The following is a 55,536-nucleotide window of genomic DNA, read 5'->3' as shown; positions in this document are numbered from 1 at the left end:
CTCGCTCCCGGTGGTCTCCTCGTTCGCGGTCAGGCAGGCGTCCCAGCCCCAGAACATGAAGATCGACAGGGACAGGCCGGCCGTGAAGGCGGCGAAGGACTGGACGGCGAACGGATTGAGCCAGGACCACGAGAAGTCCACCGACGACGCGGCGAAGTCCCCGCTGCCCGCCTTCTGCAGGGCCATCGCCACGAACACGGCCAGGACCACGAGTTGCAGCCCCACCAGGGCGTACTGGACGCCCTTCGTAGCGGTCATCCCCCGGTAGCTGATCGCCGTCGCGGCCGCGATGAGGACGAGGCAGGTGAGGATGTGAACCGGCTTGCTGTCGTCCAGGGCGGCGATCGAATCGCTGCCCGTGATCTCGCCGGCCAACAGCCAGAAGTACGACGTGGCGACGCCCGCCAGATTCGACAGAACGATGATCGTCGCGATGACCAGGCCCCAGCCGCACATCCAGCCGAGGCGCGGACCGAAGGCCTTCACGGTCCAGGTGAAGGAGGTTCCGCAGTCCGGCATGACCTTGTTGAGCTCGCGATACGCGAAGGCGACCAGCAGCATCGGAAGGAACCCGGCCAGGAAGACGGCCGGCATCTGTACACCGACCTCACCGGCGGTGGAGCCGAGGGTGGAGGTCAGGCAGTACACCGGGGCGACGGTGGAGATGCCGATGACGGCGCTGCCCATCAGGCCGACGGAGTTCCCGCCCAGGCCCTTCTCGCGTACGCCCCCGTCGGCCGGGCCGCTTCTCCGTACCGCGTCTCCGGCCTGCGGCCGCGCGTCCAGCTGAGTCATGAGGAGGACGCTATGCGCTGCGATATCCACATCCGGAGGATGAGACTCCCATGTCTCACCCTTGACTTCGCGGCCAATCTCTCTGCTTTTACGCATGAATTCAAGGCTTCCGAGAGCTGGAGCCTTCCATTGAATGGCCCCAGAGTGGTCGTGGCAGCGTACGAGAACCGCACTCCCGCCCGATTTGCCCCGATTCAAAAATTCCCGCGGCCCGCCGAGCGTCTGCCCCGGGCGGGCCCCGCGGCGTTGCGCGGGGCCCGCAGGACGCTCAGCAGTCCGGGATCACCGCGCCGTTGTTGTCGCGGGCCTCGTCGTTGCCCCAGCGGGAGAGGTAGTACGCGGACACGTACGCCCCCCGCCCGTTCTTGCCGGCGTAGACGCAATGCGTATCGAGCGCATTCTTCCTCCGAGTCGGGCCCCGGGTCCCGGGAGGTACGGGGTGCGGGCATCAATCCAAGAGGGGCGGTTCCAACTGAGTCCGCCCCTCCGCGCGTTGACCGACACCTACCTGCGGTACAGGTCCTCGATCTCCGCGTCGAAGTCGCGTGTGATCGCGTCCCGCTTCAGCTTCAGGGACGGGGTGAGGTGGCCGCTCTGCTCGGTGAAGTCCTGCGGCAGGACCGTGAACTTGCGGATGGACTCGGCACGCGAGACCAGCCGGTTGGCCTCGTCGACCGCGCGCTGCAGAGCCGCGCGCAGCTCCTCGTCCTGGACGAGTTCGCGCATCGGCACGTCCACCTTCTTGCGCATCCGGCGCCAGTGCGCGAGCCCGTCCGGCTCCAGGGTGATCAGAGCGGTGACGAACGGACGGTTGTCACCGACCACCAGACACTGGCCGACCAGCGGATGGGCGCGCAGCCAGTCCTCCAGCGGAGCCGGGATGACGTTCTTGCCGCCGGACGTGATGATGATGTCCTTCTTGCGGCCGGTGATCGTGAGGTAGCCGTCCTCGTCCAGCGCACCGAGGTCGCCGGTCGGGAACCAGGTGTCGTCCTCCAGATACGGGACCGCCTCGCTGCGCTCGGTGTCCCAGTAGCCCTGGAAGACCTGGCCGCCGCTGAGCAGGACCTCGCCGTCGTCCGCGATCCGTACGGCGGTGCCGGGCAGCGGCCAGCCCACCGTGCCCAGGCGGGGCTTGAGGGGCGGGGTGACGGTGGCGGCCGCGGTGGTCTCGGTGAGGCCGTAGCCCTCGAAGATCTCGATGCCGGCGCCCGCGTAGAACGCGGCGAGCCGGTGCCCCAGCGGGGAGCCGCCGCAGATCGCGTACCGGACGTGGCCGCCGAGCGCGGCCCGGATGCGGCGGTAGACCAGCGGGTCGTACAGGGCCCGGGCGACGCGCAGGCCGGGTCCCGGGCCGGGTCCCGTGCCGTGTTCGGCGGCCTCGACCGCCTCGCCGTAGCGCTGGGCGATACGTGCCGCACGGTCGAAGGACGAGGCACGGCCCATCTTCTCGGCGGTGGCCCGGCCGGTGTTGAAGACCTTCTCCAGGACGTACGGGATCGCCAGCAGGAACGAGGGCTTGAAGCCCGCCAGGTCCGCCAGCAGGTCCTCGGTCTGGATGGAGGGCGCATGGCCGAGCCGGACCCGGGCGCGCAGGCAGCCGACCGCGACCATCCGGCCGAAGACATGGGACAGGGGCAGGAAGAGGAGGGTGGAGGCGGGGTACTTGGAGACGGACTTGAAGACCGGGTGCAGCAGCTCGATCGCGTTGTCGACCTCGGCGAAGAAGTTGCCGTGGGTCAGGACGCAGCCCTTGGGTCGGCCCGTGGTGCCCGAGGTGTAGATGAGGGTGGCGGGGCTGTCGGGCCGCAGAGCCGAACGCCGCGCGGCGACCTCCGCGTCGGGGATCTGCTTGCCCAGCGACTTCAGGCGGCCGATGGCACCGGTGTCGAACTGCCAGAGGTGGGCGAGATCGCCGAGCTGCTGCCGCTCCTGGCTGACCAGCCTGCCCTGCTCCTTGGTCTCCACGGCGCAGGCCACGGCGCCGGAGTCCTGGAGTATCCAGCGGGTCTGGAAGGCGGACGAGGTGGGGTAGACGGGCACCGTGACCAGCCCGGCCGCCCAGGCCGCGAAGTCGAGCAGCGTCCATTCGTAGGTCGTACGGGCCATGATCGCGACCCGGTCACCCGTCTGGAGGCCCTCGGCGATGAGGCCCTTGGCCACCGCCCGCACCTCCTCCGCGAACTCCGCGGCTGTCACGTCCCGCCAGGTGCTGTCGGACTGCCTGCGGCTGAGGACGGCCTCGGAAGGGGCCTCGCGGGCGTTGTCGAAGGGGATGTCCGCGAGCGATCCGGCCTGAACGGTCGGCGCGAACAGGGGTACGGAGACCTCCCGTACCGTGCCGTCGGCGGCTCTGACCTTGGTGGGCTCGACCAGAACGGGCACGGTGGGGGCCGCGGAAGCGGCGGCAGCGGCTGACGTGGACACGAGCGGCTCCTCGGCATGGGGGTCGGCACCGGGCTCGTCCGTGGGTCCGGTACCGGTGCGGGCTGTGGGGTGCGCGGGGTCGTGCGGGGGCGCGGCGGGCGAGCCGGCGCCCGGTTCCGTCCGGCGGGGTCAGGGGCGTTCCAGGACGGCGGTGACTCCCTGGCCGCCCGCGGCGCAGACGGAGATCAGGCCCCGGCCCGGAACGTCCCGTTCCGCGAGGAGCCCGGCCAGGGTCGCGACGATCCTCGCACCGGTCGCGGCGAACGGATGCCCCGTGGCCAGGGACGATCCCGCCACGTTGAGCTTGTCGCGGTCGATCGCCGCCAGCCCCTGCTTCTCCCAGGAGGCCAGCGTGGCAAGCACCTGGGAGGCGAAGGCCTCGTGGATCTCGAAGAGGTCGAAGTCGTCGAAGGTGAGCCCGGCGCGCTCCAGCATGCGCGGTACGGCGTACGCGGGCGCCATCAGCAGTCCGTCCTCGCCGCTGACGTGGTCGACGGCCGCCGTCTCGTACAGCGACAGGTATGCGAGCGGCTCCAGGCCGTGCGCCTGCGCCCACTCCTCGCTCGCCAGCAGCACGGTGGCCGCGCCGTCGGTGAGCGGGGTCGAATTGCCCGCCGTCATCGTCGCGTCGGGGTGGCCTGCTCCGAACACCGGTTTCAGCGTGGCGAGTTTCTCGACGGTGGAGCCGGGCCGCAGGTTCTGGTCACGGTCCAGACCGCGGTACGGGACGACGAGGTCGTCCAGGAAGCCCCGCTCGTACGCGGCGGCGAGCCGCTGGTGGCTGGTGGCCGCCAGCAGGTCCTGGTCGGCGCGGGTGATGCCCCACTTCCGCGCGGTGACCGCGGCGTGCTCACCCATCGAGAGACCGGTGCGGGGTTCCTCGTTGCGCGGGATGTCCGGGACGAGGTGCCGGGGGCGTACGCCCGACAGGGCCTTGATCCGGGCGCCCGTCGACTTGGCGCGGCGGGCCTCGAGGAGCAGCCTGCGCAGCTGGTCGTTGACGCCGAGGGGCGCATCGCTCGTGGTGTCGGCGCCGCCCGCGATCGCCGAGTCGACGACCCCGAGCGTGATCTTGTTGGCGGCGGCGATGACGGCCTGCAGGCCCGTGCCGCAGGCCTGTTGGATGTCGTACGCGGGGGTGCGCGGGTCGAGGGCGGAACCCAGGACGGTCTCGCGTGCCAGGTTGAAGTCGCGGCTGTGCTTGAGGACCGCGCCCGCGACGAACTCGCCGACCCGCTGCCCCCGCAGACCGAACCGCTCGACCAGTCCGTCCAGTGCGGCGGTGAGCATCTCCTGGTTGGAGGCCTGCGCGTACGGGCCGTCGGAGCGGGCGAACGGGATGCGACTGCCGCCGATGACCGCGACCCTGCGCGGCTGCGGAAGTGCGAGGGGGATCAACTCGACCAACTCATCTCGACCAACTCCTGACTCCAGAGTAACCTTACTCCGGAGTAAATCTACGACCGAGCAGGAGTCTGGACAATGGCCGACCGCTATCTGCACCTCACCGGCACAGCACCCGGCCGCTTCCTGACCCGCAGGCTCGGCCTGCCCCAGCCCCGGCAGCTGCGGCGCTGGACGCTGGAGAATCCCACACTCGACGGGCCGTTGCTGCACCTCACAGCGGGTGAATCGGCGATCTCGGACATGCTGCGCGCGATTCTCGCGAAGATCGGCCCGGAGGCCACCGAGCAGACCGGCAACCCGGCGGGCATCGTCCTGGACGCGACCGGAATCACCACGGCCGCCGGACTCGGGAAGGTGCACGCCGCGCTCCATCCCGTCGTGCGCTCGCTGGCCGCGGGAGGCCGCGTCGTCGTCATCGGCGCCCCGCCGTCCCCCGACGACCACCACCAGGCGGCGGCACAGCAGGCACTCGAAGGGTTCGTGCGCTCGCTCGGCAAGGAGATCGGCAAGGGTGCCACCGCGCAGCTGCTTCGGATCCCGTCGGGCGCCGCCGCATCGGCGGAATCCACGCTCCGCTTCCTGCTCTCCCCCCGCTCCGCCTACATCAGCGGCCAGGTCATCGAACTCACCGACGCCACCCCGGACCCGGTCGCCGACTGGGCGGCGCCGCTGTCCGGGCGCACCGCGCTGGTCACCGGCGCGGCCCGCGGCATCGGAGCGTCGGTCGCCTCCGTCCTGGCCCGGGACGGCGCCACGGTGATCTGCCTGGACATCCCGCAGGCCGAGGAGGAACTGACCCGTACCGCCGCCCGGCTCGGCGCCACCGCCCTGCCGCTGGACATCACCGCACCCGACGCCGCCGACCTGATCGCCGGGGCCGCACCCGAGGGCCTCGACATCCTCGTCCACAACGCGGGCATCACCCGGGACCGCAGGCTCGCGAACATGCCGGCCGAACGCTGGGCCTCGGTGATCGAAGTCAACCTGGACAGCGTCCTGCGCACCACCGACGCCCTCCTCAAGGCGGGCGCCGTGAACCGCGGCGGCAGGATCGTCGCCACCGCATCCATCGCGGGGATCGCCGGGAACAACGGCCAGACCAACTACGCGGCCAGCAAGGCGGGCATCATCGGCCTCGTCCGCTCCCTGGCCCCGCACGCCGCCGCCGACCACGGCGTCACCGTCAACGCGGTCGCCCCCGGCTTCATCGAGACGAAGATGACCGCCGCCGTGCCGCTCTTCATCCGTGAGGCCGGCCGCCGGATGAACTCCCTTTCCCAGGGCGGACTTCCGGTCGATGTCGCCGAGACCACCGCCTGGTTCGCCCAGCCCGCGTCGAGCGCCGTCAACGGCCAGATCGTGCGGGTCTGCGGCCAGAGCCTGCTGGGGGCCTGAGCCGATGTCGAGCCTGAGCGTGTCCCTCCTGCGCGGAGCCGTCACCTCGCCGTTCAAGCGGGCGGGACGGCCCGGCGCCGAGCTCCCAGCCGGCAGGGCGTCGCTTCCCCCGGCCCGCAGCGCACCCGGGCCCCTCGCCTCGTACAGCAGGGTCTGCGGGTTCACCGGGCCCGGAGTGCTGCCGCTCACCTACCCGCACGTCCTGGGCTTCCCCCTGGCCATGCGCGTCATGACCGGCCGGGCCTTCCCCCTGCCGGTCCTGGGGCTCGTCCACACCTGGATCGACATCACCCGGCACCGGGCCCTGCACCCGGAGGACCGGCTCGAACTCACCGCGTACGCAGCCTGCCTGACTCCCCATCGCCGCGGCACCGAGGTCACGATGGTGACGGAGGCGCGGCTCGCGGGCGAGCTGGTGTGGGAGTCGCGCAGCGGATACCTGTCCCGGCACGCCACCGGCACCACCACCGCACCGGCCGCCGGGGCGGCGGTCCCCGAGGACCTTCCCGCCGTGGCCGAGTGGCAGCTGCCCGGCGACCTCGGCCGCCGGTACGGTGCCGCGTCCGGCGACCGGAACCCCATTCACCTGTACCCGCTGACGGCACGGCTGTTCGGCTTCCCCCGGCATATCGCGCACGGCATGTGGACCGTCGCCCGCTGCCTCTCCGAGGCCGAAGCCGGCATCGGAGCCGGCGAACCGGGCCGAATCCGTTCCGTACGGGCCGACTTCAGGGCCCCCCTCCCGCTGCCGGCCACCGTGACGTACGCGGCTGCGGGCTCCGCCTTCGAGGTGCGCGGCGGGGGCCGCGTCCACCTCACCGGCAGTGTGACCCTGGACGGCAGCTAGCGGGACTGCCACCCACGGCCGTGCATGAGGTTCTCCAAGCCGGCCCAGGAGAAGTTCATCAGGGTGCCCGCCGCTTCCTTGGCCGAGACGCCCGGAGTCTCGTTCGCCCACCCCGCGAGCGCCTCCGCAGCCCCCACGAGCGCCTGCGCAAGCCCGGCCACATCCCGGTCGGGCAGCGCCGGATCATGGTGCGCCTCGCGTGCCGCCGCCCCGATCAGACCCGTCACGAACGCAACGATCTCCTCCCGCAGCACCCCGACCTCGCTGACGAACGGCTCCCCCTGCGACCGCGCCTGCTGGTGCAGGACCGCCCAGCCGTCCGGGTTGTCCGCGGTGTGCGTGAAGAACGCCCGCAGCCCCGCCCACAACTGGCGATCCGCCGGCAGCCCCGGCTCCACCGCCGCCTGCACCGCTTCCACCAGCGCCTTTGCCTCGCGGCGGATACACGCGGTGAAGAGTTCTTCCTTGGAATTCAGATACAGATAGACCAACGGCTTGGACACACCGGCCAGCTCCGCGATCTCGTCCATCGAAGCTGCCCGGTACCCGCGCTGCCCGAAGGTCTGCACCGCGGCATCCATCATCTGCTTCTCACGGACCGCGCGCGGCATCCGTTTGCTCTTCACTGCACTCACGTCAGACTTCCCTCCCGCCCCCACTGCCCTACTCCTCGGTAAGAGTACGGCGCGGGTCCCGCCCCCGTCGTACGGAAGAGGCGGGGCCCGGCCACGATGACCGGTAGTCGCCCCTCACCCCCGCCGGGCGCGTACGCCTCCGGTCCCCCACGGGATCACACCTGGGTCCGATGCTGTCGCCCGCTCCCGCCGCCTAGTGTCCGTGACATGACGCTCAGACTCCCTGGAAGAACGACCGTCGCCGCCCTCACGGCCCTTGTCCTGTCGGCCGCGCCCGCCGTCACCGCGCACGCCTTATCCGGCCCCGCGACCACCCCTGCCGCATCCACCGCCACGCTCGAACTGCCCCGCCCGACCGGCCCGTACGCCGTCGGCGCCGACGTTCTCCACCTCACCGACCACGACCGCACCGACCCCTGGGTGCCCGACGCCGGGAACCGCGAACTCATGGTGTCGGTCCACTACCCCGCCCGGCCCGGCGGCGGAAGCGGCACCGCCCCCTACATGAGCACCGAAGAGGCCCGGCTGTTCCTGGCGCAGCGAGAACTGGACGGCATCGTGCCGCCCACAGTCGTCAGCTCCACCTCCACCCATGGCCGTACCGACGCCCGGGCCGCCCGGGGCCGGTTCCCGCTGGTGCTGCTCTCCCCCGGCTTCGGTACCCCCCGCGCCACACTCACCTCCCTCGCGGAGGACCTCGCGAGCCGCGGCTATGTCGTGGCCAGTGTCGATCACGCCTACGAGTCCACCGGGACGGCCTTCCCCGGCGGGCGGATGCTCACGTGCGCGGCCTGTGACGCGGTCGAGGCGGCGCCGGACGAGGCGGCCGAGCGGGACGTGCTGAAGACCGTCTCCACCGGACGGGCCGACGACCTCACCTTCGTACTCGACCGGCTGACCGGCCCCCGCCCGGCCTGGGACAGGTCCCGGATGATCGACCGGCGCAGGGTCGCCGCCGCGGGGCACTCCATCGGCGGCAGCGCCGCGGCCTCCACGATGCTCGGCGACTCCCGCGTCGACGCGGGGATCAACATGGACGGCACCTTCTTCGAGCCCGTTCCCCGCTCGGGCATCGGCGACCGCCCGTTCCTGATGCTCGGCACCGACGCGGGCCACCGTCCCGGAGGTGCGGACGGCTCCTGGGACGAGGGCTGGCGGCACCTGGACGGCTGGAAGCGGTGGCTGACCGTCAAGGGCTCCGGCCACTTCACCTTCACGGACGTCCCGGAACTCGGCGAACAGCTCGGCCTGCCGGTCGACCCCGAGGCCGCACTCTCCGGCGACCGCTCGACACGGATCACCCGGGCCTACGTGGCCGCCTTCCTCGACCTGCACCTCCGGGGCCGGGAACAGCCGCTCCTCGACGGCCCGTCGCCGGACAACCCCGAAGTCGTCCTCCAGCACCCCTGACCGCCCGGGGACGACGTCACGGAGGACGGGAGTGCGGGCGGTGTGGGCGACGGGTGGCTCACAGCGCCCGCGCACGGGGGTCAAGGCGCGTTCGGCCTGAAGCGCAGCCCCGAGATGGTGGCGCTGTTCGTGATGGCGCACGGGGCGTCCGCGGCGCCCGTCCCCTCCGACGGAACGTGCCCTGCACCCCGGTCGGGGTGCAGGGCACGTTTCCTACGGGCCTGGTGGCGTCACGCGGGGACGGGTACCGCCGACGGCTTCGCGGTCTCGGCCTCGACCTCGACCTCGACCTCGTCGACCGGGGAGGCCGACGCCGAGTTGTACTTGTCGTGGTCGAGGATGTTCTCGCGGGCCGAGACGATCACCGGGACCAGCGCCTGTCCGGCCACGTTCGTGGCGGTGCGCATCATGTCCAGGATCGGGTCGATGGCGAGCAGCAGGCCCACGCCCTCCAGCGGCAGGCCCAGCGTCGACAGGGTCAGCGTCAGCATGACCGTGGCGCCGGTGAGACCGGCGGTGGCGGCCGAGCCGATCACCGAGACGAACGCGATCAGGATGTAGTCACCGATGCCCAGCTGGACGTCGAAGATCTGCGCGATGAAGATCGCCGCCAGCGCCGGGTAGATCGCGGCGCAGCCGTCCATCTTCGTCGTGGCGCCGAACGGGACGGCGAAGCTGGCGTACTCCTTCGGGACACCGAGACGCTCGGTGACCTTCTGGGTGACCGGCATCGTGCCGACGGAGGAGCGGGAGACGAAGGCCAGCTGGATCGCGGGCCAGGCGCCCTTGAAGAACTGCAGCGGGCTGACCTTGGCGACCGTGGCGAGGAGCAGCGGGTAGACGCCGAACATCACCAGGGCGCAGCCGATGTAGACGTCGGCGGTGAACGTGGCGTACTTGCCGATCAGGTCCCAGCCGTAGTCGGCGATCGCGTAGCCGATGAGGCCGACGGTGCCGATCGGGGCGAGGCGGATGACCCACCACAGGGCCTTCTGGAGGAGCTCCAGGATCGACTCGCTGAGGGAGAGGATGGGCTTGGCCTTGTCGCCGAGCTGGAGCGCGGCGATACCGGCGACGGCAGCCATGAAGACGATCTGCAGCACGTTCAGCTCGGTGAACGGCGTGATGACGTCCGTCGGGATGATGCCGGTCAGGAAGTCGATCCAGGAGCCGGCGTGCTCGGGCTTGGCGCCGTCCTTCGGGGTGAGGCCGGTACCGGAGCCCGGGTTGGTGACCAGCCCGATCGCGAGGCCGATGGCGACCGCGATGAGCGAGGTGATCATGAACCAGAGCAGCGTGCGGGTCGCCAGCCTCGCGGCGTTGTTGACCTTGCGCAGGTTGGTGATCGACACCAGGATCGCGAAGAAGACGAGGGGCGCGACGGCCAGCTTCAGCAGCTGGACGAAGATGCTGCCGACCTGGTCGAGCGTGGTGTAGAGCCAGCTGATGTCCTGGCTGCGGGCGAGCCAGCCGAGCAGGACACCCAGGACCAGACCGGCGACGATCTGGACCCAGAACGGGACCTTGGGTATGCGGAAACCGGAGCCGGTGGACTTACCGGCATCGGTCGCGGGGGACGCGGAATTCGCGGACACGGACACACTCCAGATGTGCGCATCGGGACGTACGGGGACGGACGTACCTACGTGCGGTCGAACGGGGACGGGGGTGCGGCGCCCGCGTCAGGGGCGGCGCCGCTGCATGATGCCGGTTCAGACGTTGCGGCAACAGACCGCGGACATACAGCGGCAGAGATCGACATGCAGGCGCGCCACGAGCGGGGGGCTCATGGTGTGAAAGGGGCGCACTGCTGCGTTCATGTCGAACACGTTAACACTTGTACTTTGAGAACCTCAAAGGTCTGCTTTGACGAAGGGATGCGCCACGACCGCCTCCCGCGCTCGCCGGGCGGGCCCGGAAGCGGCGCGCACGGCCCGGAAACGCCGAAACCCCGGCACTGGAGCGAGTGCTCCGGTCCGGGGGCTTCGTGCGTACGGGGCCGCGTGGTGTGAGGAACCTTACGCGGCGCTTACTGGGTGACGCTGTCCTCGCGCGTGCGGTTCGCCTCGAGCTTGGCCTTGGTCCGGTCGACCGTGGAGATGAGCTGGGCGGACATCTCGTCGCGCTGCTTGCGCAGGAGGACGAAGCTGAGGGGCGCGGAGAGGAGCAGGCCGAGCAGGATGACCCAGACGAGGTTGGATCCACCGAGCCCCGCGGGCAGCACACCGAAGTGGACGGCCACACCGGAGACGAAGAAGCAGCCCACGAAAATCAGCAGGCGCATCGCGGTGTAGCGGATCGTTGCGCTCGGCTTGGCAGCGGACACGGCTGGCCTTCTCTCTACGTCCGACGTTCCTGCGGTCGCGCGGTCTGCGGTTCCACGATTCTGCCCGACCAGTGAAGCATGCCCCGAATTCGATCAGTTCGCAGGGCTCCCCGTTTCCACGAGCCGGCCCGCGGAGGGGCTGTCCTGCCGGAGGAGCGGGAGCAGCATGATGATGTCGTCGCGGTAGTCGTCCTCGGACACCCTGATCGCGTTCGGGACCCGCCCCACCTCCTGGTATCCGCAGGAGGAGTAGAAGCGGTCGGCCCCGGTGCCGCCGCGGCAGGTGAGCCGGATGGCGTCGATGCCCTCGATGGCGCGGGCGGCGTCGGCCGAGGCGGCCATCAGTTCGCGCCCGAAGCCCCTGCCCTGGTGGCGGGGGTGGACCATCACCGTGTAGAGCCCGATCCAGTGCCGCATCAGCCGGTGGGAGTTGTGCGTGAGGAAGGCGGTGGCGGCCACAGCGCCGCCCTCGTCCCGTCCGACGACCAGGCGGGTGCGGCCCTCGGCCATCCCGGCCAGGTGCCTGACCAGCTCCGGCCGGACCTCCTCGGCGGTGACGGGTGGCACGAAGCCGACGGCTCCGCCCGCGTTGGTGACGTCGACCCAGAGCGCGGTGATGCTGTCCCGCAGCGCCCGGTCGAACGGGGGATCCACCTCAAATGTAAGTGCCATAGCAGCAGATTAACTATTACCCCTCTGCCTCTCAACCGGTGTCCACCACGCGAGAAGGCCACGCGGCAGCCCATGCGAAAGCCCCGGCCGGGGACGGCTGGCCGGGGCTTTCACGAAACGGGAACGGAACCGGGAACCGGAACTCCCTCAGACGCGCATCGGCTGCGGCGACTCGCGCCGGTCGGCGTCCGGACCCGGGTACTCGCGCAGGATCTCGTACCGGGTGTTGCGCTCCACCGGCCGGAAGCCCGCGTCCCGGATCAGGTCCAGGAGGTCCTCACGGCCGAGCTTGCTCGGCGTGCCGTAGTCGTCCGCGTCGTGCGTGATCTTGTACTCGACGACCGAGCCGTCCATGTCGTCCGCGCCGTGCTGGAGCGCGAGCTGCGCGGTCTGCACCCCGTGCATCACCCAGAACACCTTGACGTGGGGAACGTTGTCGAAGAGCAGCCGCGAGACCGCGAAGGTCTTCAGCGCCTCCGCGCCGGTCGCCATCGACGTCCGCGCCTGGAGCGTGTTGCGGACCTTGCCGTCCTTCATGTCCACGAAGTCGTGCTGGTAGCGCAGCGGGATGAAGACCTGGAAGCCGCCGGTCTCGTCCTGCATCTCCCGCAGCCGCAGCACGTGGTCGACGCGGTGACGGGGCTCCTCGATGTGCCCGTACAGCATCGTCGCCGGGGTCTTGAGCCCCTTCTCGTGCGCGAGACGGTGGATGCGCGACCAGTCCTCCCAGTGGGTGTTGTGGTCGACGATGTGCTGGCGGACCTCCCAGTCGAAGATCTCCGCGCCACCGCCGGTCAGCGACTCCAGACCGGCCTCGATCAGCTCGTCGAGGATCTCGGACGCCGAGAGCCCCGAAATCGTCTCGAAGTGGTGGATCTCCGTCGCCGTGAACGCCTTGAGCCCCACGTTCGGCAGGGCTTCCTTGAGCGCGCTGAGCGAACGGGGGTAGTAGCGCCACGGCAGGGTGGGGTGCAGCCCGTTGACGATGTGCAGCTCGGTGAGGTTCTCGTTCTCCATCGCCTTGGCGAGGCGGACGGCCTCCTCGATGCGCATCGTGTACGCGTCCTTCTCGCCCGGCTTCCGCTGGAACGAGCAGTACGCGCAGGACGCGGTGCACACGTTGGTCATGTTGAGGTGGCGGTTGACGTTGAAGTGGACGACGTCGCCGTTCTTCCTCGTACGCACCTCGTGGGCCAGCCCGCCGAGCCAGGCCAGGTCGTCGGACTCGTAGAGCGCGATCCCGTCCTCGCGGGTCAGCCGCTCGCCGGCCCGGACCTTCTCCTCCAGCTCGCGCTTGAGTCCCGCGTCCACCAGTGCCCCTCCCATATCTCTACGTAACAGACTCCGGCAACCAACCGTACGCCTATGCCTCGTCGGGCAGTTCCCCGACCCGGTTCTCCCACTTGGTGGAGAGCACGATCGTCGTACGGGTCCGGGAGACCCCCTTCGTACCACTGAGCCGGCGGATCGTCTTCTCGAGGCCGTCCACGTCACCGACCCGCACCTTGAGCATGTACGAGTCGTCGCCCGCGATGAACCAGCAGTCCTCGATCTCGGCGAGGTCCTTCAGCCGGTGCGCGACGTCCTCGTGGTCGGCGGCGTCGGAGAGCGAGATGCCGATCAGCGCGGTGACCCCGAGTCCCAGCGACGCGGAGGCGACCGTCGCGCGGTAGCCGGTGATGACACCGGCGGTTTCCAGCCGGTTGATCCGGTCGGTGACGCTGGGCCCGGAGAGCCCCACGAGCCGTCCCAGCTCGGCATACGAGGCCCTGCCGTTCTCTCTGAGGGCCTGGATGAGCTGCCTGTCCACCGCGTCCATATGACTGAAACCTTCCATTGTTCAGCAGTACCGCGAGTTTAAGTGTAGAATCTAAGGCATGCAGGGCCCAGACCCTGCAAATCTTTCAGAACATCCAAGAAATGCTTTCGAATCTTCAGGAGTGAACTTCACCGTGTACACGATCGAGATGGCCTACGCCCGGATGCGCGAGCTGCAGGACCTGGCCAACCGCTCGCGTGCCCACCAGCCCGCCGCCGCGCACCGCGTCGACAAGACCCGCGCCCCGCGCACGCCCAAGAAGCGCTGACCGGCTAGGACCTTTCACGGGAGCCCCCACCGAGCTCTCCTTCCCACCGGCGGTACAGCTGGTGCGGCACCCCTGCCGCGTCCAGCACCCGCCCCGCGACGAAGTCCACCAGATCCTGGATGTGCGTCGCACCCGCGTAGAACGCCGGAGAGGCGGGCAGCACCACTGCGCCCGCCTCGTCGAGCGCGACCATCTGCTTCAGCGTCTGCCCGCTCAGCGGGGTCTCGCGGACCGCGACGACCAGCCTCCGCCGCTCCTTGAGCGTGACGCTCGCGGCACGCTGCAGCAGATCCTTGGACAGCCCGAGTGCCACCCCGGCCACACAGGCCGTCGACGCCGGCACGATGAGCATCCCCTTCGCCGGGTAGGACCCCGATGACGGCCCGGCCGCCAGATCGCCGGCCGCCCAGTGGCGTACGCGACCGAGATCCGTCCCGCTCACCCCGAAGGTGTGCGGCTTCCCGTCGGCCCCCCGCGCCAGCCAGTCGCCCAGGTCCTCCCGCCAGTGCGCGTCGCGGAAGGCGATCCCCGTCTCGTCCAGAAGGGTGAGGCGCGAGGCACGGCTCACCACCAGGTCGACACTCTCCCCCGCGGCCAGCAGCCCCCGCAGGACCGAGGCGGCGAACGGCGTCCCCGATGCGCCGGACACCCCGACAATCCAAGGCCTGCGCTGCTGCTGACTCACTGAAGTCCCGGAATCCACACCACCGAGCCTATCCGGCACCCCCGGTCAGGAACCGAGCCAGGTACTCCGTACGTTCCGTCAGGTGAAGGGACAGCCATGGACCAGGGGGTGACCATGACCGGTACGCGCGCAGGCGCCACCGCACGGGCCGTCACGGCGGGCGCCGTGATGCTGGGCTGGATCGCGCTGCTGTGGGTGCTGGAAGGCATCGACACGGCGACCGGCCACTCCCTCGACACGTACGGCATCAGCCCGCGTGAGCCCGCGGAGCTCGTCGACATCGTGCCGTCCGCGTTCCTGCACAGCGGCTGGGAGCATGTGGCCTCCAACAGCGTCCCGCTGCTGGTGCTCGGCTTCATCGCGGCGCTCGCGGGGATACGCAGGTTCGCCGCCGTGGTCCTGGTGGTGATCGTGACGGGCGGCCTCGGCGTCTGGCTCACCGCGCCCCCGAACACGGTCACGCTCGGCGCGTCCGGTGTCGTCTTCGGCCTCTTCGGCTATCTACTGGTCCGCGGCTTCGTGGACCGCCGACCCCTCGACATCGTGGTCGGCCTGGTCATCGCCGCGGTCTACGGCTCACTGCTCTGGGGCGTGCTGCCGACCGACTCCGGCATCAGCTGGCAGGGCCACCTCTTCGGCCTCGTGGGCGGGGTGGCGGCGGCCTTCGCCTTCCGCCGCCCCCGCCGTACGGCCGGTGCCGTCACGGTGTGAGACCGCGCACCAGCAGGTCGAGCAGCGCACAGGCGAACAGCGCGATCCCGATGAACCCGTTGACCGAGAAGAACGCCCGGTTCAGCCGGGACAGATCGTGCGGCCGCACCACCCGGTGCTCGTACACGAAGGCCGCCGCGACGATCGCCATGCCGATCCAGTAGAAGACCTGCGCGTCCGTCGCCAGGCCGAACCAGACCAGCAGCCCGGTCGTCACGACGTGGCAGACCCGCGCGCCCCACAGGGCCGCCGGGATTCCGAAGCGCGCCGGGAAGGAGAGCACCCCGTGGGCCCGGTCGGCCTGCACGTCCTGGCAGGCGAAGATCAGGTCGAAACCGCCGATCCAGATCCCGACGGCCAGGCCGAGGATCACCGCGTCCCACGACCAGCTGCCGGTCACCGCGAGCCAGGCGCCGATCGGCCCGATGGCCTGGGCGATGCCGAGGATCGCGTGCGGGAAGTTCGTGAACCGCTTGCCGTACGGGTAGACGACCATCGGCACGACGGCGACAGGTGCCAGCGCCAGACAGAGCGGATTCAGCAGGGCGGCCGCGCCGAGGAAGACGACGACGGCGACGATCGCACCGGTCCACGCCGACTTCACCGAGACCGCACCGGTGACCAGTTCACGGCCCGCGGTGCGGGGGTTACGGGCGTCGATCTCCCGGTCGATGATCCGGTTGGCAGCCATGGCGAACGTCCGCAGCCCGACCATGGCGACGGTCACGAGCAGCAGGGTGCCCCAGTGGATGTCCTTGTCCAGCTGGAACATCGCGGTCAGCGCGGCGATGTACGCGAACGGCAGGGCGAACACCGAGTGCTCGATCATCACCAGCCGCAGGAACGCACGGGGCGTGCTGCGGGGCTGCGGCATCGCAGCGGCGGAGGCGCTCACAGGCCGTACTCCTTCCAGCGGCGGTCGACCTTCGCCGCCGTGTCGGGGTCGGACTCGACCATCTCCGGCCAGCCCCCGTCCCGCGTGTAGCCCTCCTCGGGCAGCTTCCGGGTCGCGTCGATGCCCGCCTTGCCACCCCAGAACTGCTGGTAGGAGGCATGGTCGAGATGGTCGACCGGCCCTTCGGTGAGGAGCAGGTCGCGGGCGTAGTCGGTGTTGCCGAGCGCCCGCCAGGCGACCTCGTGCAGATCGTGGACGTCGCAGTCGGCGTCCACGACCACGATGAGCTTGGTCAGCGACATCATGTGCGCGCCCCAGACGGCACTCATCACCTTCTGGGCGTGCTTCGGGTACTTCTTGTCGATCGAGATGATCGCGCAGTTGTGGAAGCCGCCCGCCTCGGGCAGGTGGTAGTCCACGATGTCCGGGATGATGATCTTGAGCAGCGGGAGGAAGAACCTCTCGGTGGCCCGCCCCAGCGGCCCGTCCTCCGTCGGCGGCCGGCCCACCACGATCGACTGCAGCAGCGGACGCTTCCGCATCGTCACGCAGTCGATCGTCAGCGCGGGGAAGGGCTCCTGCGGTGTGTAGAAGCCGGTGTGGTCGCCGAAGGGCCCCTCGGGGAGCATCTCGCCCGGCTCCAGCCACCCCTCGATGACGACCTCGGCCTGCGCCGGGACCTGGAGCGGGACGGTCTTGCAGTCGACCATCTCGATCCGCTTGCCCTGGACGAAGCCGGCGAAGAGGTACTCGTCGATGTCCCCCGGCAGCGGCGCCGTGGAGGCGTACGTCACCGCGGGCGGCGCCCCGAACGCGATGGCGACGGGCAGCCGTTCACCGCGCTTGGCGGCGACCTGGTAGTGGTTGCGGCTGTCCTTGTGGATCTGCCAGTGCATGCCGATGGTGCGCTTGTCGTGACGCTGCAGCCGGTAGAGCCCGAGGTTGCGGATGCCGGTCTCGGGGTGCTTGGTGTGGGTGAGGCCCAGGTTGAAGAACGAGCCGCCGTCCTCGGGCCAGGTGAAGAGCGCCGGCAGCTGTTCCAGGTCCACGTCGTCGCCGGTCAGGACGACCTCCTGGACCGGTGCGCTCCCGGACTTCACCTTCTTCGGCGGCACATGGACCATCGAGCCGAGCTTCCCGAACGCCTCGCGGACCCCGACGAAGCCGTTCGGCAGCTCCGGCTTGAGCAGGCCGCCGATCTTGTCGCTGATGTCGGAGTAGGACTTCAGCCCGAGCGCCTTGAGCAGCCGCCGGTCGGTCCCGAAGACATTCATGGCCAGGGGCATGGACGCCCCCTTGACGTTCTCGAAGAGCAGCGCGGGCCCGCCCGCCTTGTTCACCCGGTCGACGATCTCGCCGACCTCCAGATACGGGTCGACCTCGGCCTTGATGCGCTTGAGATCGCCCTCGCGCTCCAGAGCCCGGAGCAGGGAGCGAAGATCGTCGTAAGCCATGCGGACAAGTATCGGCCACCCGCTACCCTGGGCCCGTCACCGGGGCGGGACAGTGCGCCCCTCACCTTTTCTCGGGGGACCCTTCCACGATGCTCAGGGCCTTGATCTATCTTCTGCCGCTCGCACTCACGATCTACGCGTTCATAGACTGCCTGAACACGCCGGAGGACGAGGCCAAGCACCTGCCGAAGCTGGCCTGGGTCTTCATCATCCTGCTGTTCTGGATCGTGGGCCCGATCGTCTGGTTCGCGGCCGGCAAGCTGCGGGTGCCGCCCACCGGAGGCCGTACGCCCTCCGAGTGGCACCGCAACCACCGCACCACATGGGTGGCGCCGGACGACAACCCGGACTTCCTGAAGTCGATCAAGGACGAGAACGCCCGGGACGAGTCGCTCCTGAAGGACTGGGAAGCGGATCTGCGCCGCCGCGAGGACGAGATGAAGCGCCGCGAGGACGGGGCAGGGTCCGGCGACGCCTCCTCATGAGGACAGCAGCTGCCCCAGCCGGTTGAGGAGGGGCAGCAGCGCCGTGCGCTCCTGAGGGGTGAGCGCCTCCAGGGCGCCACGCACGACGCGCATCTCGGCGCGGATGCGGTGGGCCAGCTCGGTGCCGTCCGGTGTGCGGGCGGCGACCTTGGAGCGGCGGTCGTCGGGGGCCGGGGTGCGGGTGACGAGGCCGCGGGTCTCCATACGGCCGATCAGGCCGGTGGCGTTGGACGCGTCGCAGACCAGGTGATGGGCCAGGGCACTCATCGGCATGGGTTCGTTCAGGGCGATCAGCGCACGCGCCTGCGAGGTGCTGAGGCCGTGGCGGGCGGCGACGGCGGTGAGGTCGTCGTGGTGACCGCGGACGACGACCGCGAGGGGTTCCAGCAGTTCGTCCGGAGTAGGGACGGCGCGGGGTGCCGGTTCCGTCGTCATGGTCGGTCATCCTTCGATCTGTACGCGTGGCCCCGAGGCCCGGAACCGTGCCCGCCACGCGACGCATTCATTTGACATGCTCAACTTTTGGCAGTTACATGAACTGTATTGCTTGAGCATATCAAGCTTTGCTCGTGTCTTGCGTCTCGCGTCTCGTAGGGAGCACCCCCCATGCCCTCCGTTCTGTTCGTCCTCACCGGTGCAGACCACTGGACCCTCAACGACGGCACCACCCATCCCACCGGCTTCTGGGCCGAGGAGCTCGCCGCCCCGCACCGCGTCTTCACCCAGGCCGGATTCGACATCACCATCGCCACCCCGGGCGGCGTCGCCCCCACCGTGGACACGGCCAGCCTGGCCGCCGAGGCCAACGGGGGCCAGGAGCAGGCCGATGCCGTCGCCTCGTACCTCGCGGCGATCGACGAGACGCTCCGCATCCCCGCCCGCCTCGAGGACGTCGTGCCCACCTCGTACGACGTGGTCTTCTACCCCGGCGGCCACGGCCCCATGGAGGACCTGGCCGTCAGCGAGGTGTCCGGCCGCCTCCTCACCGCCGCCCTGGACTCCGGCACGCACCTGGGCATCCTGTGCCACGCCCCCGCCGCCCTGCTGCCCGCCCGCCGCGAGGACGGCAGCTGGCCCTTCGCCGGCTACCGCCTGACCGGATTCAGCAACACGGAGGAGACCCAGGCCGGCCTGGCCACGAAGGCCCCCTGGCTGCTGGAGAACCGGCTCGTGGAACTCGGCGCGGACTACTCCGCCGGGGACCCCTGGGGGCCCCACACCGTGCACGACCGCAATCTGCACACCGGACAGAACCCGGCCTCCTCGGAACAGCTGGCCCGCGAGATCATGGCGGCCCTGTGAGCGGCGCCGAGACGCCGGCCGAGGTCGTCGCCCGCCTCCGCGGCACCTTCCGTACCGGACGCACCAAGGGCCTCGACTGGCGCACCTCCCAGCTGACGCGGCTGCGCGCCCTGCTCACCGAGTCGGGTGACGAGCTGGCCGAGGCGCTCCGCGCCGACCTCGGCAAGAGCCGCAAGGAGGCCTACCGGACCGAGATCGACTTCACGGTCCGCGAGATCGACCACACCCTGGAGCGGCTGGAGGGCTGGCTGCGGCCCGAGCCCGCCCCCGTACCCGCGGCACTCGCCGGAGCCACCGCCCACACGGTGCAGGACCCGCTGGGCGTGGTCCTCGTCATAGCGCCGTGGAACTACCCGGTGCAGCTGCTGCTCGCTCCACTGGCCGGTGCGCTGGCCGCGGGCAACGCCGTCGTCGCCAAGCCCAGCGAGCTGGCGCCCGCGACCTCCGCCGCCGTGGCCCGGCTGCTGCCGCGGTATCTGGACGCCGACGCGGTCGCCGTGGTCGAGGGTGCCGTCCCGGAGACCACCGCGCTGCTGGCCGAGCGCTTCGACCACATCTTCTACACCGGCAACGGCACGGTCGGCCGGATCGTCATGACCGCCGCCGCCCGCCACCTCACCCCGGTCACCCTCGAACTGGGCGGCAAGTCGCCCGTCTTCGTCGACCGGGACACGGATCTGGCGACGGTGGCCGCACGGCTGGCCGCGGGCAAGTTCCTCAACGCCGGCCAGACCTGCGTCGCCCCCGACTACGTCCTGACCGACCCGGAGACCGCGCCCGCCCTGGCGGACGCGCTCGCGGCGGCGGTCGAGGGGCTGTACGGACAGGAAGCCTCGGCCCACCCCGAGTACGGGCGGATCGTCAACGAGCGCCACTTCGACCGGCTGGTGGGGCTGCTGGACTCCGGCCGTACGGTCACGGGCGGCACCCACGACCGTGCCGACAAGTACATCGCGCCGACCGTGCTGGCCGATGTGGCGCCGGACGCCCCCGTCATGGGCGAGGAGATCTTCGGCCCCGTACTGCCGATCGTGACGGTCGACGGGCTCGACGAGGCCATCGGCTTCATCAACGACCGGGACAAGCCGCTGGCGCTGTACGCCTTCACGCACTCCCCCGCCGTCCGGGAGCGGCTGCTGGCCGAGACCTCCTCGGGGGGCGTGGGCCTGGGCCTGCCGCTGGCCCATCTGACCGTGTCCGACCTGCCGTTCGGCGGGGTCGGAGAGAGCGGCATGGGCAACTACCACGGCCGGTACTCCCTGGAGACGTTCAGCCACCGCAAGGCCGTCCTCGACACCCCGCTGGCCCGGTGAGCCCTCCGTACGCCGACTGGCTGGCGGTCGCACTCGCCGAGGCCCGGGAGGGCCTCGCGGAGGGCGGCGTCCCGGTGGGCGCCGCTCTGTACGGGGCGGACGGCACCCTGCTCGGCCGGGGCCGCAACCGCCGTGTCCAGGACGGCGATCCGTCCCTGCACGCGGAGACGGCGGCGTTCCGGGCGGCCGGCCGACAGCGCTCGTACCGGGGCACGACGATGGTGACCACGCTCTCGCCGTGCTGGTACTGCAGCGGTCTGGTCCGGCAGTTCGGGATCTCCCGGGTGGTGATCGGCGAGGCCGAGACCTTCCACGGCGGCCACGACTGGCTGGCCGGGCACGGGGTGGAGATCGTGCTGCTCGACGACCCGGAGTGCGTCGCGCTGATGCGTGCGTTCGTCCGGGACCGTCCGGAGCTGTGGCACGAGGACATCGGCGAGGAATGAGGAACGACGAAGGGCGCGGTCCGCACCTGCGGACCGCGCCCTTCGTGCTGTGCTCAGACTCCGGCGTAGGAGTGCTTGCCGGTGACGAAGATGTTGACGCCGTAGTAGTTGAAGAGCCAGCAGCCGAAGGCGATCAGCGCCAGGTAGGCGGCCTTGCGGCCCTTCCAGCCGGCCGTCGCGCGGGCGTGCAGGTAGCAGGCGTACGCGACCCAGGTGATGAAGGACCAGACCTCCTTGGGGTCCCAGCCCCAGTAGCGGCCCCAGGCGTCGCCCGCCCAGATCGCGCCCGCGATGATCGTGAACGTCCACAGCGGGAAGACGGCCGCGTTGATGCGGTACGAGAAGGTGTCCAGGGACTTCGCCGAGGGCAGCCGCTCCAGCACGGAGGCCGCGAACTTTCCGGGCGTGCCGCCGCCCGCGAGCTTGTTCTCGTAGCTGTCGCGGAACAGGTAGAGCAGCGTGCCGACGGCGCCGAGGTAGAAGACGGCACCGCAGATGATGGCCGTGGAGACGTGGATCCACAGCCAGTAGGAGTGCAGCGCGGGCACGAGCTGGTCGCTGTCGGTGTACAGCGTCGTGGTGGCGATGCCGAGGTCCAGCAGGACCGTGGTGATCAGCAGCAGACCGATCCAGCGGACGTTCTTCCGCAGGGCCAGCAGGATGAGGTAGGCGCCGACCGCCACGGTGGAGAAGGTGATCGAGAACTCGTACATGTTGCCCCAGGGGGCGCGCTGCACCGACGCGGCCCGGGCGACGACTCCGCCGGCCTGGACGGCGAAGGCCACCACGGTCAGGGAGACCGCGATCCGCCCCCACAGGTCGCCCTTGAACGTGCCGCCCGCGGCTCCGGGGCCGTCCGGGACGTCCCGGGTGCCCGCGGCGGAGCGGGTGACGATCCTGGGGCGGTCCAGCACGGCCGTACCGCCGGAGTTCTGTGCGGCCTGCGCCTTCACCGCGGGGCCCGCGGTGGCGGACCCGGTCAGCGCGGCGGCCGTACGGCCGACCTTGCTGCGGCTGCCGAACACCCACTCCGCGATGTGCGCGAAGAAGGCCAGGGTGTAGACGGCCATCGACGAATAGATCAGCGTGTTGCTGATGTTCGCCAGATTCTCGTTGGTTGCGGCGGCGAGACTCACTTCTCAGCCCCTTCAGCAGGTTCTTCGGAAGGTTGTTCGGGCACGGGATCGGGATCGGGCGCCGTGGGCGCCTCGGTGTTGAGCGCGACCGCGAGACCGGCCAGCTCCTCGGGAAGCCTCGCGGACTCGCTGCGGCCCAGGCCGGCCATCTCGACGACGGTGACGCCGTCCGTTCCCCGTACGGCCTTCACCCACACCCGGCGCCGCTGGATGAAGAGCGACCCGGCGAGTCCGGCGATGGCGGCGATGGCGCCGGTGAGCGCCCAGCCGCTGGCGGGCTGGCGCGAGATCTGGAAACTGGCCCATTCCTCGACGCTCTCGAAGGTGACGGTGCCCGCCCCGCCGGGCAGCTTCATGGACTCGCCGGGGCGCAGCCGCTGCTTGAGCTTGTCCCCGTTGCTGTCCTTGAACTCCTTCATCTGGGACGTGTCGAGCTGGTACACGTTCTGCGGCAGTCCCGAGTCGACGCCCAGGCTGCCGTAGTAGCCGTTGAGCGCGAGGACCGGGTAGTCGGCACCGGGGAACTGGGAGAACATCGTGCCCTGGCCGTCACCCGCGAACGTCGGGACGAAGAAGGCCTGGAAGCCCAGCTGGGTCTTCTTGCCGTCGGCGCCGCGGTAGCCGTCCATCACCTTGATCGCACCGGTCGACGTGACGTTGTTGTCGATGGGCAGCAGCGGCACGGCGGTCCTGTAGACCTCCTTGCCCTTGCCGTCCTTGACGGAGATCACCGGGGCGTAGCCGTGCGCGTTCAGGTAGACCTTGGTGCCGTCCACGACGAGCGGCTTGTTGACCTCGATGACCTTCTTCTTCGGCGCGCCGTCCGTGCCCTCGGAGTAGGTCACCCGGGCCTCGTAGGTCCGGGGTGTGCCGCGCTGGGGGCCGCTGCGCTCGTACGTACCGACGAAGTCGTCCAGCGTGAAGCTGAACGGGGTGAGCTCGTCCGTGTCGAAGAGCGAGCCCGACTTGAAGTTGTCGTACTGGGTGAGCGTGTTGGAGAAGCCGTCGTTCTCGACGACGAGCTTGCCGCCCTCGGACTTGAAGAGCTGTCCTCCGGCGAAGGAGACCAGCATGACGATCAGCGCGATGTGGAACATCAGGTTCCCCGCCTCGCGCAGGTACCCCTTCTCCGCGGCGACGGCGTCACCCACCGTGTGCGAGCGGAAGCGGCGCTTGCGCAGGATGGCGAGGGCGGCCTCACGGACCTGCTCGGGTTCGGCGTCGGTGCGCCACGTGGTGTACGCGGGCAGCCGGGTCAGCTTCTTCGGGGCGCCGGGCGGGCGGCCGCGAAGCTGGCCGACGAACTGGCCGGTGCGCGGGACGATGCAGCCGACGAGGGAGACGAACAGCAGGATGTAGATCGCGGAGAACCACACCGAGCTGTAGACGTCGAAGAACTGCAGCGCCTCGTAGACCGGGGTGACCGTGGTGTGGGCTTCCTTGAAGGTCTGCACCTTCAGTTCGTCCACGCTGTTCTGCGGGATCAGCGAGCCGGGGATGGCGCCGAGCGACAGCAGGAACAGGAGGATCAGGGCGACCCGCATCGAGGTGAGCTGCCGCCAGAACCAGCGGGCCCAGCCGATGACACCCATCGCGGGTACGGAGGAGGCGGACTCCTCGCGCGGGGCGGTGGAGAGCTGTGCTCCGGCCTCGCCGAGGTCGCGCTCTTCCTTGGTGTTCGTGTTGCTCATGGACTCAGATCCCCACAGTGAAGCCGTTGGACCAGACCTGCATCTCCTGCATGAGCACGTCCCAGGCGCCCGTCAGGAGGAGCACGCCGGTCGCGATCATCATGCCGCCGCCGATGCGCATGACCCATACGTAGTGGCGCTTGACCCAGCCGAACGCGCCGAGTGCCTTACGGAAGGCGACCGCTGCCAGCACGAAGGGGATACCGAGTCCGAGACAGTACGCCACGGTGAGTACCGCCCCGCGCCCCGCGGTCCCCTGGTCGATCGCGAGCATGCTGACCGAGGTGAGCGTCGGGCCGAGGCACGGGGTCCAGCCGATCCCGAAGAGGGCGCCGAGCACGGGTGCGCCCGCCAGTCCGGTCACCGGCCTCTTGTGGATGCGGAACTCCCGCTGCGTCATCCACGGCATCAGCCCCATGAAGAAGATCCCCATCAGGATCATCAGCACGCCGAGGACCTTGGAGAGCACCTCGCTGTGTTCCTGGAGCCGGTCGCCGAAGTAGCCGAAGAGCGCGCCGCCGGAGACGAAGACCGCGGTGAATCCGAGGACGAAGAGCGAGGCGCCTGCGACGATCCGGCCGCGCCGGGCTTCCGCCAGATCGGTGCCGCTGACCCCGGTGACGTAACTGAGGTAGCCGGGCACGAGCGGCAGGACGCACGGCGAGAAGAAGGAGACGAGACCGCCGAGAAGGGCGATGGGCAGGGCGACCAGGAGGGCCCCGCTGAAGACCGTCTCGTTCATTCCGGTGGTCGCGGCGAGCTGGAGCACCGGATCACTTCTCCGCGATCAACGGGTCGATCATCTCGCGCAGCTTCTCGGCGTCGACGGCGGCGAGCGTGCGGGCGGCGATCTTCCCGTCGCGGTCCACGACCACAGTCGACGGGATCGCCTTCGGGTTCAGGGTGCCCTTGGGGAAGCGGAGAAGGAGCTTGCCGGTCGGGTCGAAGAGGCTCGGGTAGGTGACGCCGTAGTCCTGCTCGAAGTTGATCGCGGCGGCCTTCTGCGGGTCCCGGGTGTTGATCCCGACGAACTGGACGCCCTGGTCCTGGGTCTCCTGGGCGACCTTCGCGAAGTGCTTGGCCTCGGCGCGGCAGGGGGCGCACCACGATCCCCAGACATTCAGGACGACGACCTTGCCCTTGTAGTCGGCGATGTCGAGAGCCTTGCCGTCCAGGGTGGTGCCGTCGAGCTTCGGCACGTCGGTGCGTTCGCCCTTGGCCACCGTGGAAATGCCACCGCTGCCGGTGACGAAGTTGGTGTTGCCGCCGCCGCCGGCCTTGGTGCCGTCACCGCTGCATGCGGACAGAGTCAGTGCACCGGCCACTGCTGTGGCGGCGAGCAGGGTGAAGCGGCGTCGGGATGCGCGGCCAGAGCTCATGTGAAAAGTTTCGCATGGCAGTTCCAGGGATCTTCCGCACCCCCCTCGATGCCCGTAAAGCCCCTTGTCAGGCCTGTTTAAAGAAGGTGTTCCAGCCGCCGTCCGGCGACTGGCCGACCTCGAGGGTACGAAGCTTCGCGAGCACCGCAGGGTCCTGCACGTCGAGCCAGTCGACGAACTGCCGGAAGGAGACGAGGCGCACATCCGGCTTGTCCGCGATCTTTTTGATCACTTCCTCGACGGCGTCCATATAGATTCCGCCGTTCCACTCCTCGAAGTGGTTGCCGATGTAGAAAGGCGCGCGGTTCGTCTCGTAGGCGCGATCGAAACCGGCGAGGTAGGCGCCGGTGGCCTGGGTGCGCCAGCCCGGATAACGCGCGGGCATGCCGTTGGTCGAATTCATCGACTGGTTGGCGAGGATGTTGTAGTCCATGGAGAGAACTTCGAAGCTGTGGCCGGGGAACGGCACGCCCTGCAGCGGAAGATCCCAGATCCCCTGGCGTTTCTCCGGCCACATCTGCCGGCCGCCGGGCGAGCTCGCGTCGTAGCGCCAGCCCAGCTGTTTCGCGGTCGGCAGGAGATTGTCCTGGCCGAGCAGACAGGGGGTGCGGGCGCCGACGAGTTCCTTCCGGTAGTCGAACGGCAGTGGATCGAGGTCTGTCCAGCCGGTGTTCGTCCGCCATTCGGTGACGAAGGAGATCGCCTGGTCGATTTCGCTCTGCCATTGCTCGGCCGACCAGTTGCCGACGGATCCCGAACCGCCGCAGAAATGCCCGTTGAAGTGCGTACCGATCTCGTGCCCGTCGAGCCAGGCCTGGCGGACGTACTTGAGGGTCTGCTTGACGTGATCGTCGGTGAGGTAACCGATGTCGGAGGCGCCCCTGGGGTTGTTGGGCGGGCGGTACAGGGACTTCTTCGACTCGGGCAGGACATACAGCCCGGAGAGGAAGAAGGTCATCCCGGCGTTGTGTTCCTCGGCGATTTCGAGAAAGCGGGGGAAGAGGCCGTTGCCGACCTCGCCGGCCCCGTCCCAGGAAAAGATCACGAACTGCGGCGGTTTCTGGCCGGGTTCGAGCGGGACGGGGGCGGCGGGCTGATTCGGCTGCTTTCCGGTATCGGCCGTGGAACCGTCACCGATGAGCCTGATGTTCTTCTTGGGAGGGCCTCCGCCGTTCCCGTGCGTTCCCTTGTCGCCTTTGGGGGTCTTCTCGGGACCGGAACGTCCGCTGTCCGACGATCCCAGGGTGCCGCAGCCGTTCATGGAGAGAGCGGCTGCGGCGCCGAGCCCCGCCCCGAGCAGGCCCCTTCGGTTGATCTCACGCATAGCGTCCCCATCTGCGGTCGTTTTACCTCAAGCCCATACAAACTGGCGAAGGCTTAGATGAGGAAAGCAACACGACGGTTCCGCTGATAATCACAAAAGTTGTTACGTGATCAGACGCTTACAGGTACTGCACATCACGCATCCGCGAAGGAGTGACGCCCGGGTCGTACGGGGCTCTATGCCCCGAACGCCTTGGACTTCCCCTTCACCGGCTTCGCCCCCGCGAGCAGATGCGCGGGCACCAGATCCCGGGCCGGCTCGGTGTACCCGACGGACACGATCTTGTCGCCCTGGTACGTGAAGGTCGTGAGCGAGGCCAGCGTGCACTGCCGCTTGCGCGGGTCGTGCCAGAGCCTGCGCCGCTCCACGAAGCTCCGCACGATCCAGATCGGCAGCTGATGGCTGACGCACACCGCCTCGTGCCCGCGGGCGGCGTCGCGCGCCGCGTCCAGGGCGCTCATCATCCGTACGACCTGCTCGACGTACGGCTCGCCCCAGGACGGCTTGAACGGATTGGTGAGGTGCTTCCAGTTGTCCGGCTTGCGCAGCGCGCCGTCGCCGACGCCGAACGTCTTGCCCTCGAAGACGTTGGCCGCCTCGATGAGCCGCTCGTCGACGGCCAGGTCCACGCCGTGCGACTTGGCGATCGGGGTGGCCGTCTCCTGGGCGCGCTCCAGCGGCGAGGCGACGACATGGGTGATGTCGCGCTTGTCCAGGTGCTCGGCGACCCGGTCGGCCATCCGGCGGCCGAGGTCGGAGAGTCCGTAGCCGGGGCGCCGCCCGTAGAGCACGCCCTCCGGGTTGTGCACCTCGCCGTGGCGCATCAGGTGGACGACGGTGATGTCCTTGCTGCGCGCGCTGGTCTCGCTCATGCGGTGGCCTCCGATGCGGCACGTGCGGCGGCGGGCAGGGCTGCGGCGATCCGCTCCACCGCCCGCGCGTCGTGGGCGGTGGAGACGAACCAGGACTCGAACGCGGAAGGCGGCAGATAGACGCCCTGCTCCAGCATCGAGTGGAAGAAGGCGGTGAAGCGGAAAGCTTCCTGCTTCTTCGCGTCCTCGTAGTTGCGTACCGGCTCGTCGGTGAAGAAGACGGAGAACATGTTGCTCGCCGCCGACACGGTGTGCGCGACACCCTCCTTGGTGAGCGCCTCGCCCACCAGCGCCCGGAGCTCCGTGGAGACCGCGTCGACCTTCACGTACGCCGCGTCGTCGAGCAGCCGCAGCTGGGCGAGGCCGGCAGCGGTGGCGATCGGGTTCCCGGACAGGGTGCCCGCCTGGTAGACGGGGCCGACGGGGGCCAGGTGCGCCATCACATCGGCACGGCCGCCGAAGGCCGCGGCCGGGAAGCCGCCGCCCATGACCTTGCCGAAGGTCATCAGGTCGGGGCGGACCCCGTCGATGCCGTACCAGCCGGCCCTGGACGTACGGAAGCCGGTCATCACCTCGTCGGAGATGTACAGCGCGCCGTCGGCCGCGCAGATCTCCTTCAGCCCGGCGTTGAAGCCGTCCAGCGGCGGTACGACGCCCATGTTGCCCGGCGACGCCTCGGTGATCACACACGCGATCTCGCCCGGCTGCGCGGCGAACACGGCGCGCACCGCCTCCAGGTCGTTGTACGGCAGCACGATCGTGTCGCCCGCCTGGGCGCCCGTGACACCGGGCGTGTCGGGGAGGCCGAAGGTGGCGACACCGGAGCCGGCGGCGGCCAGCAGCGCGTCGACGTGCCCGTGGTAGCACCCGGCGAACTTCACGATCTTCGCGCGCCCCGTGAACCCGCGGGCGAGCCGGATCGCGGACATGGTCGCCTCGGTGCCCGAGGACACCAGCCGCACCTGCTCCACGGGCTCGATCCGGGCCACGATCTCCTCGGCGAGCGCGACCTCGCCCTCACCGGGTGTACCGAACGAGGTACCCCGGGCGACCGCGTCCTGGACGGCCGCGATGACCTCGGGGTGGGAGTGGCCGAGGATCATCGGCCCCCACGAGCACACGAGGTCGACGTACTCGCGGCCGTCGGCGTCGGTGAGGTACGGACCCGTACCGGACACCATGAACCGGGGCGTACCGCCCACGGCCCGGAAGGCACGCACGGGAGAGTTCACGCCGCCGGGCGTCACGAGGGACGCACGGTCGAAAAGCGTCTGCGAAACTGGGGCTTCGTATGAATACGCCACTTTGGTCCTGATCTGCGATTCGAGGTTCGGGGGGTCTGGCCGGAATTCTCGGCCACCGGTGAGCAGGGAGCGCGCTCTCCCCGTATGAGGCTCGTACAACGAAAGGGCTTCAGTCTCCTCGCGTCTGCGAAACTGGGGCGTCATAGGGAAAGCTCACACATGCCATGGTGTCAGAGGCACCGACGGTCTTGCGGACAGGTGTTTCACCGCACGCTCGTGGGGGAGGTCACTGACACGATGATCGGGTTGCGCGGCGGGGGCTGTGTCTCCTAAGAAGTAGTCGGGTGGATGAGATATGCATCGCGGTGGCGGAGTGGGCGAAGGGACCGACGACCTGGGGCCCGAGCCTGCCCGGCGAGGGCGGCACCGGCGTGAGGGCGAACGCGTACGGGACACCCAGGCGGGTAGCGCCGGGAGTCCCGAGGGCAGGAGCAGTGGACTGGTGGGGGTGACCTACAAGTATTTCGGTGCCCCCGACGGCGCCACTGCCGCACGTGTGCCCATTTCGATGCGCCCGGAGGAGCTGGGCGGCGACGAACTGGGCATGGGCGGCATGTTCAGCAAGATCAAGCCCGAGACGGTGGCGGCCATGGTCCTCACCGGCATACAGGGCATACCCCTGAACAAGGTCCCCCCGCTGGAACTGGTCGTGCTCCACCCCGACTACGCGGTGGTCAAACTTCCGATGACGGTCGTCGACCCACTGCGGGACGTCGGCGAGGAGTCGGTCGGCGCGGCGGCCTTCATCTGGTCCACGGTCCCGGACCGCGGCGGCCCGCGCGACGCGTTCAACGTCTACCAGCTGCTCCACGAGTGGCAGGACTTCTCCCACCGTCTGCATGACGCGGGGCACCAGGCGTACTGCCTGGTCTGGCCCTGACCTGGTCCTTCATCAACCGATGAACGGCCCCCCGAAGGGCCGAACCGCTCCTCGCGCCGGGCTGCCCGATCCGTATCGCAGGCCCGCGTCCTGCGCCGGGGAGCTCGGTAGCCATGCGCCCGCCCAACCGACGAGCGGGCCGGCGGACAAGTGGACGACTGCGGACCGCCCCGGGAGCTGCCCTCCTTCTCACCGCGACCCTCTTTTCGCCGGGGCCTTCCTTCGCGCCGCCTTCTTCGCGCGCTTTCTTCGCGCGTCCCCGCCGCCGGTTCCGCTCGGTTCACCCCCGACCTCACCCCGAGGCACCCTTAGATCTCCCTGAGATGTGTCAGGTTTCTTTGACAGGTCCGCACGAGGGGTGTCAGCTTTGAGTGACAGGTACGCAGGAAGGGGGCAGCGATGCCCGGAGCCCCGGCCCCGCAGCCGAGCGGGGACGAGCTGCTGAAGGTCTTCGCGGCGCTCGGAAATCCGCATCGCATGCGGATCGTCGCGGCGCTCGTCGACGGCGGCCGCAACTACGTGAGCCGGCTCGCCCGCGAACTGGGCATGGGCCGTCCGCTCCTGCACATGCACCTGCAGCGGCTGGAGGCGGCAGGGCTCGTCACCGGCGAGCTGGAGCTGTCGCAGGACGGCAAGGCCATGAAGTACTTCGAGGTCACCCCGTTCTGCTACGGACTGACCCCTCAGGCCGTGGCACAAGCTGCCCGGACGATCACCGACGAAGACAAAGAGACCGTGAAGGAGACTGCGCGATGAACGGAGCGGACTGGGCGGGAGTGGTCGGCGCCGGCGGTGTCTTCCTCCTCATGATCGTGGTCGTCTGGCAGGTGGCCGCCACCTGGCGGGCCCGCATGCTGGCGTCGCGCGAGGAGCAGTACAAGCGCCTGGCGGCGAAATACGCGGAGCTCCTCGAGGACAACGTCGAGCTGCACCGCCGCACCCTCGACGAACTGACGCAGGCCCGCGCCTCGATCACTTCGATGGAAAAGATGATGCGCGAGATCGAATAGCGCGCCGGCCGGGTACTCGGGAGGCCGGGCGCCGGGTTCGAGCAGGCGGACACACAGAGCGGTACGGCCGGGAGCGGTAACTCCCGGCCGTACCCATGCGGAACACATTCCAGGCACATCCCACCCGGACACCGCGGCAGGTCGGCAAACCTGCACGCCGCGGTGCGGGTCCGTGCGTCCCGGGCCGGTCACCGACCGGCCGCATTCCACCCCAGGAGACTACTCATGAGAACGCTGCTCAAGCGGGCCGCGGTTGCCCCCGGCAGTCGCACCACGAAATGGCTCGTGCTCGCCGCGTGGCTGATCCTCGCCGTCGCACTGGGACCTCTGGCCGGCAAGGTCGCCGACGTCGAGGAGACCGGCCCCAACGCCTTCCTGCCTCGCGGCGCCGAATCCGCTCAGGTCAACACGGAACTGGAGAGGTTCCGAGACGACGCCGTCATGCCGGCCGTCATCGTCTACACGGGCGAGGAAACGGCCGCGGCAGCTTCCAAGGCCGCAGCCGACCGTACGGTGTTCGCCCGGTTCGCCGCCGACGGCGAGCAGGTCTCGCAGCCCCTCGCGTCCGAGGACGGCAAGGCGCTGATGACTGTCGTCCCCCTCGACACGAAGGGCGAGGTGACCGATGCGGTCAAGGAACTGCGCGACATCGCCGGTTCCAACGCCCCGCCCGGCGTCGACGTCGAGGTCGGCGGTCCCGCGGGCTCGCTCGTCGACCAGGTCGCGGTCTTCGACTCCCTCGACTCCACCCTGATGATCGCCACCGGCCTCGTCGTCGCCGTGCTGTTGCTGATCACCTACCGCAGCCCGGTCCTGTGGCTGTTCCCCCTGCTCTCCGTCGGCTTCGCCGCCGTGCTCACCCAGGCCTGCACCTACCTGCTGGCCACGTACGCGAACCTGCCCGTCGATCCGCAGAGCGCGGGCATCCTCATGGTGCTCGTCTTCGGCGTCGGCACGGACTACGCGCTGCTCCTCATCGCCCGGTACCGCGAGGAACTCCACCGGCACGAGGACCGGCACGAGGCGATGAGGATCGCCCTGCGCCGCTCCGGCCCCGCGATCCTCGCATCGGCCGGCACGGTCGCCGTCGGCCTCGCCTGCCTCGCGCTGGCCGACATCAACTCCTCACGCTCCATGGGCCTGGTCGGCGCGGTCGGGGTGGTCTGTGCCTTCCTTGCGATGATCACGATCCTCCCCGCCCTGCTGGTGATCGCAGGACGCTGGGTGTTCTGGCCCTTCGTCCCCCGGTTCGGTACCCCCGCGCACAGGGCCAGGACGATCTGGTCCCGTATCGGATCGGCCGTCGCCCGTCGTCCTCGCTGGTCCTGGATGATGTCGATCGCCGTCCCCGGAGTCCTCGCACTCAGTGCCATCGGCATCAACATGGGCCTCACCCAGTCCGAGATGTTCCAGGACAAGCCCGAGTCCGTGCTCGCCCAGGAGAGGATCTCCGCGCACTACCCGTCGGGGGCCTCCGACCCCGCGAAGATCATCACGGCCGCCGGAAAGGCGGCCGAGGTGAAGGCAGCCGCGTCGGACGTCGACGGCGTGGCCCGCGTCGAAGAAACGGACCGTACGGCTGACGGCGAACTGAGCACCCTCTCCGTGGTGCTGGAGGACGCCCCGGACAGCCGGGCCGCCAAGGACAGCATCGACAGCCTCCGCGAGGCCGTTCACGCCGTCGGCGGTGCGGAGGCGCTGGTCGGCGGTACCACCGCCCAGACGCTGGACACCCAGCGGGCCGCCTACCGGGACCTGAGGACCGTCATCCCGGTGGTCCTCCTGGTCGTGTTCCTCGTCCTGGTGCTGCTGCTCCGCGCCTTGGTCGCCCCGCTGCTCCTGCTGGCCACCGTCGTGCTCTCGTACTTCGCGGCACTCGGGGCCTCGAACCTCCTGTTCGAGCACGTTCTCGGCTTCGCGGGAGTCGACTGGTCCATTCCGCTCATGGGCTTCGTCTTCCTCGTCGCCCTGGGCATCGACTACAACATCTTCCTGATGCACCGGGTCAGGGAGGAAGTCCTCGGGCTCGGCCACGCGCGCGGTGTACAGGAGGGCCTGACCAGCACCGGAGGAGTCATCACCTCCGCCGGAGTGGTGCTCGCGGCGACCTTCGCGGTCTTCGCCGGACTGCCTCTGGTGACGATGGCCCAGATGGGGGTCATCGTCGGCATCGGCGTGCTGCTCGACACCTTCCTCGTACGGACCGTCCTGGTGCCGGCCCTCGCTCTGGACCTGGGGCGCTGGTTCTGGTGGCCGGGCCGGCTCTTCCGGGGCACGGAGCGCCGACCCGACGGGCAGCCGGCCGTTCCGGACGCCCCGGCGGAGCGGATCAGCAGCCGGTCGTGACCTCCGGGGCACCTGTACCGATCTGCAGGACGGTCGGGGCGGCGCAGCAGCCCCCTCCGTCGGCATCGGCCCCTGTGGCGGCTGCCTCGTCGAAGAGTCCCGCGCCGCCGCAGACCCCGGTCTCGGGCAGGGTCAGCTCGACGCGTTCGGCCGCGTCCCGGTCGCCGGCGAGGGAGGCGGCGATGGAACGGACCTGCTCGTAGCCGGTCATGGCCAGGAACGTCGGGGCGCGGCCGTAGGACTTCATGCCGACGACGTGGATGCCCTTCTCCGGGTGGGACAGCTCCTTCACTCCGTGGGGGTAGACCGTGCCGCAGGAGTGCTGGTTGGGGTCGATGAGCGGGGCGAGCGCGGCCGGGGCCTGGAGGCGTTCGTCGAGGTCCAGGCGGAGTTCGGACAGGAGGTCCGTATCGGGGCGGAAACCGGTGAGGGCGATGACCTCGTCCACCGGGTCGAGGCGGCGGCCGTCCTCGGCGACGAGGACCAGCCCGCCACCGGTCCTCTCCGTGGCCAGGGTGCGGAAGCCGGTGACCGCGTCCGCGTGGCCGTCGTCGACGGCCGCCTTCGCCGCGAGCCCGAGGGCGCCCCGGGCGGGGAGCTGGTCGGCCTCTCCCCCGCCGAAGGTGGAGCCGCCGATGCCGCGGCGCAGGATCCACAGGGCGTGCGTACCCGGGGCCTCCTTCGCCAGGCGGGCCAGCTGGGCGAGTGCGGTGAAGGCGGAGGCACCCGAGCCGACGACGGCGGTGCGCCTGCCCGCGTACCGGGCGCGTACGGCGGGGTCGTCGAGGTCGGGGACCCGGTAGGAGATGCGCTCGGCCGCCGCACGCTCGCCGAGGGCGGGGAGACCGTCGGCACCGATCGGGCCCGGGGTGTGCCACGTACCGGAGGCGTCGATGACGGCGCGGGCGGTGATCCGCTCCTCGGCGCCGTCGGCGCGGGTGACATGGACGGTGAAGGGCTGCTCGTCGCGGGCGGCGTCGACGACCCGGTCGCGGCCGAGTCGGGAGACACCGCCGACCCGGGCCCCGTAACGGACCCGGTCGCCCAGGACGTCGGCGAGCGGCTGGAGGTACTGCTCGGCCCAGTCGCCCCCCGAGGGATAGCCGGAGGCGTCGGGTGCGGCCCAGCCGGTGGGGGCGAGGAGCTTCGCGGCGGCCGGGTCGACGAGCTCGGACCAGGTCGAGAAGAGCCGTACGTGGCTCCACTCGCGCACGGCACTGCCGGCGTGCGGACCGGCCTCCAGGACGAGGGGCTCGATACCGCGTCCGAGCAGGTGGGCTGCGGCGGCCAGGCCGATCGGGCCTGCGCCGATCACCACGGTGGGCAGGGCGGCAGTGGGCACGGTCACGACGACTCCCTCGATTGCTGTTTCGACATCCGTCGATGAGCTGCTGCCGCAAGCCTCCCACTTGATTCGACGCTCGTCAACATAGACATATGTCGAATCAGAAGATCTCGAAGTGTCTGATTCGATGTGTGTCAACATAGATGCATGTCGAATACGCAGGCGTTGCCGCTGCTGCAGCCGGAGACCGTGCCCTGCTGCCCGCCCATGACCGAGCGCGCCCTCACCTCCGAGGAAGCCGTACGCACGGCCGCGATGTTCAAGGCGCTCGGCGACCCGGTCCGGCTGCGGCTGTTCTCGCTGGTCGCCTCCCACGAGGGCGGGGAAGCCTGCGTCTGCGACATCTCCGACGTCGGCGTCTCCCAGCCGACCGTCTCCCACCACCTGAAGAAGCTCAAGGAGGCCGGCCTGCTCTCCTCCGAGCGGCGCGGCACCTGGGTCTACTACCGGGTCGAGCCCTCCGTACTGGCCGCGATGGGGCAGCTGCTGCGCACCACCGCGGCCTGAGACGTCAGTGGCCGCCGGTCAGCTCGCCGCTGAGTGAGTCGTGGATGCGGGCGCTCGGTTCGTTGAGCCCGGTGATCTCCACGCTCTTCCCGCGCTGTTCGTACTTGGTGGTGATGGCGTCCAGGGTCGCGACCGAGGAGGCGTCCCAGATGTGCGCGGCGCTCAGGTCGATGACGACCTTGTCCGGGTCGTCCACGTAGTCGAACCGTCCGACCAGGTCGTTGGACGACGCGAAGAAGAGCGCGCCGGTGACGGAGTAGACGACCCTGCTGCCGTCCGGGTCGGTGACCGCCGTGACGTCGGCGAGGTGGGCGACCCGTTTGGCGAAGATGACCATCGCGGTGACCGAACCGACGACGACGCCGACCGCGAGGTTCTCGGTCGCGACCACGCAGACGACCGTGATGACCATGACCGTGATCTCACCGGCGGGCATCCGCTTGAGGGTCCTGGGCGCGATGGAGTGCCAGTCGAACGTCGCGAAGCACACCATGACCATGACCGCGACGAGGGCCGCCATCGGGATGTCGGAGACGACCGGCCCGAAGACGATGCACAGGATCATCAGGAACGTACCGGCGAGGAACGTGGACAGACGGGTGCGGGCGCCCGAGACCCGTACGTTGATCATGGTCTGGCCGATCATGGCGCACCCGCCCATGCCGCCGAAGAACCCGGTCACGATGTTGGCGACGCCCTGGCCGATGGACTCGCGGGTCTTGCTGGAACGCGTGTCGGTGATCTCGTCCACCAGCTTCGCCGTCATCAGCGACTCCATCAGGCCGACGAGCGCCATGGCCAGCGCGTACGGGGCGATCGTCGTCAGCGTGTCCAGGGTGAAGGGCACGTCCGGCAGGCCGGGTACGGGCAGCGACGAGGGCAGCTCACCGTTGTCACCGACCGTCGGGACCGCGATGCCGGCCGCGACGGTGATCACGGTCAGGATGATGATGGAGACCAGCGGGGCCGGGACCGCCTTGGTGATCCTCGGGAAAAGCACCATCATCGCCAGCCCGGCGATGACCAGCGGATACACCGGCCAGGGGACATCGGTGATCTCGGAGACCTGTCCCATGAAGACCAGGATGGCCAGCGCGTTGACGAAGCCGACCATCACGCTCCGGGGCACGAACCGCAGCAGCTTGGCGACTCCGAGCGCCCCGAGGACGACCTGGAAGACGCCTCCCAGGATGACGCCGGCGACCAGATAGCCGAAGCCGTGCTCGCGGTTGAGGGGGGCGATGACCAGCGCCACCGCCCCCGTCGCGGCGGAGATCATCGCGGGCCTGCCGCCGACGAAGGAGATGACGACAGCCATGGTGAACGAGGCGAACAGACCGACCGCGGGGTCGACGCCGGCGATGATCGAGAACGAGATCGCCTCGGGAATCAGCGCCAGGCCCACGACGAGGCCGGCCAGGGCTTCCGTCCGGAAGACCTTCGGGGACAGCCAGGACGGGCGGTGACCGCGCAGCAGGCCGGCCGCGGAAAGTACGGAAGAGGGCAAGGGGAGCGACACCTGTCGTACTCGGGCACGCCCGGCAGCACCGTGGGACATGCGTGGACCGCGGAGCCCGGACGGCGTTCCGCGGATCGTCCGCGCGGCGGACGGAAGTTTCGGGGGCAGCAGCATCCAGGGCTGCTGTCGGGGCGGAGTTCCGCGGCGAGAGGCTTCGCCGGCCGCGGCCCGCAACTCCCCGGGCACCGGATTCCGCCGGGGGCATCGTCGGCCCCGTCCCGTGCCTGGGAGCTCACCAACTCTACCGTTCCCGGCCGGTGCGCCCGATTGGGTCGGGGACGCGCCGGTGCGTTCCGGACGCGCCCCGAGCCCGCTTCAGGCGCTGGATTCCCGCAGTCACGCCCCGTTCGGCGGGACGCTTCCCGAGTGTGATCCGCTCCCCGCCCGTGACGAGGGCCTCACGGCAGCCGAGATGGGGCGAGGCCCTTGGGGGCGAACCTGCGCCGCCAGGCCAGCGACACGTACACGAGCGCGATCAGTACCGGGACCTCGATCAGCGGGCCGACCACACCCGACAGCGCCTGTCCGGAGGTGACGCCGAAGGTGGCGATGGCGACGGCGATCGCCAGCTCGAAGTTGTTGCCGGCGGCCGTGAACGCGAGCGTCGCGGTGCGTTCGTAACCCAGGCCGACGGCCTTGCCCAGCAGGAACGTGCCGAACCACATCAGGGCGAAGTAGACCAGCAACGGGAGCGCGATCCGGACCACGTCCAGGGGCTGCGAGGTGATCGTCTCCCCCTGCAGGGCGAAGAGGATGACGATCGTGAAGAGCAGCCCGTACAGGGCCCACGGGCCGATCCTGGGCAGGAACGCCGCTTCGTAGGTGTCGCGCCCCACCCGCTTCTCGCCGAGGCGCCGGGTGAGGAAGCCCGCGAGCAGCGGGACACCGAGGAAGACGACGACGTTGAGGGCGATCCTCCCCATCGGGATGTCGAGCTTCTCGCCGTCGCCGAGGCCCAGCAGGCCGGGCAGCAGGTCGAGGTAGAACCAGCCGAGCACGCCGAACGCGACGACCTGGAAGACGGAGTTGAGAGCGACGAGCACGGCGGCGGCCTCGCGGTCCCCGCAGGCCAGGTCGTTCCAGATGATGACCATGGCGATGCAGCGGGCCAGGCCGACGATGATCAGGCCGGTGCGGTACTCGGGCAGGTCGGGCAGGAAGATCCAGGCCAGGGCGAACATGACGGCCGGGCCGACGATCCAGTTGACGGCCAGCGAGGAGACCAGGAGCCTGCGGTCCCCGGTGACGGCATCGAGCTTGTCGTACCGCACCTTGGCCAGCACCGGATACATCATGATCAGCAGGCCGACGGCGATCGGCAGCGAGACGCCCCCGACCTCGACGTTCGCGAGCGCGGCGTCCATCCCGGGGACCAGCCGGCCGAGCCCCAGACCGAGAGCCATCGCGACGAGGATCCACACGGCCAGGAACCGGTCGAGCACGGAAAGACCGGCGACGATCGCACCGCTGCCGCGGCTCTGTGCGGGCGTCCGCCCCGGTGAGGCGGTGCCCTGTTCGGCCGTGGCCATCAGCAGGCCCGCTTCCGGCCGGTCTCGGCTGTCGTACGCGCGGTGGCGGCCAGCTCGCCGAAGGAGCCGGCGAGCGCCTCGACGACCTCGGGCCGCAGCGAGTAGTACGTGAACCTGCCGCACGGCTCCGTCGCCACCACACCGGCCTCGCGCAGCACCTTCAGGTGGTTGGAGAGATTCGTCTGCCGGGCGCCCGTCTCCTCCACGAGGTGGGACGTACACAGGGTCTCGTGGGCGAGCAGGGTCACGATCTGCAGCCTGAGCGGGTCCGCGAGAACCCGGATCAGGTCAGTGGTGGCTGACGTCATCATGGGCTGATACTTTCACACATCAGCAGCTGCTGATATCACCTGGCGGTGAAGCGAAACGGAACCCGATTCCGTCGTGAACGGAACCCCCTTCCCCCGTGAGTGGAGAGAGATCCCCGATGTCCGACAAGCCCTCCGTGCTGTTCGTCTGCGTCCACAACGCCGGCCGCTCCCAGATGGCAGCCGCCTGGCTGACCCACCTCGCCGGGGACCGCGTCGAGGTCCGCTCCGCCGGTTCCGCCCCCGGGGACGCCGTGAACCCGGCCGCTGTGGAGGCGATGGCGGAGGTCGGCATCGACATCTCCGCCGAGACCCCGAAGATCCTCACCGTCGACGCGGTGAAGGAGTCCGACGTCTGCGTCACCATGGGCTGCGGCGACACCTGCCCCGTCTTCCCCGGCAAGCGGTACCTGGACTGGAAGCTCGACGACCCGGCCGGACAGGACGTCGCGGCCGTCCGCACCGTCCGGGACGGGATCAGGGTTCTGGTCGAGGGCCTGATCGAGGAGATCGCCCCGGACGGCACGGCCGAGCAGGCACCGGCGGATGACGGGGCGGAGGCCTGACCCACCCAGGTCACGCCCCCATTCAGCCATTCATTGTCCGAAGAAGGATCTCCAGCCACCCCGCCGGCTGTGCCGATGCAAGAGGCATCGACGTCGGAGGAGGCCCGGCATGGGCGACATTCTGCTGGCCCTGTCCATCCCGCTCCTGACCTTCGCCGGCGGCATCCACGCAGCGGGCGACTGCTGGTGGCGGCGCAGGCATCCGGCTCCGCCGTCCCCGTACACCCGTCACGCGGCACGTCTCGCCGAACAGGACGTGCTGACGCGGGCCGAGGCCGTCGTCGACCGCGCGTACGCCTCACTCGGCCGTTTCTACGACTGCCCGCCGGGCATGCGGCCGCCGACGGCGGGGACGGCCGGCGATGTCACGGCCGCGGCGGGCACCAGCCCGGATCGCGGCCCGTCACAGCCAGGACCTGCTCGAAGGCTCCTGCCTCGGGCGGTACGGGGAACGGCTCGCCGAACACCTTCATCTCCCGGGCCTGCGGCGCCATCCCGGCCAGACCCGGGCCCAACTCCCGCACCACGGCCGGGTCGGGCACAAAGTCCTGACCCGTCGCCCGCGCCAGGTCCCAGGCGTGCACGGTCAGGTCCCCCAGCACCATGAGCCCCACCGTTCTGGCCGGGAGCCCCATGCCTCCGGCCACACCGTCCTCGGCACCCGGCTCGTCCCAGGCCTCCACCAGCCGCGCCGTCCCGTCCCCGAACCTGCGGCGCCAGTCGCCCGTGACGACATCCGGCGTCCGGCTGAAGTCGACGGGCTCCCGGGCCGCCAGAGCGCGGAAGTTGGCGACCACGAGGAACAGATGGTTCAGCAGGGCCCGCACGTCGTACTCGGTGCACGGCGTGGGGGCAGAAAGGTCCTCGTCACCGATCCCCCGCACGACGGGACAGGCCTGCTCGGCGGAAACGTCCAGAAGTTCACTGATCTTCTTCATGCTCCCGACGATGCCCCCGGCCGGGCGCGCCCGTCTTGAAGAAACGCGACAGGTGCGCCGGGGGCCCGCCGTAGGATCCCGATCATGGCCGGACCCGCACGCGACACACGGGGCATCGTCGACGCCTCCGACCTGTTCACCCGCGTGCGGTTCCGTCTGCGCGAACCCGCCCCCGCGCTGCGCCCCTGGCTGGAGCACTACTGGCTGATCGACTGGGACCTCACGGAGCCGTACACCTCGCATGTGGTCCCCCACCCGTCGGTCCACCTCGTCCTCCAGCGGCACGAGTCCGGCACCAGGGCGGAACGGGCCGGTTTCGCCGAAGTGGTCGGCATCGTCCAGGGACTGTTCAGCCAACGGCTGGAGGGCAGGGGACGCGTCTGCGGCGTGAAGTTCCGGCCCGGCGGATTCCGGCCGTTCGCACCGGAGAGGCCCGTGTCGGCGTGGACCGGGCAGAGGCTCCCTGCTCAGGAGGTGCTCGCCGCACCGGACGTCGACGCCGTTCTCGATCCCGCCGAGGAGGACGCCCGGGTCGCAGCACTCGATGCCTACCTGCTGCCGCTCGTGCCCCCGCCGGACCCGCAGGCCGAGCACGTGATGGCGCTCGTCGAACGCGTACGCACGGACCGCTCGCTGCTCCGCGTCGATGAGCTGGCCCGTGCCGAGGGCCTGTCGGCACGCTCACTGCAGCGGCTCTTCGCCACCTACGTGGGCGTCGGGCCCAAGTGGGTCATCCTGCGGTACCGCATCCACGAAGCACTGCAGCGCGCCGAGACGGACCCGGAAACCGACTGGGCCGCGCTCGCCGCCGATCTCGGCTACAGCGACCAGGCGCACCTGGTCAGGGACTTCACGGCGACGGTGGGCGTGCCGCCGACGGCTTTCGCGCCCCGCTGACGCCCGGCCCGCTGTCGCAGGCGCGCACTACAGTCGCTCCATGGAACGCACTCCACCGGTCCCTGCGCCCCTGCGGATCGAGCCCTGGTCGGACGACGACCTCGAACTGCTCCGCCTGGCCAACGCCCCCGAGCTGATGGACCACCTCGGCGGTCCCGAGACCCAGGAGCAGCTCGAAGCCCGCCACGAGCGGTACGCGGCGCTGAGCGCCGACCGGACAGGCAAGGGCCGCATGTTCCGGATCTCGCTGGCCGCAACGGGCGAGGGCGTGGGGACGATCGGTTTCTGGGAGACGACCTGGCAGGGCGAGCAGGTGTACGAGACGGGATGGGCGGTCCTCCACGGCTTCCAGGGGCTCGGCATCGCCACGACCGCCACGAACGCCGTTGCCGAACAGGCACGGGCGGAGCACAAGCACCGCTTCCTGCACGCCTTCCCGTCCGTCGCCAACGCGGCGTCGAACGCGGTCTGCCGCAAGGCGGGCTTCGTGCTCATCGGCACGTGCGACCTGGAGTACCCTCCGGGCCGCCCGATGGTGGCCAACGACTGGCGACTGGACCTGCACCCGGACCGCTGACCGCGACCGCCCGGACGCGGCCCGCCGCCGGCCCGCGTCCGCGCGCCCCGGAAACCTCTCGCTGCCGCGCCCCGCGCAATGGCATCCTGGCCAGGTGAACGGACCCGAGATCGCCCTCGAAGTAGCCCCGGAACTGCGGCTCTTCGTCGCCCACGAGCGTCGGCAGGGCGCACCGGCGTCATCACCGACGGCTCCTCGACCCTGGGACACGTCGTGGAATCCCTCGGCATCCCGCTCACCGAGGCCGGACAGCTCCTGGTCGACGGCCGCCCCGTGCCCGTCTCACACATCCCCGGTCCGGGCGAGCTGGTCGAGGTGCGGGCCGTGCAACGCCCGCAGCAGGTCCCCGGCGCGCCGCTCCGCTTCCTGCTGGACGTCCATCTGGGCACGCTCGCACGCCGGTTGCGGCTCCTGGGTGTCGACGCGGCGTACGAGAGCAAGGACATCGGCGACCCGGCACTGGCGACCCTCTCCGCGAAGGAGCGGCGGATCCTGCTCTCCCGCGACCGGGGGCTGCTCAGGCGGCGGGAGATCTGGGCGGGGGCGTACATCTACAGCGACCGCCCGGAGGAGCAGCTCCGCGACGTCCTGGGTCGTTTCGCGCCCGCACTCGCACCGTGGTCCCGCTGCACCGCCTGCAACGGGCAGCTCGCACAGGCCGACAAGGACTCCGTGAGTGCCCATCTGGAGCACGGCACGCAGGAGTCCTACGACGTGTTCGCGCAGTGCACGGACTGCGGGCGGGTGTACTGGCGGGGCGCCCACCACGCCCGCCTGGAGGCCGTCGTGGCGGACGCCGTGCGCGAGTTCGGCGAGCTCCACAACGAGGCGCCGACCGCCTAGCCGGTCGGCGACCGTGCGCCGCCGGGAGGGCTTCGCGTTCACGACGTCCTCGCGGGCGCCGTGCAGCAGACCGCTTAGCCGCCGCGTCCGGACACCCGGGCCGTCCCTTCCTGCGCGCCGGCCGGTGAAGGCGCCCGCGCACCCGCCCGCCTGCGTCCGGCTCCTGGCACGGCCCGCCTGCGCGCTCCTGCGGTTGCCCGCACGTACGGCTGCCCACTCGCACGACTGCGCGCTCCTCAAGCTGCTCGCTCCTACGGCTGCTGCGCGCCCCTACGGCTGCTCGGCCGTCAGATAGCGCTGGACCGTCGGCGCGAGCCAGCCGACGATCTCCTGCCGGGACATCGAGACGGCGGGCCCGATGCGCAGGACGTACCGCGCGAGCGCCATGCCCAGGATCTGCGAGGCGACGAGCGCCGCACGGCGCGGCGCATCGGCCGGGTCGGGGCAGACGCCGGCGGCCACCGGCCCGAGCTGTTCGGCGAAGACGGCCCGCATCCGCTCGGCTCCCGCTTCATTGGTGACACCCACCCTGAGCAGGCCCGTGAGCACGTCGTCCTGCTCCCAGCGGTCCAGGAAGTGCTCGACGAGGACCGCGCCGATGTGCTTTCCCGGCAGTGCGCCCAGACCGGGGATCCGCAGGTCGATCTCGGACGCCGCGGCGAACAGGCCCTCCTTGGAGCCGTAGTACCGCATCACCATCGACGGGTCGATGCGCGCGTCGCGGGCTATGGCGCGGATGGTGGCGCGCTCGTACCCGTCGGCGGCGAAGCGCTCGCGTGCGGCGTCGAGAATCGCGGCCTTGGTGGCGTCCGAGCGGCGCGGGGACGAGGAGGCTTGAGCTGGCATGCCAACAATCGTAGGCCAACAAGCGTTGACATGCCATATCCACGGGCTCTATGTTTGCCAACAAGCGTTGACCCACAACCGTTGGCACATGGCACCGGGAGGCCGTCATGACCGGCACATCCAGCAGCGAATCCAGCACCTCCGGCACCCTCGACGTACTCGTCGTGGGCGCGGGGCCCACGGGCATGCTCCTGGCGGGCGACCTCGCCGCCCAAGGACTGTCGGTCACCCTCGTCGAGCGCCGCCCCAAGGAGACGGGCAACATGACCCGCGCCTTCGCCGTCCACGCACGCACCCTCGAGCTGCTCGGCACCCGCGGCCTCGCCGACGAGCTGATCGCGACCGGCACCCTCCTCACCCGGATGCGGCTGTTCGGCAGGCTCTCGCTCGACCTGTCGCGGCTGCGGACCCGATTCCCGTACCTCCTGATCACCCCGCAGTACGAGGTGGAACGCCTGCTGGAGCGCCGCGCACGCGCAGCGGGCGTGACCTTCCGGTACGGGACGGAGCTGCTGGGCCTGAGCCGGTCCGCCGACCGGGGCACGGTCACCGCCGGGATACGGGACACCGAAGGGACCCGCTCCACCCTCGAAGCGAAATACCTCGTCGGCACCGACGGAGTCCGCAGCGCCGTCCGCCACGCCCTCGGGCTGCCCTTCCCGGGCGAGTCCGTGATCAGGTCCATCGTCCTGGCCGACGTCCGCCTCGCGGAGGAACCCCCGAGCCTCCTCACCGTCAACGGCGTGGGGGACGCCTTCGCCTTCATCGCTCCCTTCGGCGACGGCTGGTACCGGGTCATGGGCTGGAACCGCACCCGGCAGGCCTCCGACAGCGATCCCGTGGAGCTCGACGAACTGCGCGAGACCGCCCGCCTCGCGTTCGGCACCGACTACGGGATGCACGACGCCCGCTGGATCTCGCGCTTCCACAGCGACGAACGCCAGGTGCCCGCCTACCGCACCGGCCGGGTCTTCCTGGCAGGCGACGCCGCCCACGTCCACTCCCCGGCGGGCGGCCAGGGCATGAACACCGGGCTCCAGGACGCCGCGAACCTCTCCTGGAAGCTCGCCGCCGTCCTGCACGGGCACTCCGCCGACCCCGAAGCACTCCTCGACAGCTACCACGCCGAACGGCACCCGGTCGGCACGAAGGTGCTCCGCGCCAGCGGCGCGATCATCCGCCTCGCCATGGCCAGGACCCCGCTGCAACGCGCCGTACGCACCGCCGTGACCCGCCTGCTGTCCGTCGTGCGACCGGCCTCGGACAAGGCGATCGGGATGATCACCGGAATCGGGATCTCCTACCCCGCGCCTCGCGGCAGCCACCGCCTCACGGGCACCCGAGCCCCCGACCTGAAGCTCCTCGAAGGCCGTCTCCACGACCTCCTGGGTGACGGCGCCTTCACTCTGGTCACACCCCCGGACGCTCCCACCCCGGAGACCCCGGTCCCACTCGTCCACGCGCACTGGACCGGAGACCGCACCACCACGCTGCTCGTCCGCCCCGACGGATACATCGCCTGGGCCGGCGAGCACCCCGACCCCGAAGCGCTGCGTCACGCGATAGCCCGGTGACCGCCGGGGAACGGAGCGCGGCGCAGGCCACCTCACCGCGGTCCGCAGCGGCCAGGTCCCGCACAGCGCCGTCCGGCCGGCATGAAACGCTGCCTCCATGCTGGTCGCCCGTTCCGTCGCACTCTTCGCCGTTGCCGCGCTCTTCGAGATCGGTGGCGCCTGGCTCGTGTGGCAGGGCGTGCGCGAGCACCGCGGCTGGATCTGGATCGGCGCGGGTGTCATCGCGCTCGGCGCCTACGGTTTCGTGGCGACGCTCCAGCCGGACGGGGAGTTCGGCCGCATCCTCGCCGCGTACGGCGGGGTGTTCGTCGCCGGTTCGATCGCCTGGGGCATGGTCGCCGACGGCTACCGCCCCGACCGCTGGGACGTGATCGGCGCGCTGGTCTGCCTGGCCGGCATGGCGTTGATCATGTACGCACCCCGCAACCCCTGAATCCGCACTCCGGGCGACTGCCTATTCTTGGCCGTACCGATCAACTGTCCGAGGAGTTCGCCATGGCCGCCACCCCCATCGCCGTCATCACCGGCGCGAGCAGCGGCATCGGCGCCGCGACCGCCCGGCAGCTGGCCGCCGCCGGATACCGCGTCGTGCTCACCGCCCGCCGCAAGGACCGCATAGAGGCGCTCGCCGCCGAGCTGACCGAGGCGGGCCACCAGGCAACGGCCTACGCCCTGGACGTCACCGACCGCGCCGCCGTCGACGAGTTCGCCACGGCGTTCCGCTCCCTCGCCGTCCTCGTCAACAACGCGGGCGGTGCCCTCGGCGCCGACCCCGTCGCGACCGGCGACCCCGACGACTGGCGCCAGATGTACGAGACCAATGTCATCGGCACCCTGAACGTCACCCAGGCCCTGCTCCCCGCCCTCACCGCGAGCGGCGACGGCACGGTCGTGATCCTCTCCTCCACGGCCGCGCTCTCCTCGTACGAGGGCGGCGGCGGCTACGTCGCGGCCAAGCACGGCGAGCACGTCCTGGCCGAGACCCTTCGCCTGGAGATCGTCGGCACCCCGGTCCGCGTCATCGAGGTCGCGCCCGGCATGGTCAAGACCGAGGAGTTCGCCACCACCCGCTTCCGAGGCGACACGGAGAAGGCGGCCAAGGTCTACGCGGGCGTCGACGCCCCGCTCACCGCCGACGACGTGGCCGACACGATCACCTGGGCCATCACCCGACCGAGCCACGTCAACATCGACCTCCTGGTGGTACGCCCCCGCGCCCAGGCCTCCAACTCCAAGGTCCACCGCACACTCTGAGGCCGGCGAGCGGCAGCGGGCGGGTGCCGGGGCGAGCAGCACGCCCGGCACGACGGAGCCCCCGGACCGCCGCTGTGCGGCCCGGGGGCTCCGTCTGCGTTCGGGGATCCGGGCTCAGCCCTTCACGCACACGACCTGCTTCAGTTTCGCGACAACCTCGACGAGGTCGCGCTGCTGCTCGATGACCTGCTCGATCGGCTTGTACGCAGCCGGGATCTCGTCCACGACGCCGGAGTCCTTCCGGCACTCCACGCCCCGCGTCTGGTCCTCCAGGTCCTTCGTCGAGAAGCGGCGCTTCGCGGCGTTCCTGCTCATCCGCCGCCCGGCGCCGTGCGAGGCGGAGTTGAACGACTTCGCGTTCCCCAGCCCCTTCACGATGTACGAACCGGTGCCCATGGAACCCGGGATGATCCCGAAGTCACCGGAGCCGGCACGGATCGCGCCCTTCCGCGTGACCAGCAGGTCCATACCCTCGTACCGCTCCTCCGCCACATAGTTGTGGTGACAGGAAATGACCGGCTCGAAAGCGACCTTCGCCTTCTTGAATTCCTTCCGGACCACGTCCTGGAAGAGCCCCATCATGATCGCGCGGTTGAACTTCGCGTACTCCTGCGCCCAGAACAGGTCGTTGCGGTACGCCGCCATCTGCGGGGTGTCCGCGATGAAAACTGCCAGGTCACGGTCGATGATGCCCTGGTTGTGCGGAAGCTTCTGCGCCTGCCCGATGTGGAAGTCGGCGAGCTCCTTGCCGATGTTCCGCGATCCGGAGTGGAGCATCAGCCAAACCGATCCCTCTTCATCGAGGCAGAACTCGATGAAGTGGTTTCCGCTTCCGAGCGTTCCCATCTGCTTCGTGGCGCGCTCCTGCCGGAATTTGACCGCATCGGCGATCCCGTCGAACCGCGACCAGAAGTCGTCCCAGCCCGCCGTCGGGAATCCGTGCAGCCTTCCCGGGTCCACGATGCTGTCGTGCATTCCGCGGCCCACCGGGATCGCCTGCTCGATCTTCGACCGGAGCCGCGACAGGTCCCCCGGGAGGTCGTTGGCCGTGAGCGAGGTCTTCACCGCGGACATACCGCAGCCGATGTCCACACCCACCGCGGCCGGGCAGACCGCTCCGTGCATCGCGATCACCGAGCCGACGGTCGCGCCCTTGCCGAAGTGGACGTCCGGCATGACGGCCAGACCCTTGATCCACGGCAGCGTGGCCACGTTCCGCAGCTGCTGCATCGCGACGTCCTCGACCGAGGCCGGGTCGGCCCACATACGGATGGGAACCTTCGCACCCGGCACCTCTACATACGACATAACCCCTCAACTCCCCCGAAAAAGATTCAAAGCGCAAAACCGGTGCCGAGGTCGGCAAACAGGTCGGCCGACCGGCATTCACAGCGGCGCGTGCGATACACATTGTGTCCATCGGCCGCCATCGAGCGGCAACCTGTTTTCCGTACCGAAGGGAGCCTGGGACCGTGCGACACATGGCGTACGTACCCGGCGTCGCGCTTCTCGCAGCGCTCGTCGCCGGCTGCAGCGCCGGCTCCGGCGCCGACGACCCCGCCGCCGACAGCAAGCCCGGCAGCCCGACGGTCTCGGCCGCGCCCCCGGGCAAGTACCGGACGCTGCCCGAATCCTGCAGCGCGGTGCCGCGTTCCACCCTCAAGGACCTGCTGCCGGGCGCCGCCGAGCTGCCCGAGGAGCAGCAGGACAAGGTGTACGAGGGCACGGCCTCCGTCACCTTCGACACCGACCGCAAGGTCGGCTGCCGCTGGAAGTCGGACGCCCCGGACGCGTCCCGGAATCTGTCCATCGACTTCGAGCGCGTCGTGTCGTACGACCCCGCGGTGAGCGACGACAACCGGGCGCAGGACGTGTACAGCAAGAAGGAGAGCGCCGCCGGGCTGTCGGGCGGGCCGAGCAGTTCCGTGTCCGGGACGCCCACGGGGTCGCCCAGCGGGACGCCCTCCGGTTCCCCCGGCGGGTCGGCCTCCGGCACGCCTCCGACCCCGTCCGCCCCCTCCACCGGCTCCGACGAGGACCTGCGGCCACGTCTGCTCGACGGCCTCGGCGACGCCGCATTTCTGGACGATGCGCTCACCAGGGCAGGTTCCACCGCACAGCACCGCACCGTGAGCGTGGTATTCCGCACATCGAACGTCATAGTGACCATCGAGTACACCGAGCAGTCCGCCCTCGTCACCGAGGTTCCCGACAGCAAGGAACTGCAGGAGAAGGCCCAGGCCCTGGCCCGGAAGCTGGCCGAGACGCTCAGCGAGTAGCCAGGGTCCGGCGGCCCCGCCGGGGCCGTACCGTGCTTCCCCGGGACATGCGACCGAGGCGGCATCCGGCCGCCGTCCGTCGTACCGTGGCCCTTCGGTACGACGGCCGGCCAGGCCGACGTACCCGCCCGCCCGACCATCCGCACGACCGAGACCGCCGTGCCGTCCGAGTGAAGGAACCATGCACCGATCCGCCCCGCGACTGTCCCGCATACTCGTCTGCGCCGCTGTTCCGGTGATGCTCGTCGTCGCCGGCTGCTCGTCGGACTCCGACGACACGAAGGGCTCGGGCTCCTCCACCTCCCCGGGTGCGAAGAAGTCGCAGCCGAGCGTCGAGCCTGCGAAGTTCGCCGCGCTGCCCGACGCCTGCGCGTCGATCGGCAAGAAGACGATCGAGACCCTGGTTCCGAAGACGAAGAACAAGGGCGGCACGCCGGGACGGTCCAGCGACACCGCGACCCGCGGCAGCTGCTCCTGGAACGGCCTGGACGACAACGGCGTCAAGGGTTCGCAGTACCGCTGGCTCGACGTCGGCTTCACCCGCTTCGAGTCGGACGACGCCCTCGGCAGCGGTGCCAAGCGGGCGACGGACGACTACACGAAGCAGATCGCCAAGGCGCAGGCGACCGAGGGCGCCCAGAAGGTCGCGGCCGCGCCCGCCGCCGGCATCGGCGAGCAGGCGACCGCCGTCACCTATGACCTCACCAAGACGAGTGAGGACTTCAAGTACGCGACGATCGTGGCCCGTACGGGCAACGTCGTCGTCACCCTCACCTACAACGGTGCGGGCTACGCGGGCGCCAAGGCACCCTCCGCCGCCGACATCCTGAAGGACGCCCAGACGGCGGCCAAGGAAGCGGTCGCCGCGGTCTCCGCGGACAAGGGCGAGGCCGCCGCGACGGTGAAGCCCTCGGCCAAGCCGTCCGGCAAGACCTCCGCCAAGGCCTCGGCCAAGCCGTCCGCCAAGACCTCCGCCAAGTCCTCCCGGTAGGCCGACACCACCTCGTAACCCAAGCCCGGCAGGGACACGAACGCACCTGCCCAGAGGCGTCTTTGCCCAGCCCGGTCCTCCCCCGAGGACCGGGCTTCGCACCCTCCCCGCGCAACATCACTCGCACGCATGTGCCAGGCTGTGCCCGCGCCGGATGCCGAAGCAGGGCCGGTCCATCGAAGTCGGGAGGGGAACGCGGGTGGCCGCAATGCAGCTGACACGCACGCACCGCGTACTCATCGGGGTTGTCGTCGCCGGTGCTGTACTCATTGCCGCGATCGGGTTCGCAGGCTCCTACGCCGCGGTGCGCGAGCTCGCGGAGGAGAAGGGCTTCGGCCAGTTCTCGATCGTCTTCCCGATCGGCATCGACGCGGGCATCTGCGTCCTGCTGGCGCTGGACCTGCTGCTGACCTGGATGCGCATCCCGTTCCCGCTGCTGCGCCAGACCGCGTGGCTGCTGACGGCGGCGACCATCGCGTTCAACGGTGCCGCCGCGTGGCCCGACCCGCTGGGCACCGGGATGCACGCGGTGATCCCGATCCTGTTCGTCGTCTCCGTCGAGGCCGCCCGGCACGCCGTGGGCCGGATCGCGGACATCACGGCCGACAAGCACATGGAGGGCGTGCGCCTCACCCGCTGGCTGCTCTCCCCCATCCCCACGTTCAAGCTGTGGCGCCGGATGAAGCTGTGGGAGCTGCGCAGTTACGAGCAGGTCATCAAGCTCGAACAGGACCGGCTGATCTACCAGGCCCGCCTGCAGGCCCGGTTCGGCCGCAACTGGCGCCGCAAGGCGCCCATCGAGTCGATGATGCCGCTGCGTCTGGCGAAGTACGGTGTTCCGCTCGCGGAGACCGCTCCGGCCGGCCTCGCCGCCGCGGGCATCGAACCGGCCCTGCTGCCGCCGGCCCCGGCAGCCGTCGAGGCGGGGCAGCAGCCCCAGCTCGCCTACACCCCGCAGGGGCCGGAGCAGCAGCCCGCCGCGCCCCGGCAGCATCCGCAGCAGCACCAGGGGCAGGAGCAGCTTCAGGAGCAGCGGCCCGACGATCAGGGCGAATGGCCGGCGGAGGGCCCCGGCTCGCACGACAGCCCGTGGTTCGCGGCGCCGCAGGAGGCGTACGAGGGCGCGTACAACCCCACGTACGTGGAGGGCCTGGAGCCGTCCCCGGTCATGATTCCCTCGGGTCCCGGTGGCCGGACCCGCCCGCTGGGCAATGTGGGGACGATCGGCGCGTTCCCGCACCCCCGCAGCGCGGAACCGCAGCCCGGTGAGGAGCAGCCCGCCCCTCACCAGGAGCAGCAGGCGGCCCGCCCCGAGGCCCCGGTGGCCCGACGCGCGTCGCAGGAGTCCCTCGGCGACGCCCCGGAGGCGGACCCGGCCGAATGGGCCGAGGCCGAGATCGAGTTCAGCGAGATCGCGTACGACGTGTTCACCGCGTACACGCATCAGCACCAGGACTACCCGAGCGCCGAGGTGCTCGACATCCACCTCTCGGACGGCCACAACGTCCGTCATCCGCGCAGTGCGGCCCTGCTCCGCCGGCTGCTGCCCGGCTTCAAGCAGCGCTTCGACAACGAGATGGCCGCGGACCACATCGCCTGAGGGTCCCCGCGCAGCAGAGAACCGGGCGGGCCGTCCAGCGGCCCGCCCGGTTCTGTCGTATCCGCGGCTCTACGCGCCGAGCAGCGTGCGCACCCGGTCCGCCCCCACCGCGAGGAGCAGCGTGGGCAGTCGCGGGCCGGTGTCCCGGCTGACCAGCAGCCGGTACAGGAGCGCGAAGAAGGACCGCTGGGCCACCTTCAGTTCGGGCGTCGGCTTGGCGTCGGGCTCCAGGCCCTCGAGGACCTTCGGCACGCCGTAGACGAGCGTGGTCAGCCCGTCGAGCGACCAGTGCGAGTCGAGTCCTTCCCGCAGCAGCCGCAGGGACTCGCGCGCCTTCTCGTCGAGGGAGCCGAGCAGTTCCTTGTCCGGCTCGTCGCGGACGATGGTGCGGGCTTCGGCCGGGACCTGGCTGGTGATCCAGTTCTCGGCGCGGTCGAGCCGGGGCCGTGCCTCGTCGAGCGAGGTGAGCGGGTTCTCCGGGTCGAGCTCGCTGAGGATGCGGAGCGTCTGGTCCTCGGCGCCCGCGGTGATGTCGGCGACCGATGCGAGCGTGCGGTACGGCAGGGGGCGCGGGGTGCTGGGGAGCGCCCCGGCGGCCGTGCCGACGGCCCGTGCGTGCGCGGCGGCGTCGGCGGGCAGCACCGAGCCTTCGGCGACCTTGCGCGCCAGCGAGTCCCACTCGTCGTAGAGCCGCTGGATCTCCTGGTCGAAGGCGATCTTGAAGGACTGGTTGGGCCTGCGGCGGGCGTACAGCCAGCGCAGGAGCGGTGCCTCCATGATCTTCAGCGCGTCGGCCGGGGTCGGCACGCCGCCCTTGCTGGAGGACATTTTCGCCATGCCGGAGATGCCCACGAACGCGTACATCGGGCCGATCGGCTGGACGCCGTCGAAGACCTCGCGCACGATCTGACCGCCGACGACGAACGAGGAGCCGGGCGAGGAGTGGTCCACGCCGCTGGGCTCGAAGATCACGCCCTCGTAGGCCCAGCGCATCGGCCAGTCGACCTTCCAGACCAGCTTGCCGCGGTTGAACTCGTTCAGCCGGACCGTTTCGGCGAAGCCGCAGGCCGAGCAAGTGTAGTTCAGCTCGGTCGAGTCGTCGTCGTAGGAGGTGACGACGGTGAGGTCCTTCTCGCAGTTGCCGCAGTAGGGCTTGTACGGGAAGTAGCCGGCGGTGTTGCCGCTGCCGTCGTCCTCGTCCGCCGCGCCGGAACCCTCGGCGGCCTCCAGTTCGGCCTCGTCGACCTTCTTCTGCTGCGGCTTCTTGCCGCCCGCCGCGCCGTCCTTCTTCGTCCGGTAGCGGTCCAGGACGGCGTCGATGTCGGCGCGGTGCCTCATGGCGTGCAGGATCTGCTCGCGGTACGTGCCGGCCTGGTACTGCTCCGTCTGGCTGATGCCGTCGTACTCGACGCCCAGCTCGTCCAGCGCCTGGGTCATGGCGGCCTTGAAGTGCTCGGCCCAGTTCGGGTACGCGGAGCCGGCGGGGGCGGGCACCGAGGTCAGCGGCTTGCCGATGTGCTCGGCCCAGGAGGCGTCGACGCCCGCGACCCCGTTCGGGACCTTGCGGTACCGGTCGTAGTCGTCCCAGGAGATCAGGTGCCGCACGGTGTGGCCGCGGCGGCGGATCTCGTCGGCGACGAGGTGCGGGGTCATGACCTCGCGGAGGTTGCCCAGGTGGATCGGGCCGGACGGGGAGAGGCCGGACGCGACGACGACCGGTTTGCCAGGCGCACGTCGCTCCGATTCGGCGATGACATCGTCCGCGAAGCGGGAGACCCAGTCGGTCTCGGTGCTGCTCTGACTCTGAGCCACGGTCGGCACGTCCTTCTCTCGTGTAGGACTCATAGGGGCAGCGCCCATTCTCCCAGGTACCGCCCACAGCGCGAAAACGGCTTTACGCCCCGTGGGATACTTGGGTGATCTCTTGTCCTCTACGGAAACGGCAGCCGGCTCATGGCTTCGGTCACTTCCCTCGCTTCCACGCTCCAGCAGCAGCTGGCGGACGCCCTGACGGCAGCTCTGCCGGAGGCCGGCACCGCGGACCCGCTGCTGCGCCGAAGCGACCGGGCCGATTTCCAGGCCAACGGGATCCTCGCGCTCGCCAAGAAGCTCAAGGGCAACCCGCGCGAACTGGCGGCCAAGGTCACTGCCGCCCTGCCGACGGGTGACCTGATCAAGGACATCGAGGTCTCCGGCCCCGGCTTCCTGAACATCACGCTCACCGACGGGGCGATCACCAGGACGCTCGCCGCGCGTGCCGCGGACGCCGACCGGCTCGGCGTCCCGGTGAACGCGGACGCGGGCACCACGGTCATCGACTACGCCCAGCCGAACGTGGCCAAGGAGATGCACGTCGGCCATCTGCGGTCGGCGGTCATCGGTGACGCGATGGTGCAGATCCTGGAGTTCACCGGCGAGAACGTGGTCCGGCGCCACCACATCGGCGACTGGGGCACGCAGTTCGGGATGCTCATCCAGTACCTGATCGAGCACCCGGGCGCGCTGGGCCACAAGGAGGGCGAGGCGGCGGACGGCGAGGCCGCGATGTCGTCCCTGAACCGTGTCTACAAGGCGTCGCGGGTCCTCTTCGACTCCGACGAGGAGTTCAAGGCGCGTTCCCGTGACCGGGTGGTGGCCCTTCAGGCCGGCGACCCGGAGACGCTGGCGCTCTGGCAGGGCTTCGTCGACGAGTCGAAGATCTACTTCTACTCGGTCTTCAACAAGCTCGACATGGAGGTCCGCGACCCCGACATCGTCGGCGAGTCCGGTTACAACGACATGCTCGAGGAGACCTGCCGGATCCTGGAGGAGACGGGTGTCGCCGTCCGCTCCGAGGGTGCGCTGTGTGTGTTCTTCGACGATGTGAAGGGCCCGGACGGCAACCCCGTCCCGCTGATCGTCAAGAAGACGAACGGCGGCTACGGCTATGCGGCGACCGACCTCTCCGCGATCCGCGACCGGGTGCAGAACCTCAAGGCGGACACCCTGGTCTACGTGGTGGACGCCCGCCAGTCCCTGCACTTCAAGATGGTCTTCGAGACGGCCCGCCGGGCGGGCTGGCTGAACGAGGACGTCCATGCGCACCAGCTGGCGTTCGGCACGGTCCTGGGCAAGGACGGCAAGCCGTTCAAGACCCGTGAGGGCACGACGGTGCGGCTGGAGGACCTGCTGGACGAGGCCGTCGAGCGGGCCACCGCCGTGGTGCGCGAGAAGGCCGAGAAGGTGGGCCTGTCCGAGGACGAGATCGTCGAGAACGGCCGGTACGTCGGAGTCGGCGCCGTAAAGTACGCCGACCTGTCGACGTCGGCGGTGCGGGACTACAAGTTCGACCTGGACCAGATGGTGTCGCTGAACGGCGACACGTCGGTGTACCTCCAGTACGCGTACGCCCGGATCCGCTCGATCCTGCGCAAGGCGGGGGACGCGAAGCCCGTCGCGCACCCGGAGCTGGAACTGGCTCCGGCCGAGCGGGCGCTGGGTCTGCACCTGGACCAGTTCGGCGAGGTCCTGGCCGAGGTGGCATCGGGGTGCGAGCCGCACAAGCTGGCCGCGTACCTGTACCAGCTCGCCTCGCACCTCACCACGTTCTACGACCAGTGCCAGGTGCTGAGCGACGAGAACCCGGCGGAGGTCGTCGAGAACCGGCTGTTCCTCGTCGAGCTGACGGCCCGCACGCTGCACCAGGGCATGCGGCTGCTCGGCATCCGGACGCCCGAGCGCCTCTGACCGTACGACTGCCGGGGCTGCCCGGGGCTCGCGCCCCGGGCAGCCCCCTGTCATGTCCCGGCAGCTCCCTCTCGCGAAGGCGCCCCTGGGCGCGCTACGGGGGCACGGTGCCCGCTCTCCGGTATGCGTGGCCGACAACCGTTCGCCCGGCGCGTGACCTGCACCACATTCGACTCGAACCCGCTCTTCCCCCGGCATTGCGTGGTTGATTCGCAACAGCCGTGACGGGCGGAATTGAGTACGGGGGAAAACATGAACAGGGCTCACATTAGAACGGCCGCCGAGCCGTCCGAAATAGTGTTACCGACGGACGCACCCCGGATTCGGCGCGGGGGCCCGCAACACCCCCGGACGGGAACACGGGGAAGCCACGGCACTGCCATGCCTGAGTCATTTGCCGCCATCCGCGCGCCATACGCCGCGAATCCACTTGCCGGAAACCCGCTCGGCCTTTAACGGCGCACTTGGCCGAGCATCATGGCATTCCTGGCCGAAGAGTTGATACTTACTGCGGAGTAGGCCAACCGTACTGGGCGGTAGATCGCAGGGTCGCCGTATCGTGGGATCACAGGACCAACTCAGGAAATGCAGCAGAACACGGTGTGACAGCACCCGTATTCCAGTCCGTAGCGCCGATCCGGGCGAGACTCCCGGGATCACGCACCCGGCGGGACACGGGCGCGGGGGCAGTGAGCGGCAGGCCGGGCGGCCCTGCCGGGCGACAGGATCAATTGCTTCCACCGTTCGGGAGGCAAGGGGGATACGTGGAGAAGCGGCTGACCTTCAAGGTGTTAGGGCCCCTGGAAGTGACCTCCGGGGCCGCACAGGTGCCGGTGGGAGGGCCACGGCACCGGACCATTCTTGTCGTGCTGCTGCTCAGCCCGGGCAGGATCGTGCCGGTCGACACCCTGATCGAGGCCGTGTGGGGCAACCACCCGCCGGCCACAGCCCGTACCCAGGTGTCCATCTGTATCGCCGCGCTGCGCAAGACGTTCAAGGCCGC

At 70.0% G+C, this 55,536-nt stretch carries 53 protein-coding genes and 2 pseudogenes (2 of these 55 running past the window's edge); 26 read left to right on the top strand and 29 right to left on the bottom strand.

Annotated elements, in window-relative coordinates; all coding sequences use genetic code 11:
• From ACFQ6X_RS26245 to ACFQ6X_RS26230, 4 genes and pseudogenes are all read right to left on the bottom strand, one after another.
• Positions 1-795: the 5' portion of an APC family permease gene (locus ACFQ6X_RS26245; RefSeq protein WP_383184863.1), read on the bottom strand. 774 nt of this gene lie to the left of the window's left edge; only the first 795 of its 1,569 coding nucleotides appear in the window; its start codon is at positions 793-795; the stop codon falls past the left edge of the window.
• A 268-nt stretch (positions 796-1,063) separates the two neighbouring features.
• A pseudogene (locus ACFQ6X_RS26240) lies at positions 1,064-1,186 on the bottom strand (M23 family peptidase); the annotation flags it as partial.
• A gap of 113 nt (positions 1,187-1,299) precedes the next feature.
• Complete coding sequence (locus tag ACFQ6X_RS26235) at positions 1,300-3,222, bottom strand: AMP-dependent synthetase/ligase (protein WP_383184861.1); 1,923 nt, start codon at positions 3,220-3,222, stop codon at positions 1,300-1,302.
• A gap of 129 nt (positions 3,223-3,351) precedes the next feature.
• Positions 3,352-4,629 (bottom strand): acetyl-CoA C-acetyltransferase, encoded by a 1,278-nt coding sequence (locus tag ACFQ6X_RS26230; RefSeq protein ID WP_383184860.1) that lies wholly within the window; start codon positions 4,627-4,629, stop codon positions 3,352-3,354.
• Positions 4,630-4,704: 75 nt separating this feature from the next.
• On the opposite strand from ACFQ6X_RS26230, the gene ACFQ6X_RS26225 reads away from it, so the two are divergent.
• Together ACFQ6X_RS26225 and ACFQ6X_RS26220 are read left to right on the top strand one after the other, a co-directional pair.
• Positions 4,705-6,024, top strand: coding sequence for a 3-oxoacyl-ACP reductase (locus tag ACFQ6X_RS26225; RefSeq protein WP_383184858.1), 1,320 nt, complete (start codon positions 4,705-4,707; stop codon positions 6,022-6,024).
• 4 nt (positions 6,025-6,028) lie between these two features.
• The gene (locus ACFQ6X_RS26220; RefSeq protein WP_383184856.1) at positions 6,029-6,871 is read left to right on the top strand and encodes a MaoC/PaaZ C-terminal domain-containing protein; all 843 of its coding nucleotides are present in this window, start codon (positions 6,029-6,031) and stop codon (positions 6,869-6,871) included.
• On the opposite strand, the gene ACFQ6X_RS26215 is transcribed toward ACFQ6X_RS26220, so the two are convergent.
• Positions 6,868-7,482 carry a TetR/AcrR family transcriptional regulator gene (locus tag ACFQ6X_RS26215; protein WP_329215268.1) on the bottom strand — a complete coding sequence of 205 codons (615 nt, stop codon included), beginning with the start codon at positions 7,480-7,482 and terminating at the stop codon, positions 6,868-6,870. The genes ACFQ6X_RS26220 and ACFQ6X_RS26215 overlap by 4 nt on opposite strands.
• 231 nt (positions 7,483-7,713) lie before the next feature.
• On the opposite strand from ACFQ6X_RS26215, the gene ACFQ6X_RS26210 reads away from it, so the two are divergent.
• Positions 7,714-8,916, top strand: a complete 1,203-nt coding sequence (locus ACFQ6X_RS26210; RefSeq protein WP_383184854.1) for an alpha/beta hydrolase family protein — start codon at positions 7,714-7,716, stop codon at positions 8,914-8,916.
• Positions 8,917-9,146: 230 nt separating this feature from the next.
• Here ACFQ6X_RS26210 and ACFQ6X_RS26205 read toward each other — a convergent pair whose 3' ends face one another.
• The 5 genes from ACFQ6X_RS26205 to ACFQ6X_RS26185 form a co-directional block, all read right to left on the bottom strand.
• A complete protein-coding gene (locus ACFQ6X_RS26205) occupies positions 9,147-10,511 on the bottom strand; it encodes a dicarboxylate/amino acid:cation symporter (RefSeq protein WP_383184852.1) in 1,365 nt (454 codons plus the stop codon).
• Between the two features lie 434 nt (positions 10,512-10,945).
• On the bottom strand, positions 10,946-11,242 hold the full coding sequence (locus ACFQ6X_RS26200) for a DUF4229 domain-containing protein (RefSeq protein ID WP_356417790.1): 297 nt from the start codon (positions 11,240-11,242) through the stop codon (positions 10,946-10,948).
• 93 nt (positions 11,243-11,335) lie between these two features.
• On the bottom strand, positions 11,336-11,914 hold the full coding sequence (locus ACFQ6X_RS26195; RefSeq protein ID WP_383184850.1) for a GNAT family N-acetyltransferase: 579 nt from the start codon (positions 11,912-11,914) through the stop codon (positions 11,336-11,338).
• A gap of 147 nt (positions 11,915-12,061) precedes the next feature.
• The gene (mqnE, locus tag ACFQ6X_RS26190) at positions 12,062-13,225 is read right to left on the bottom strand and encodes an aminofutalosine synthase MqnE (RefSeq protein WP_329215266.1); all 1,164 of its coding nucleotides are present in this window, start codon (positions 13,223-13,225) and stop codon (positions 12,062-12,064) included.
• Between the two features lie 52 nt (positions 13,226-13,277).
• Positions 13,278-13,733 (bottom strand): Lrp/AsnC family transcriptional regulator, encoded by a 456-nt coding sequence (locus ACFQ6X_RS26185; protein ID WP_329209980.1) that lies wholly within the window; start codon positions 13,731-13,733, stop codon positions 13,278-13,280.
• A gap of 121 nt (positions 13,734-13,854) precedes the next feature.
• Between ACFQ6X_RS26185 and ACFQ6X_RS26180 the strand changes: the two genes are divergently transcribed.
• Positions 13,855-14,001 carry a hypothetical protein gene (locus ACFQ6X_RS26180; RefSeq protein ID WP_329215560.1) on the top strand — a complete coding sequence of 49 codons (147 nt, stop codon included), beginning with the start codon at positions 13,855-13,857 and terminating at the stop codon, positions 13,999-14,001.
• Between the two features lie 4 nt (positions 14,002-14,005).
• On the opposite strand, the gene ACFQ6X_RS26175 is transcribed toward ACFQ6X_RS26180, so the two are convergent.
• Positions 14,006-14,686, bottom strand: a complete 681-nt coding sequence (locus ACFQ6X_RS26175) for a UbiX family flavin prenyltransferase (RefSeq protein ID WP_383184848.1) — start codon at positions 14,684-14,686, stop codon at positions 14,006-14,008.
• A gap of 114 nt (positions 14,687-14,800) precedes the next feature.
• Here ACFQ6X_RS26175 and ACFQ6X_RS26170 point away from each other — a divergent pair, with 114 nt between their 5' ends.
• The gene (locus ACFQ6X_RS26170) at positions 14,801-15,397 is read left to right on the top strand and encodes a rhomboid family intramembrane serine protease (protein ID WP_383184847.1); all 597 of its coding nucleotides are present in this window, start codon (positions 14,801-14,803) and stop codon (positions 15,395-15,397) included.
• On the opposite strand, the gene mqnP is transcribed toward ACFQ6X_RS26170, so the two are convergent.
• Together mqnP and ACFQ6X_RS26160 are read right to left on the bottom strand one after the other, a co-directional pair.
• Positions 15,387-16,271, bottom strand: coding sequence for a menaquinone biosynthesis prenyltransferase MqnP (mqnP, locus tag ACFQ6X_RS26165; protein ID WP_383184876.1), 885 nt, complete (start codon positions 16,269-16,271; stop codon positions 15,387-15,389). The genes ACFQ6X_RS26170 and mqnP overlap by 11 nt on opposite strands.
• Before the next feature lie 17 nt (positions 16,272-16,288).
• Positions 16,289-17,746, bottom strand: coding sequence for a menaquinone biosynthesis decarboxylase (locus ACFQ6X_RS26160; RefSeq protein ID WP_383184846.1), 1,458 nt, complete (start codon positions 17,744-17,746; stop codon positions 16,289-16,291).
• Between the two features lie 89 nt (positions 17,747-17,835).
• On the opposite strand from ACFQ6X_RS26160, the gene ACFQ6X_RS26155 reads away from it, so the two are divergent.
• Positions 17,836-18,231: a PLD nuclease N-terminal domain-containing protein gene (locus ACFQ6X_RS26155; protein ID WP_383184845.1), complete on the top strand. Its 396-nt coding sequence runs from the start codon at positions 17,836-17,838 to the stop codon at positions 18,229-18,231.
• Here the strand turns inward: ACFQ6X_RS26155 and ACFQ6X_RS26150 are convergent.
• A complete protein-coding gene (locus ACFQ6X_RS26150; protein WP_383184843.1) occupies positions 18,226-18,666 on the bottom strand; it encodes a MarR family winged helix-turn-helix transcriptional regulator in 441 nt (146 codons plus the stop codon). The two genes, ACFQ6X_RS26155 and ACFQ6X_RS26150, sit on opposite strands and share 6 nt — an antisense overlap.
• A gap of 171 nt (positions 18,667-18,837) precedes the next feature.
• Between ACFQ6X_RS26150 and ACFQ6X_RS26145 the strand changes: the two genes are divergently transcribed.
• From ACFQ6X_RS26145 to ACFQ6X_RS26135, 3 genes are read left to right on the top strand one after another with little or no spacing between them, the layout of a single operon-like run.
• Entirely contained in the window at positions 18,838-19,533 is a 696-nt protein-coding gene (locus tag ACFQ6X_RS26145) for a type 1 glutamine amidotransferase domain-containing protein (RefSeq protein WP_383184842.1), read from the top strand.
• The gene (locus ACFQ6X_RS26140) at positions 19,530-20,846 is read left to right on the top strand and encodes an aldehyde dehydrogenase family protein (protein WP_383184841.1); all 1,317 of its coding nucleotides are present in this window, start codon (positions 19,530-19,532) and stop codon (positions 20,844-20,846) included. The genes ACFQ6X_RS26145 and ACFQ6X_RS26140 overlap by 4 nt, the downstream gene beginning before the upstream one ends.
• On the top strand, positions 20,843-21,292 hold the full coding sequence (locus ACFQ6X_RS26135; RefSeq protein ID WP_383184839.1) for a nucleoside deaminase: 450 nt from the start codon (positions 20,843-20,845) through the stop codon (positions 21,290-21,292). The genes ACFQ6X_RS26140 and ACFQ6X_RS26135 overlap by 4 nt, the downstream gene beginning before the upstream one ends.
• A 53-nt stretch (positions 21,293-21,345) precedes the next feature.
• On the opposite strand, the gene ccsB is transcribed toward ACFQ6X_RS26135, so the two are convergent.
• From ccsB to hemL, 7 genes are all read right to left on the bottom strand, one after another.
• Positions 21,346-22,428: a c-type cytochrome biogenesis protein CcsB gene (ccsB, locus tag ACFQ6X_RS26130; protein ID WP_383184837.1), complete on the bottom strand. Its 1,083-nt coding sequence runs from the start codon at positions 22,426-22,428 to the stop codon at positions 21,346-21,348.
• Positions 22,425-24,119: a cytochrome c biogenesis protein ResB gene (locus ACFQ6X_RS26125; protein WP_383184836.1), complete on the bottom strand. Its 1,695-nt coding sequence runs from the start codon at positions 24,117-24,119 to the stop codon at positions 22,425-22,427. Before ACFQ6X_RS26125 ends, ccsB begins: the two co-directional genes overlap by 4 nt.
• Positions 24,120-24,123: 4 nt before the next feature.
• A complete protein-coding gene (locus tag ACFQ6X_RS26120; RefSeq protein ID WP_383184875.1) occupies positions 24,124-24,861 on the bottom strand; it encodes a cytochrome c biogenesis CcdA family protein in 738 nt (245 codons plus the stop codon).
• A gap of 31 nt (positions 24,862-24,892) precedes the next feature.
• Entirely contained in the window at positions 24,893-25,498 is a 606-nt protein-coding gene (locus ACFQ6X_RS26115; RefSeq protein WP_383184834.1) for a TlpA family protein disulfide reductase, read from the bottom strand.
• 67 nt (positions 25,499-25,565) lie between these two features.
• Positions 25,566-26,822, bottom strand: a complete 1,257-nt coding sequence (locus ACFQ6X_RS26110; protein WP_383184832.1) for a hypothetical protein — start codon at positions 26,820-26,822, stop codon at positions 25,566-25,568.
• Between the two features lie 176 nt (positions 26,823-26,998).
• Positions 26,999-27,694, bottom strand: a complete 696-nt coding sequence (locus ACFQ6X_RS26105) for a histidine phosphatase family protein (protein ID WP_383184830.1) — start codon at positions 27,692-27,694, stop codon at positions 26,999-27,001.
• Positions 27,691-28,998, bottom strand: coding sequence for a glutamate-1-semialdehyde 2,1-aminomutase (hemL, locus tag ACFQ6X_RS26100; RefSeq protein WP_383184829.1), 1,308 nt, complete (start codon positions 28,996-28,998; stop codon positions 27,691-27,693). Before hemL ends, ACFQ6X_RS26105 begins: the two co-directional genes overlap by 4 nt.
• 295 nt (positions 28,999-29,293) lie before the next feature.
• Between hemL and ACFQ6X_RS26095 the strand changes: the two genes are divergently transcribed.
• From ACFQ6X_RS26095 to ACFQ6X_RS26080, 4 genes are all read left to right on the top strand, one after another.
• Positions 29,294-29,878, top strand: a complete 585-nt coding sequence (locus ACFQ6X_RS26095) for a hypothetical protein (protein WP_383184827.1) — start codon at positions 29,294-29,296, stop codon at positions 29,876-29,878.
• Between the two features lie 399 nt (positions 29,879-30,277).
• Complete coding sequence (locus tag ACFQ6X_RS26090; protein WP_383184826.1) at positions 30,278-30,634, top strand: ArsR/SmtB family transcription factor; 357 nt, start codon at positions 30,278-30,280, stop codon at positions 30,632-30,634.
• Complete coding sequence (locus ACFQ6X_RS26085; protein ID WP_383184824.1) at positions 30,631-30,888, top strand: hypothetical protein; 258 nt, start codon at positions 30,631-30,633, stop codon at positions 30,886-30,888. The genes ACFQ6X_RS26090 and ACFQ6X_RS26085 overlap by 4 nt, the downstream gene beginning before the upstream one ends.
• A 225-nt stretch (positions 30,889-31,113) precedes the next feature.
• Complete coding sequence (locus tag ACFQ6X_RS26080) at positions 31,114-33,234, top strand: MMPL family transporter (protein WP_383184823.1); 2,121 nt, start codon at positions 31,114-31,116, stop codon at positions 33,232-33,234.
• On the opposite strand, the gene ACFQ6X_RS26075 is transcribed toward ACFQ6X_RS26080, so the two are convergent.
• Complete coding sequence (locus ACFQ6X_RS26075; RefSeq protein WP_383184822.1) at positions 33,218-34,582, bottom strand: NAD(P)-binding domain-containing protein; 1,365 nt, start codon at positions 34,580-34,582, stop codon at positions 33,218-33,220. The genes ACFQ6X_RS26080 and ACFQ6X_RS26075 overlap by 17 nt on opposite strands.
• A gap of 144 nt (positions 34,583-34,726) precedes the next feature.
• On the opposite strand from ACFQ6X_RS26075, the gene ACFQ6X_RS26070 reads away from it, so the two are divergent.
• On the top strand, positions 34,727-35,086 hold the full coding sequence (locus ACFQ6X_RS26070) for an ArsR/SmtB family transcription factor (RefSeq protein WP_383184820.1): 360 nt from the start codon (positions 34,727-34,729) through the stop codon (positions 35,084-35,086).
• A 4-nt stretch (positions 35,087-35,090) separates the two neighbouring features.
• Here the strand turns inward: ACFQ6X_RS26070 and ACFQ6X_RS26065 are convergent, their stop codons facing one another.
• The 3 genes from ACFQ6X_RS26065 to ACFQ6X_RS26055 form a co-directional block, all read right to left on the bottom strand.
• On the bottom strand, positions 35,091-36,593 hold the full coding sequence (locus ACFQ6X_RS26065; RefSeq protein ID WP_383184819.1) for a SulP family inorganic anion transporter: 1,503 nt from the start codon (positions 36,591-36,593) through the stop codon (positions 35,091-35,093).
• Positions 36,594-37,003: 410 nt separating this feature from the next.
• A complete protein-coding gene (gene arsB, locus ACFQ6X_RS26060) occupies positions 37,004-38,134 on the bottom strand; it encodes an ACR3 family arsenite efflux transporter (RefSeq protein ID WP_383184817.1) in 1,131 nt (376 codons plus the stop codon).
• Positions 38,134-38,445: an ArsR/SmtB family transcription factor gene (locus tag ACFQ6X_RS26055; RefSeq protein WP_383184816.1), complete on the bottom strand. Its 312-nt coding sequence runs from the start codon at positions 38,443-38,445 to the stop codon at positions 38,134-38,136. Before ACFQ6X_RS26055 ends, arsB begins: the two co-directional genes overlap by 1 nt.
• A 116-nt stretch (positions 38,446-38,561) precedes the next feature.
• Between ACFQ6X_RS26055 and ACFQ6X_RS26050 the strand changes: the two genes are divergently transcribed.
• Positions 38,562-39,008 (top strand): arsenate reductase ArsC, encoded by a 447-nt coding sequence (locus ACFQ6X_RS26050; RefSeq protein WP_383184814.1) that lies wholly within the window; start codon positions 38,562-38,564, stop codon positions 39,006-39,008.
• A gap of 365 nt (positions 39,009-39,373) precedes the next feature.
• Here ACFQ6X_RS26050 and ACFQ6X_RS26045 read toward each other — a convergent pair whose 3' ends face one another.
• Entirely contained in the window at positions 39,374-39,946 is a 573-nt protein-coding gene (locus ACFQ6X_RS26045; protein WP_383184813.1) for a TIGR03086 family metal-binding protein, read from the bottom strand.
• Positions 39,947-40,030: 84 nt separating this feature from the next.
• On the opposite strand from ACFQ6X_RS26045, the gene ACFQ6X_RS26040 reads away from it, so the two are divergent.
• From ACFQ6X_RS26040 to ACFQ6X_RS26030, 3 genes and pseudogenes are all read left to right on the top strand, one after another.
• Positions 40,031-40,843: a DUF6597 domain-containing transcriptional factor gene (locus ACFQ6X_RS26040; protein WP_383184812.1), complete on the top strand. Its 813-nt coding sequence runs from the start codon at positions 40,031-40,033 to the stop codon at positions 40,841-40,843.
• A gap of 40 nt (positions 40,844-40,883) precedes the next feature.
• Positions 40,884-41,420: a GNAT family N-acetyltransferase gene (locus ACFQ6X_RS26035; RefSeq protein WP_383184810.1), complete on the top strand. Its 537-nt coding sequence runs from the start codon at positions 40,884-40,886 to the stop codon at positions 41,418-41,420.
• Positions 41,421-41,514: 94 nt separating this feature from the next.
• A pseudogene (locus tag ACFQ6X_RS26030) lies at positions 41,515-42,263 on the top strand (Mut7-C RNAse domain-containing protein).
• Between the two features lie 270 nt (positions 42,264-42,533).
• Here the strand turns inward: ACFQ6X_RS26030 and ACFQ6X_RS26025 are convergent.
• Positions 42,534-43,109, bottom strand: coding sequence for a TetR family transcriptional regulator (locus ACFQ6X_RS26025; protein WP_383184809.1), 576 nt, complete (start codon positions 43,107-43,109; stop codon positions 42,534-42,536).
• A 107-nt stretch (positions 43,110-43,216) separates the two neighbouring features.
• Here ACFQ6X_RS26025 and ACFQ6X_RS26020 point away from each other — a divergent pair, with 107 nt between their 5' ends.
• From ACFQ6X_RS26020 to ACFQ6X_RS26010, 3 genes are all read left to right on the top strand, one after another.
• Positions 43,217-44,683, top strand: a complete 1,467-nt coding sequence (locus ACFQ6X_RS26020; protein ID WP_383184808.1) for an FAD-dependent monooxygenase — start codon at positions 43,217-43,219, stop codon at positions 44,681-44,683.
• A gap of 97 nt (positions 44,684-44,780) precedes the next feature.
• Positions 44,781-45,116 carry a YnfA family protein gene (locus tag ACFQ6X_RS26015; protein WP_383184806.1) on the top strand — a complete coding sequence of 112 codons (336 nt, stop codon included), beginning with the start codon at positions 44,781-44,783 and terminating at the stop codon, positions 45,114-45,116.
• 62 nt (positions 45,117-45,178) lie between these two features.
• Positions 45,179-45,937, top strand: a complete 759-nt coding sequence (locus ACFQ6X_RS26010; RefSeq protein WP_383184805.1) for an SDR family NAD(P)-dependent oxidoreductase — start codon at positions 45,179-45,181, stop codon at positions 45,935-45,937.
• Between the two features lie 114 nt (positions 45,938-46,051).
• Here the strand turns inward: ACFQ6X_RS26010 and ACFQ6X_RS26005 are convergent, their stop codons facing one another.
• On the bottom strand, positions 46,052-47,245 hold the full coding sequence (locus ACFQ6X_RS26005) for an RtcB family protein (protein WP_383184803.1): 1,194 nt from the start codon (positions 47,243-47,245) through the stop codon (positions 46,052-46,054).
• 173 nt (positions 47,246-47,418) lie between these two features.
• Between ACFQ6X_RS26005 and ACFQ6X_RS26000 the strand changes: the two genes are divergently transcribed.
• The 3 genes from ACFQ6X_RS26000 to ACFQ6X_RS25990 all read left to right on the top strand — a co-directional run bounded on the left by ACFQ6X_RS26000 (position 47,419) and on the right by ACFQ6X_RS25990 (position 50,807).
• Positions 47,419-48,216, top strand: a complete 798-nt coding sequence (locus ACFQ6X_RS26000; RefSeq protein ID WP_383184802.1) for a DUF3558 domain-containing protein — start codon at positions 47,419-47,421, stop codon at positions 48,214-48,216.
• 181 nt (positions 48,217-48,397) lie between these two features.
• A complete protein-coding gene (locus ACFQ6X_RS25995; protein WP_383184800.1) occupies positions 48,398-49,207 on the top strand; it encodes a DUF3558 domain-containing protein in 810 nt (269 codons plus the stop codon).
• 199 nt (positions 49,208-49,406) lie between these two features.
• On the top strand, positions 49,407-50,807 hold the full coding sequence (locus ACFQ6X_RS25990) for a DUF2637 domain-containing protein (RefSeq protein WP_383184799.1): 1,401 nt from the start codon (positions 49,407-49,409) through the stop codon (positions 50,805-50,807).
• A 69-nt stretch (positions 50,808-50,876) separates the two neighbouring features.
• On the opposite strand, the gene lysS is transcribed toward ACFQ6X_RS25990, so the two are convergent.
• A complete protein-coding gene (gene lysS, locus ACFQ6X_RS25985) occupies positions 50,877-52,628 on the bottom strand; it encodes a lysine--tRNA ligase (protein ID WP_383184873.1) in 1,752 nt (583 codons plus the stop codon).
• A 132-nt stretch (positions 52,629-52,760) separates the two neighbouring features.
• Between lysS and argS the strand changes: the two genes are divergently transcribed.
• Both argS and ACFQ6X_RS25975 read left to right on the top strand, forming a co-directional pair.
• Positions 52,761-54,533, top strand: coding sequence for an arginine--tRNA ligase (argS, locus tag ACFQ6X_RS25980; protein WP_383184798.1), 1,773 nt, complete (start codon positions 52,761-52,763; stop codon positions 54,531-54,533).
• A gap of 764 nt (positions 54,534-55,297) precedes the next feature.
• Positions 55,298-55,536, top strand: the start of a protein-coding gene (locus tag ACFQ6X_RS25975) for a BTAD domain-containing putative transcriptional regulator (protein ID WP_383184797.1). It continues 2,758 nt past the right edge of the window; only the first 239 of its 2,997 coding nucleotides appear in the window; the start codon lies at positions 55,298-55,300; its stop codon lies beyond the right edge, outside the window.

Source organism: Streptomyces sp. NPDC056452, from assembly GCF_042796085.1.
Lineage (GTDB): Bacteria > Actinomycetota > Actinomycetes > Streptomycetales > Streptomycetaceae > Streptomyces.
Note: the sequence above shows the minus strand (reverse complement) of the source record. Positions and strands in the feature narration are given on the sequence as shown.

Excerpts from the sequence above, each read along its gene's own strand:
- ACFQ6X_RS26195 (WP_383184850.1), bottom strand. The coding sequence starts at position 11,914 with ATGGCACTTACATTTGAGGTGGATCCCCCGTTCGACCGGGCGCTGCGG.
- argS (WP_383184798.1), top strand. The coding sequence starts at position 52,761 with ATGGCTTCGGTCACTTCCCTCGCTTCCACGCTCCAGCAGCAGCTGGCG.
- ACFQ6X_RS26125 (WP_383184836.1), bottom strand. The coding sequence starts at position 24,119 with ATGAGCAACACGAACACCAAGGAAGAGCGCGACCTCGGCGAGGCCGGA.
- mqnP (WP_383184876.1), bottom strand. The coding sequence starts at position 16,271 with ATGCCGCAGCCCCGCAGCACGCCCCGTGCGTTCCTGCGGCTGGTGATG.
- ACFQ6X_RS26020 (WP_383184808.1), top strand. The coding sequence starts at position 43,217 with ATGACCGGCACATCCAGCAGCGAATCCAGCACCTCCGGCACCCTCGAC.
- ACFQ6X_RS26120 (WP_383184875.1), bottom strand. The coding sequence starts at position 24,861 with ATGAACGAGACGGTCTTCAGCGGGGCCCTCCTGGTCGCCCTGCCCATC.
- ACFQ6X_RS26080 (WP_383184823.1), top strand. The coding sequence starts at position 31,114 with ATGAGAACGCTGCTCAAGCGGGCCGCGGTTGCCCCCGGCAGTCGCACC.
- ACFQ6X_RS25995 (WP_383184800.1), top strand. The coding sequence starts at position 48,398 with ATGCACCGATCCGCCCCGCGACTGTCCCGCATACTCGTCTGCGCCGCT.
- ACFQ6X_RS26210 (WP_383184854.1), top strand. The coding sequence starts at position 7,714 with ATGACGCTCAGACTCCCTGGAAGAACGACCGTCGCCGCCCTCACGGCC.
- ACFQ6X_RS26220 (WP_383184856.1), top strand. The coding sequence starts at position 6,029 with ATGTCGAGCCTGAGCGTGTCCCTCCTGCGCGGAGCCGTCACCTCGCCG.
- ACFQ6X_RS26025 (WP_383184809.1), bottom strand. The coding sequence starts at position 43,109 with ATGCCAGCTCAAGCCTCCTCGTCCCCGCGCCGCTCGGACGCCACCAAG.
- ACFQ6X_RS26150 (WP_383184843.1), bottom strand. The coding sequence starts at position 18,666 with ATGACGACGGAACCGGCACCCCGCGCCGTCCCTACTCCGGACGAACTG.
- ACFQ6X_RS26005 (WP_383184803.1), bottom strand. The coding sequence starts at position 47,245 with ATGTCGTATGTAGAGGTGCCGGGTGCGAAGGTTCCCATCCGTATGTGG.
- ACFQ6X_RS26110 (WP_383184832.1), bottom strand. The coding sequence starts at position 26,822 with ATGCGTGAGATCAACCGAAGGGGCCTGCTCGGGGCGGGGCTCGGCGCC.
- ACFQ6X_RS26105 (WP_383184830.1), bottom strand. The coding sequence starts at position 27,694 with ATGAGCGAGACCAGCGCGCGCAGCAAGGACATCACCGTCGTCCACCTG.
- ACFQ6X_RS26215 (WP_329215268.1), bottom strand. The coding sequence starts at position 7,482 with ATGCCGCGCGCGGTCCGTGAGAAGCAGATGATGGATGCCGCGGTGCAG.
- ACFQ6X_RS26035 (WP_383184810.1), top strand. The coding sequence starts at position 40,884 with ATGGAACGCACTCCACCGGTCCCTGCGCCCCTGCGGATCGAGCCCTGG.
- ACFQ6X_RS26170 (WP_383184847.1), top strand. The coding sequence starts at position 14,801 with ATGACCGGTACGCGCGCAGGCGCCACCGCACGGGCCGTCACGGCGGGC.
- ACFQ6X_RS26225 (WP_383184858.1), top strand. The coding sequence starts at position 4,705 with ATGGCCGACCGCTATCTGCACCTCACCGGCACAGCACCCGGCCGCTTC.
- ACFQ6X_RS26090 (WP_383184826.1), top strand. The coding sequence starts at position 30,278 with ATGCCCGGAGCCCCGGCCCCGCAGCCGAGCGGGGACGAGCTGCTGAAG.
- ACFQ6X_RS26145 (WP_383184842.1), top strand. The coding sequence starts at position 18,838 with ATGCCCTCCGTTCTGTTCGTCCTCACCGGTGCAGACCACTGGACCCTC.
- ACFQ6X_RS26085 (WP_383184824.1), top strand. The coding sequence starts at position 30,631 with ATGAACGGAGCGGACTGGGCGGGAGTGGTCGGCGCCGGCGGTGTCTTC.
- arsB (WP_383184817.1), bottom strand. The coding sequence starts at position 38,134 with ATGGCCACGGCCGAACAGGGCACCGCCTCACCGGGGCGGACGCCCGCA.
- ACFQ6X_RS26070 (WP_383184820.1), top strand. The coding sequence starts at position 34,727 with ATGTCGAATACGCAGGCGTTGCCGCTGCTGCAGCCGGAGACCGTGCCC.
- ACFQ6X_RS26055 (WP_383184816.1), bottom strand. The coding sequence starts at position 38,445 with ATGATGACGTCAGCCACCACTGACCTGATCCGGGTTCTCGCGGACCCG.
- ACFQ6X_RS26160 (WP_383184846.1), bottom strand. The coding sequence starts at position 17,746 with ATGGCTTACGACGATCTTCGCTCCCTGCTCCGGGCTCTGGAGCGCGAG.
- ACFQ6X_RS26155 (WP_383184845.1), top strand. The coding sequence starts at position 17,836 with ATGCTCAGGGCCTTGATCTATCTTCTGCCGCTCGCACTCACGATCTAC.
- ACFQ6X_RS26000 (WP_383184802.1), top strand. The coding sequence starts at position 47,419 with ATGGCGTACGTACCCGGCGTCGCGCTTCTCGCAGCGCTCGTCGCCGGC.
- ACFQ6X_RS26045 (WP_383184813.1), bottom strand. The coding sequence starts at position 39,946 with ATGAAGAAGATCAGTGAACTTCTGGACGTTTCCGCCGAGCAGGCCTGT.
- ACFQ6X_RS26010 (WP_383184805.1), top strand. The coding sequence starts at position 45,179 with ATGGCCGCCACCCCCATCGCCGTCATCACCGGCGCGAGCAGCGGCATC.
- ACFQ6X_RS26115 (WP_383184834.1), bottom strand. The coding sequence starts at position 25,498 with ATGAGCTCTGGCCGCGCATCCCGACGCCGCTTCACCCTGCTCGCCGCC.
- ACFQ6X_RS26040 (WP_383184812.1), top strand. The coding sequence starts at position 40,031 with ATGGCCGGACCCGCACGCGACACACGGGGCATCGTCGACGCCTCCGAC.
- ACFQ6X_RS26050 (WP_383184814.1), top strand. The coding sequence starts at position 38,562 with ATGTCCGACAAGCCCTCCGTGCTGTTCGTCTGCGTCCACAACGCCGGC.
- ACFQ6X_RS26185 (WP_329209980.1), bottom strand. The coding sequence starts at position 13,733 with ATGGACGCGGTGGACAGGCAGCTCATCCAGGCCCTCAGAGAGAACGGC.
- ACFQ6X_RS26015 (WP_383184806.1), top strand. The coding sequence starts at position 44,781 with ATGCTGGTCGCCCGTTCCGTCGCACTCTTCGCCGTTGCCGCGCTCTTC.
- ACFQ6X_RS26095 (WP_383184827.1), top strand. The coding sequence starts at position 29,294 with ATGCATCGCGGTGGCGGAGTGGGCGAAGGGACCGACGACCTGGGGCCC.